We start from the raw sequence: 57,671 nt of genomic DNA, 5'->3' as shown, positions 1-57,671 counted from the left end.
GCGTATGCCATCGCATCTGACGAAGCGATTTACGTGCAAGACAAGGCGACCGCCGATTCGAACAATGAAAAGTACAACGAATGCGACGCTGCCGCCGCCGAACTCGCGGCCAAGCTTCCCAAAACCACAGAAGGGCCCATTGTGGCGGCGCTCGATGAATCGCTCGGCGATTCGCGTCGGCAGTATATGGAAATACGCTCCCAGGCAGCCGCATGCGATGCGTTTCTTCGTGATTATCTCGGCATTGGCGGCTGATGGAGTATACTTTCAAACGAATATGCCCACATCATGGCGAATAAAGTCTGTGAAAGGTGCAACATGAGCACACCAATGGATCATATAGCATACCTCTCCCAAGAAATTGGCCCGCGTCCCGCGGGAACCGAAGAGGAACAGCAAGCGGCGCTCTATATTACCGAGCGTCTGCAAAAAGATGCCCATCTATCTGCGCAAATCGAAGACTTCACCTGTAATTCCAACGCGCTTATGACGCCGATCATTTGCTACGGCGTGGCAATCGTCGCGGTGCTGCTCGGCATTATTCTGCCTGTTATTGCTATTCCGGCTACCGTGCTGGCCCTGGCTGCTGCCGGTATCGCCATTTGCGAAGCGCTCGACCACCCTCTTCTTTCGCAGGCGTTCACGAAGGGCGTGAGCCAGAACATCGTCGCGAAATACGAGCCCACCCAGTCGAGCGATGCAGCGGGTTCGCGTCGTCGCAAGGTTATCGTGGTTGCTAACTACGACAGCGGCAAGGTGCGCCGCGAAACTGCTGGCGTTTTCGTTCGCGCACTGCGCCCTCTGCGTTATGGCGCGCTTGGCGGCATGGTCGTTGCGGCGGTGTTCATGCTTCTGCGCGGGGTGGTGCTTTCTGAAGGCGCCGCTTCTTTGGTGCTCGCCGTGCTCGCGGGGGTATGCCTTGTTCCGAGTGCTGTTCTGCTTGTGTTTGCCCTGCTTGAGAAATTCGGTCCCTTTACCGAAGCTGCGAACGATAACGCTTCCGGCGTTGCTGTCATGCTTGAAGTTGCCCGCCGCCTTGGCAATGGCGAAGTTTCTGCCGATGCGCCTATCGCTGCCGGCGAAAATGTCTCTTTTGTTTCCGAAAAGCGTGAGCCTTCCAGCATTTCCGACAATCTGGTTCAGTTGAAAGACGGCCCCATCGTTGCCGATACCGCGCAGCAGCGAAAAGAAACGATGGCCGCGTTGACCGGCGCCCCCGAAGGCCCGCTCGCCGAGGTTGCCGCGAAGGCTGCCGAATTGAACGAGAAACATGCTCAGGAAGAAGCAGCTGCCGACGCGCGCGCCGCGTATGAAGAGCGCGTACGCGCTCGCCACGAGGCCGAAGCCGCAGCCGCCGAGGCTGCACGCATCGCCGAGAAGCAGGCAGCGAGCGCTGCTGCGGCTGCGAGCCGCCCGGCTTCGGTGCCCGATTGGTATAAGAAGGCGACCGAAAAGGCTCGCGAGAAAATGGCTGAATCGAACGAACAGGCCGCCGCAGACGATACGTATCGCTCCCGTTTCGCCGATTACCCGACGGGTGCTGCTCAGGCAAGCGCCGCCGCCGAGTCCGCAAAGGTTCAGGATGAAGCTGCCGCCCCCGCGGTCATTGCGGCTTCTGAGCCGGTTGTTTCTGAGTCGGCTGCTCCCGCCGCTCAGGCCGCACGTGTTGCGGAACCTTTGGCCGCATCCGTTGCGGATGAATCCCAGGAAATCGAAGCTCCCAAGCCTTCCGCTGATATATATGCCGTGAAGGTTGCTGAGCCTGTTGCCGTCGAACCCGCAATTGAGGTGGCCAATCCCGTGCAGGAACCTGCTCAGGAGAATCAGCCCATTCAATCCGAAATCGAAGTCGCGACCGTCTCCGCTTCCGAGGAGCCCCTTTCTGAAGCGCAGCAGCCCGCTGCCGACAAGGCTCCCGTGAGCCCCGCCGCTGCTACGACGCGCCTTCCCCAAATGATGTACTACCAGCCGCCCGTCGATCGTTCTGCCGTGCAGGCCGAGCGTGCGACAACGCCCCGCGTGATTGTCGAAGCGACGGCTGCTGAAGCTGTGGATATCGCCGTGGATGAAAAAGTGGCAGCCCAGCAATCAGGCGTTGCTGCATACGAAGCGGCAATCGCTGGAAGTGCTCGCATTTCTGAGGGTGTCGAAGGCGCAGCTCCGGCCCAGCCTGCCGCGAAGGTTATTTCAGCGAACATTCCTGTGGTTGATTTGCCACGCATCGAGCTGCCCGCCATAGTGGCGCCTGAGCCGAAGCCTATTTCGTTCGACGAACTGCGTCAGCGCGCCCCGCTTGCCAGCGCCGCCGAGAATCGCGGCACCGAAGCAGCCAAGAGCTTGCTTTCGACATCGGTCCCTCAAATAGAAGCCCCGGCACCGGGCGCCACCGTTGCAATGCCTTCTACGCCTGCCGCGCCTGCTGTTGGCGCTGGTGCCTATGAGGTGCCTTCTGCCGAGCAACGCTCCAATGTGAGCCTCACGGGTTCTTTCTCGGCTATCAGCTCTATTGGCGCTGAGCCTGTGGGTGATGAGCTTCTCGATGGCGTTGAACCTGAAGATATGTATATTGATGACGCCGACGACTCTGTCTTCCAGAGCGATTTCACCGAGACCGGCGCATTTGCTGGCCCCGGCTATGTTGAAATGCCCCAGTCGCGCGTTGGCAAGTTCTTCGGGAAATTCCGTCGCAAGAAAAAGGAAGAAGAGGAAAGCGCTTCCGAATGGCTCGGCGTGGGCGACGATTTCGACGCACGTGAAGTTGGAAAGGCCCGCGGTGGCTGGGAGAGCTTCCGTGACGAAGACGACGATTGGAACGGCGGCGCATTTTCGAATATGCGTGCGCGCGTTTTGGGTGAGGCGAATGGGACCGCTTCCGACGATGCGGCGGCTCCGGCCCCTGCGTCTGCGGTAGCGTCCGATGTTCAGCCTTTGTCGCAGGGCGCTTCGGTTTCGTCCGATTTGTTCGCTTCAGCGTATGAAGCTGCGTTGCGCCATGCGGCATCTGAGGGCGATAAGATCGAAACCGCTGAAGAGATTCAGCAAATCTATTCTTTCGCGGCCGGCGATATCAACACTGAGGTGTGGTTCGTTGCTCTTGGTTCCGAACTTGCCAACAACGGCGGCATCAAGGTGTTCCTCGCCGAGCATGCGCCCGAAATGCGCGGCGCTGTTATCGTGAACCTCGAGGCGTTGGGCGGCGGCACGCTTTCCTATCTCGAGCGTGAAGGCGACCTCTCGCAGGCTAAATGCTCGCCTCGCATGAAGCGCTTCATCAAGAAGGCGTCTCAAGCGTCGGGCGTGCAGTTGGCAAGCGCCTCTATCGATTGGAAAGAAAGCCCGGCAAGCTATGCCGCGAAGCATCGCATGCAGGCCGTATCGCTCGTTGGCATGGATGGCTATGCACCGGCTCGCTACGCTCAAGCGAACGACATGGTGGAAAATATCGATTCCCAGAGTGTCGATGCGGCTGCCGATTTCGTTGTGGAACTGCTGAAGAATATCTAGCCTATGAAAAAGCCGCCATTCGGCGGCTTTTTTGTACCCCAGGCGATTCCTGTTCTCTTCGGAGACAAATCGCGAGGTGAGAGGTTAGAAAATACGGTATTATATGTCGGTACTCAAACGGCCTCGTGGAAGGTCGTTGTGTTAAGGAGCGCCCCTCGGGTGCTTGCCAAATGAACCATTGGAGGTTACTTATGGCTATCGAGGCTTACTGCGTGAAGTGCAAGGCTAAGAAGGAAATGCAGGATCCCGTTGAGGGCGTTACCAAAAACGGTAAGCCCATCACCAAGGGTAAGTGCCCCGACTGCGGAACCACCATCTGCCGCATTGGAGCTGCAAAATAAAGCATCATCAAAGCCCCGTAAGGGGCTTTTTAATATGGCTTCTCGGGTGGTTGCCCGTTTCGGTTGTTTCGTTAATCGACTTGCGAGCATTTAACGGACTCGAGCCCCGCCACGTTTTCGTAAACAAAAAAAGCCAAGGAACATGTCCCTGGCTTCGGATTCCATGGAGCGGGCGACGGGAATCGAACCCGCGTTGTAAGCTTGGGAAGCTCAAGTTCTACCATTGAACCACGCCCGCAATTTAGCGTTGATAGTATAGCGTATCGTGCAGCTTTGTCACCGGGAATCCTCCTTAAGTCCATGCTTTCCCTCGCCGTCTACGAGTCCCGGGACGAGCCTGCCGCCGTAGCGGTCTCGCGCCTGAATTCGTCGGTGTACTTGACGGCCACAAATGCAGGCATTTGAGATAGGAATTAACAATTCTGCATCAATAATCGATTCCTGTACCCCCACCAGTCTCCAATGGAACTGATAGACTTACCCCGTACCCTCATTGTCGATAAAAGAAGCCGAACATGCAGATCCCGTTTTTTTCGAACATAGGCAGACTATCGAAAAAAGTTGTTTGCCGTATTCTTGCGCTCGTGCTGTCCGCGTCGTGCATCGACATTTCTGCGCAATCCGTGATTGCAGCATTGTCCAAAACACCCAGTGTTCAATTTCCTTCTGGTTTTTTCCACCCCACGCTCTTTGTTGTTGCCACCGCAATAGCCTCCCTCATCCTTATCGCCCTGAGCGCGAAGTGGCAGTCACTGAGGAGACATCCCCTTTCGCTCTACCTTTCTGCCGGCGTCGCAATGGTTGGGCTTTCGGCTATGTGGACTACCGGAATGCCGGAATTGTCAATGTGCCTGTATATCTCATTCTCATTTGGATGCGCCTTCATGACCTTCTACTGGATTGAATTGCTCGCCTCCGTTACCGCGTTCGAGCTTATGGTGATTATTGCGGGGAATACACTTGCCACAATCCTGGTAACGCTCATAACGGATTACCTTTCCTTTTACGAGTACTTCGGTATCCTCTCGCTTGCGCTCGGATTTCTTTGTTTGAAATACGCCGACGACACCGTAACATCCGCGCCGCCTAAGCACTCGGAAAACGCCTCCACCATCGATACGAGCACCGTCGCGCGAACCATCACAGGACTGTGTCTTGTGGGGCTTGTCGCGGGAACCACGCAAAGCATAGCCCTTATAGAGGACCCATCTTGCTCCCTCTATTCCGTAGCTCCGTCGGCCATTGCGCTTGTCATCGTCGTCGCAATCATCGTCAACGCACCCGACGTACGCCTTTCAACTGCGCTTAAGATTATTTCATCGCTTACCGCCGGGGCTTTGCTTCTTCTTTTAATGCCAGGAGCAACGCCCCCGTCATCGTATTTCCTCTCCCAAATCGCCTTCTCCGTGCTCTCGAGCATTGCAAGCTACGCCTTGGCGCTCGTTGTTAAGTCTCGCACGTATCACACGCTAAAAGCGGTAGGAACCACGTACGCAATGCTCTCTTTCAGCTCCTTGATTCTGCTCGTGCTTGTCGGATTGGGCGTCGATATAACCAGCTCCCACTTTGTGATTGCCTTAAGCTTCATTTTTATCTGCGGAGCAATTTGGCTTATGGGAGATAGGGGAATCGACACGCTCATCAATCCTTTTCGTCCCATCGGAGCGAACGAAAGCCCCGCATCGGGAGCCTTCAAGAAAAAGGCCGAGCTTGTCGCCCAACGGTCCAAGCTCACTCCCAGAGAAGCTGACGTCTTCTATCTGGCCGTAGTCGGACGAAGCTGCCCCTTCATTGCGGAAAAGCTCGTTTTGAGCGAAAACACAATACGTTCCTATCTCCAAAAAGTGTATTCGAAATGTGGGGTTCATTCCCGACAAGAGCTCATCTCTCTTGTCGAAGAAACGTCCGAATAACCCACAGGTGCAAACAAGATGAAATCTCTTCCCATTCGTTTTCATAGGAATCGCTACCTGGGACACGGCAGGTTCCAGCATGTCCTATATCCTATAGGCTGCCCTGAAACCCCAGCTCATGTAATGCATATATTTTGTATGTAACTTCTTTTTCCCGCAATTAGGTGCACTTCGCATCTATCGCTCCCAAACGCCATGGGTCATGCTTCCCCTCAACGGAATCGACACCGATGCCAAAACCAAGGAGGAATCATGAAAACAAGCTGTCAAGTTGCCAAAGCTGGGGTCACACGCCGTGGATTTTTAGGCTTGGCGGCTGCAAGCGCTGTTATTGCAGGATCGGGAATCGCAGGGTGCTCCCCGGCCAAGCCGTCTGAAACTGGTGCTGATGCCGAACAGGCGCAGACAGTCCCTGAAATCGCCGAAAGCGAGATTAAAGAGACAAAAGAAGCGGACGTTGTAGTGGTCGGCTTGGGAGTGGCCGGCGTCGCGGCGATGAGGTCTGCAGCCGAAGCAGGAGCCCACGTCATCGCCGTTGAAAAAACGAGCATCGCGAATTGTCGCTCGAACATGTTCGCCGCTTTCAATTGTGATACCGCTCGGAAACTGGGAATTCCCGATACCGACCCAACGGAAATCGGCAATGAGCTCATGACTCAGATGGCGCATCGCGCAGACTACAGGGTAATCAACACCTGGCTCAAGCATTGTGGGGAAGCGTTTGAGTGGTATACGGGAGCCTATAAGGACCTTCTGCTCCTAGGCCCGGAAGATGCCTTTCCCGAAAACCCCGACCAGATTTATCTGTATGCGCAAAGCGTTGGGGGATCGACATATAGGCCCGGCATTGATCATGAGCATCTGTTCGAAGCATGCTGCTGCGTAGGCGGCGGAGACGAAACCCATCGACCGATTCTCGAGGCGAATATCGAAAAGGCCCTGGAGACCGGCAACGCCGAAACTGTCTTCGACTCTCCTGCAGTGAAGCTGGAAACGAAAGACGGCAAGGTGTCTGCGGTAGTATGCAAAAACCTGCAGGATGGCACCTACACGCGTTATACTGCCTCGAAGGGTGTGATTCTTGCTTCGGGTGACTACAGCTATAACGACGAGATGCTTCAAAAGTATGCTCCCTGGGTGTATGCCCACAAGGATAACTACCTTTTCTCTCACGAAGGAATGGACTGCAAAGGAAACCACGCAAGCACTGGCGACGGCCAGAAGCTCGGAATCAGCGTCGGCGGACACCTTGATATCGCCCCCCATGCAATCATGGCGCATATCTTCCAATTCGGCGTCGAAAACTTTATCGAGCTGAACGAGCGCGGAGAACGCTTCTGCAATGAAGACCTCAGCATGACAAACATCGCGAAGGTAATACTGAATCAGCCTGGAAGCAAAGTCTTCCAAATTATCGACGCCAAGGCGAACGACTACTATCCGATTGACGAGATGCTTCCCATGATGAGAAGCTATGGAGACGGTGAGACGTACTCTGCAGAGGCGGACACCCTCGAAGAACTCGCCGCCAAGCTTGGATTCGATAATGACGCCGCAAGCACCTTTGTGGCCAGCATCGAAAGATACAATGAACTTTGCGAAAAGGGACATGACGACGACTTCGGAAAAGCCGCCGAGAAAATGCATCCGATTATCGAGCCTCCGTTTAAGGCGGTAACCTACGATACGCTCAAGCATACGTCCGTCGAAGATGTAAGCTGCATGCGTCTTCTTGTCACCATGGGCGGTCTTGTCACCGATACAAACGCACGAGTTCTTGACGACGACCTGAATCCCATCCAGGGGCTGTATGCGGTTGGAAACGTTCAAGGCGGCAGGTTCGTCGACGATTATCCGTTCAGCCTGTCGGGCGCCAGCCACGCAGCCGCACTAACCTATGGTTACCTTGCCGGCGAGCACATTGTAAACGGCGAAACCGCGGAATAGTTCATTCAACCAAATCGTATTACGACCCTCCCTCCCGAGCGCGTACGACGCATGCGGTCGCCCCTCCCTCCCAGGCCGCATGCGTCGACGTTGCCGTCAACCCCCCTATCTCCACGACCATCCCACTCGCGCGCGTACAACGCATGCGGTCGTCCCCTCCAGGCCGCATGCGTCGTACGCTGCCGTATCTCCACGGCCCCATCCCACTAAGGGTGCATGAATGGAGAAAAGCCCTCTGGCATGGGGTTATTTAGAAAGTTGATTTGCGCCAGAAGCTAGTGGAACGTGCCAGCAAAAACACTGGGAAGCTGATGCCTTGCCGCTTGGCGATGTCTGCATGAAATTTGATTAAGATAGTAAAAGAAGCGTGCCTATGCGGAAATAATGCACGGCAAAGGCAAATCATGCGGCTCAGTTGGAACCCGATCGACTCGCTGCGCTTCGAATGCCACACCGATGATTTCGACATTGGCTCCAGGGCTTCTTTCACGTGAAACGAGCCCGAGGTATTCATCGTAATTGCCACCGCCGTACCCCAAGCGTTGAAAGTCGCCATCGAATGCGACCATGGGTACGATTACCGCATCAATGAATCCAGGTGCACAAATAGGGAAATCGGAAACTGATCCATCGTCTTCCGCAAAGTGTTTAAGGGGGTTGGCGATAAAAGGGACGTTTCCATCTCGCCAAGCCCGGTATTCGACCAGGCGCATATACATGCGAGGGGTAGAACCTTTTGTATTCATGCAAGGGAAAACCACGGTTAACTTTTGCGTATAGCACCAGACAATGAAATCCTCAAGGTTGACCTCGCTTTTCATTGGGGCGTATACGGCAACCGTCGAACCTGCGCTCAGGTATGTGAGTTGATCCTTGAGCTTCCGGCTAATGGCGCGTGAGGCTTGCTCCCGAGCGGAAGCTAACATGGCGTCACGCCGGGTAAGCACCTCGTGGCGGAGCTCCTTCTTGATATGTATCGTATCGTTTTGCATGACCGAAGTATAACGCGCGTTCGGCAAGAGAAGAATTTGCTCCTGCTTTAAGGCCAATAGCTCACGCATCTCGTGAGAATTAATACAAAATACGAGGCCATAATCGAGCTGAATAAATTTTTAAAAAAGTCTTTGCAAATCTTAGGAAAGCTTGTTATTATAGACGAGCTGACAAAGCAATGCGCCGTTACCTCAGCTGGATAGAGGGACTGACTACGAATCAGTACGTCGGGGGTTCGAATCCCTCACGGCGCACCACTTACATGTTTAAGCCGCTCAAACGAGCGGCTTTTTTGTTGGACATAGTTCGTCTACGCAGTGTCCCATATTCGCGTCCAGCTCCCGACGCCTTCACCTTTATACAGCGTATTTTATTGTTCTTGCATCGAATTATTCATATTGCTATGTGAGGATATGCGACAATGAAACGCATTGTATCGGGAGGTGCTATGGGCCTGTTTGCTTCATCGAAAAAGAAAGCCGCGGCGCGCGGTAGAGATCTGTTTACTGAAGCGTACCGGCAGGCGGGCGTGAATGTACAAATCTTGTTTCGCGCCACTGATCTTTACCCCGTATATATCTCTAGCAGCTTCGAGCGCGTTTTTTCCGTTGAGCCCGAGCGTATGGAAGACGACGTAGAAACGCTTTTCCGCTTCGTCGTTGAAGCCGATCGCCCCCGTGTGAAGAATGAAATCATGCAATGGGACCGAAAAAAGCCCTTAGAGACATATGTCTTGTATATCATGCCGAACAGCGGCGAAGAAAAGCTCTTCCGGCTACGGTTTACAAACGTGCTTGAAGGAACCCATATACTTATGGTGGCGATTGATATTACGACGACTCATGCCAAGGTGGAGCAAGCCATCTCCGAGCGCGATAGGGCTCTCGCCATGGCGCAAGACCGCACCGACTTCCTCAGCCAAATGAGCCATGAAATTCGCACACCGCTTAACGGCATCAAGGGCATGATTTCTCTCGCCATGCAGCATCCTGACGAAAAATCGCGCGTTATAGACGACCTCACTCGTGCCGATGAGCTCTCATCGTATTTGCTCACGCTCATCAATGATGTGCTCGACATGAGCCGATTGAACAGCGGCCGCACCGAATTGGAAGCCATACCGTTCGATATACGTGTCGTGGCGACCGAGATGGAATACATGTTCGCTTTGCAGGCGAAGGACAAAGGCCTGAACTACACTGTGTCGTGCGAGGAGTGCCCCGACCATTTCTTAATAGGCGACAAGATGCGCCTAAGTCAGGTTATCGTGAATTTTATCTCAAATGCGCTTAAGTTTACGCCCAAAGGCGGCGACGTCAGCGTCACTTTTCGCCAGATGCGCGCGAACGACAATACGGCGTCCTACGTCATTCGCGTGCATGACACGGGGAAAGGCATGGATCCGTGCTTCGTGAGCCGTATTTTCAAGCCTTTTGAGCAAGAAGATACATCCATTGCTCGCCACTACGGGGGAACTGGTTTGGGAATGCCTATTGCAAACGGCCTCGTCGAGCTTATGGGTGGGCAAATCGTCGTAGATACCGAGTTGGGCAAAGGTTCCGATTTCATGGCCTATATCTCATTTGAGAAAGCCAAAAGCGAACAGGTGGAATATCTTGAGCGGCAAAGGGAAACTCTTGAGCTGTGGAAAGAAAGCTCCAATTCCGAAATTGAATACAATTTTGAACGACGGCGATTCCTTTTGGCGGAAGACAATGAGATTAACGCCATGATTACTACCGAAATGCTCAAAATACGGGGCGCCGAGGTTGATGTTGCGAATGATGGCCCCGTAGTGGTCGATATGTTTGAAAAGGCGGCACCAGGCACGTATGACGCCATTCTCATGGATATCCAAATGCCCACGTACAACGGCTGGGAGGCCACGCGGCGCATTCGTGCTCTCGATTTGCCCGAGGCCGCAATCGTGCCGATAATCGCGCTTTCGGCGAATGACAACGCCGAAGATGCACGTGCGCCGCGAGAGGCGGGCATGAATGGACATGTAGGTAAGCCCATTGATTTCAATGAACTGAAAGCTCAGCTCGCAGCCGCTTCGGCCGAGAAGCGCCTAAGGAGGAACGATTAAATGATTGTTGAGCGATCAAAGGCTATTGTGGCCGAAGTTAGCAAGGCGTTGCTTGGAAAGCGCGATGTGATCGAGAAAACGCTTATGGCGATTTATGCTGGCGGCCATGTGTTGCTTGAAGATGTGCCGGGTACGGGCAAAACCACGCTTGCTCTTGCGTTATCCCGTGCGCTCGACCTCGATTACAAACGTGTTCAGTTTACGCCCGATACCATGCCTTCCGATATCACGGGCTTCTCGGTATATGTGCCCCATAAGGGAGAATTCGAATTCAATTGGGGTGCCGTAAACTGTAATCTGCTTTTGGGCGACGAAATCAACCGCACGAGCGCCAAAACGCAGTCGGCGCTGCTTGAGGTTATGGAGGAGCATTCGGTTACCGTCGACGGCGTTACCCGCCCCGTACCCCCAGCCGTTCGTTTGCATTGCTACCGAAAACCCCGTTGGGTCAATAGGCACGCAGCCTTTGCCTGACAGCCAGCTCGACCGTTTCATGGTTCGTCTTTCTGTGGGCTATCCATCGACGGAAAGCCAAGTGGCTATCTTGAAGGCAAAGCGATACAGCAACCTGCTAGACGACATTCAAGCGAAAATATCAAAAGACGATTTGGTCGAAATCCAGAACTACTTGGGCAATGTATTCATTTCCGACATGGTGCTCGAATATATCGTCAACCTATGCGAACGCACGCGCGAACTCGAAATGGTTCAATTGGGCGTAAGCCCTCGCGGCATCTTGGCGCTTTCCCGCATGTCGCGCGCGTGCGCCATTATGCGCGAGCGCGATTTCGTTGTGCCTGAAGATGTGCGCGAGGTTTTCCATGCTGTGTGCGCTCATCGCCTTATGCTGAAGCCTCAGGCGCGTATCGAATCTATTTCTGCGAACGATATTTTGGATCGAGTGCTTGAAGAGGTGCCGGCACCTTCCATGGATAAAGCGTACGGTCGCGCATAGGCGCGCGGCGGCGAAGGCGAAAGGCGCGGATTCGGTATGCTGAAGAATAAAGCTGTGGCAATTTTTGCCTGCATGATTGCGGGTTTCTCGTTCATTGCGTTGAATACCCCCACATCGCTTAGCATTTTTGCCATCTCCCTCTTCTTCCCCGTGTTTTTCTCTGTCGACTCTCTTCTTATGGCGCGGCGCATGAAAATCAATTTTGAACTTTCGGGTGCGTGCGTTGTGGGAATGAACAAGTGCATGCGCATTGAGATTGCCAGGCGTCGTGGATTGCGTGGCCATATCGACATGGTATTCGAATGCAAAAATCGCTTCACGGGTGCCATAGTCGAATTGCCTGTGACGCTTTGCCCTGGTCAGCGCGGCCTTGAGCGTTTCGATGTGCCTCTGGATACTTCATGCGTGGGCCTTATATCGATCACGTTAAAAAAAGCCACGCTCATCGACGCAATAGGACTGAGCCGCTCGCCGCTCTCTTGCGCATTTGAGGGAAGCTATGCGGTGTATCCGTCGATTCCTCGAGTCGATACTTATTTCGACCGCATGGCGCAAAGCGAATTGTCGAATGCCTCGTATGACCAAAGCATGAAAGGGCGCGACGAAAGCGAAGTGTTCGATTTGCGTGAATTCCGTCGGGGCGATGCGATGCGCACTGTGCACTGGAAGCGTACTGCTCGTTTTGATGAACTGGTCGTTCGTGAGGCATCGCGCCCCGTTGATTCACGAACAGTTCTCATCTTCGGCGGCATAACAGGGGCTAACGAGAGTGAGGAAGCCAAGGCAGAGCTCAACTCAGCGGCTTCCCTGTTCGTTGGCACTAGCCAGTCGCTGCTGCGCCAAGGCGTGGTGCATACGGTGCTGCACAAAGCCAACGGTATTATTATTGATGCTCGCCCCGTTGAAAACGAGGGTGACTTCAATACGATGATCGATGAATTCATCGCCCTTCCGCTGCCTTCCGACGTGGTAATCAGCGCGGAAGACGAAAAGCGGCTTAGCTCAATGCAGCAGCTTTCGAAAATCATCCTGGTGACGAATTTTCTTCAAAACGCGGAATTGGAACGATTGGGCGTCTACGGCGACCTTTCGGTGGTCGTGGTAGGAGCACGGAACGTGACTGCTTTTAGCGAAAAACGCCTGTATCGCGTCATCGCCGTTTCGGTGGATTCGGTTGGTGCAAGCGTCAAGAATATGGAGCTGTAAGCTATGGCCGAAACGGTGAATGCGCGTATCCATGTTTCCGAGGACCTCCCTTCGCCTCGAGAAAAAGCCCCCTATGTTCTTATCGATGCGCTGTGTGGAGCAATACCATCCATACTCTATGCTGTCGCCATACCGCTTGTGGCTGCATCGGCGTCTGCCGTTCAAGTTGTTGAGCTCATGGCGATTGTCGGCGTTTTTGCCGCGTGCCTTTTGAGTGTGGCTAGTGAAGCATTGGCGTCCTTTCGGGCGTATCGCGTGCCTGTACTTGCTTGTGTAATCGCGGTGTGTCTGGCGGGAATCGTGTTCATCGCGCCTGCGCGCGAGGGAGCGTTCGCCGTGGTGAATTGCACGCTTTCTCACGTCAACGAGGAATTCAATGCGTATTTCGGCTTGATCGCCAATGGGCAAACAGTAGCGACGTCGACCGCATTTGCCGTGTTGGCGGGCGTGCTGGTGGGCGTTTTGTCGTGGATGTTCTCTCGCGTGCGCACTTCGGGCGTGGTGTTGCTTGCGGTAGTGCTCTATGGCGCGTTTTCTATGCGTTTGAACATGGGCATGGCTGCGCTTGGCTCTTCTCTCGCCATAACCGCGTGGCTGCTTCAGTGCCGCTTTTCGCAGCTCCGTTATTCGAAACTTACTACTTCTTACTTCGTGGGTCTTATCGTGCTCGTTCTTGTTTCGAATTTCGTCATTATGACTGCTGCTTCGGCTCTCTATAAGCCCGCGTCTCAAATATCGCATGTGTCTCAGTCGATCGAAAGAGCTGCCGACGGCGTTCGTTTCGGTTCCGATTCACTGCCTCTGGGAAATCTTGCAAAAGCAGCGACCATGAATACCGGGTCTGATGACTGCCTCGCCATCCATTTTGATGGCGTGCCGTCGGGTGACATGCTGCTTCGAGGATTCACGGGTGCGGAGTTTGTAAACGGCAAGTGGTCGGCGCTTCCCGAAAGCGCGTTCGAGGGCGATTGGCATGGAGTGGTGCCATGGCTTGCCAACAGCGGATTACGGCCGAGTTTCCAACGCGCCGCATTCGACGATGCCCGTGCCGCGGCGGGCGAGGGGGCCGCATCTGCGAAAACGATGCGCATTGTCGCGCACGACGCCTCAACGCGCTACGTGTATGCGCCTGCCAGCGCGCGCTCGCTCGATCGCGGCGACGTGCAGGCGAATCTCGATGGAACCATTCTGAGCGGCATGGTTGGCAAAGACGCGTATACCGTGGAATATGACGATGTGGCGCCGAGCGAACTGCTCGCCGATGCAACGTTTCTTTCTAAAGATGAGACAGGCTATGCTCGCGCCGAGGCGGTGTTCGCCGCTTTTTCGAAAGAACATTACCTCGATATTTCCACTGACGATGCCGAAGCGGTGCGTGCGTATATCTTCGACGAAGAAACATGGGACGAAACCGCTGGTGAATCGACATACGCGGTGGTGAGTCGCGTGCGCACGATGCTGTCGACGGTTGCGAGCTATACCGAAAGCCCCATCGATGTTCCCCAGGATACGTCTTTCGCGCGGTGGTTCTTCTCTAGCGCCCACGAGGGCAATTCTGCCTATTTCGCCACGGCCGCCACGATGGCTTTCCGCGAGCAGGGGATTCCCGCCCGATACGTCGAAGGGTACCGTGTCGGTACGGACGAGCGCGATACTGCGAGCGACAACGACGGAGATGTGCTGCTTGGCGCGAATCAAGCGCATGCCTGGTGTGAGATCTATATCCAAGGTATCGGTTGGACTCCTATTGAAGTGACGCCCGGTTTTTACAACCAAGCTATTCAGCCCGATAACGTCGTCGATGTGGGTGAAGCCTACAGCAGCGGCGCGCATGAAAACGTAGCGAGCGATACGGCGGTAGCAGGTGATGTCGATAAGGAGCATGGGGAGAATCGCCAGACTCGATTCTTGCCACTGGTTCTGGGCGTTTCTGTCGCATGCGCATGTGTGCTTGTCGTCGTGGGGTTGGCGATCGTGCTTTTCGGCCAGCGCCAGGTGCGACGCATCTATCGCAGGCGCCGATGCTCGAGCGAAAAGCAGAGTGTGTGCGTGCCTGCGCTCTATAGTTTGATGTCGCAAGTTATGGCGGTGGGGTGCCCAGAGTACGATAAGAATCGCCCGCTCGATTGCGTGCAGCGTTTCGAGACCGCATTTCCAGGTATCGATTCGCTGGAATACCAACGCGTCGTTGGGTTGTATCGGGCCTACGCATTTGGCGGTCGCGACTTGCGTCCCAATGAGTTGCGCACGTTGCGCCGTTTCGACGAGCGCCTACATGGCATGCTGCCTAAGCCCGCGAACACGCTTGAGGCTATGGTTCGATACTTTGGGGATGTTTTATAGGTGATCATTGTGGCGAAGCATATGAAGCATACAACGAAACTCGTGCCGCATGGTACAACGCAGAAGCGCATTGCAGTGGCGGCGATATCGGTGGCGTTCGCGGGCGTCGTGGGTGCGGGGGCGATCGCGTTTTCCCAATCGGATGTCTCTTTCGACCCCTCTCAATTTGCCTTTTCCTATAATCATGGCGCAGAAGATACGGAAATCGGTTATCAGGCGAAGGATTCGCAGGTCGACTCGCAGGCGAATCGCCACGGTGAAAACGAAGAAGAAAAAGATACCGCCGTCAAAGAGAACGAGGCGGGCGATGACGCGTTTTCGCAGGCTCCCATCAACGACCGAAGCGGCACCACGGCATACAATGTCACAGATGGTGCCCAAGGGTCTATAACTACAGCTGCTGGCAGCGGCCAATCGGGCAATGTCGCCGATGGTGCGCCGGGCGCCATCGAGGGCAATAATGGCCTTGTCGAAAACGGCAATGGTTCCAATGGGGGCGCGAATGCTGGCGGCAACGGCAGCACCAACGGCGGCGGCTCCGCAATCTATCCCGCAAACCCGACGGCGAACTCGTACAAATACTTGAAAGAGGACCCCGTTCCAGAGAAACTCCCTCCGCTTAACGACACGACGTATTTCCGACCCTACAACGGCAATGCCTCCTTTGGAAGCGTCGACCCCGACAAGGTAACGATTAGCGCTATGGGCGATGCGTTTTACAGGGGCCAAAAACTCGATGCGTGGACGATTTTCTGCGGAATCGACGCTTTTTTCACCGACGATGGCCTCAATTTGCTCTATTTCGGCTGCGATCAGGCATCGTTTGCGACTTACCCGTATTTTCGCATCGATTCGTGGGAAAACGCGGCGACGGGCGAGAAAAACCCTGGGTATTGCCCATCGACCACCACTGTCGTGAATGTTTCGTTTCGCCTTTCGACCGATGATGCATGGGTTTCGCGCACAGTGGAAATAGTGCCGCGTGAATCGCATGTGTTCGTTGTGGGCGAGCCTGACGAGTTTGGCAACCGCGATGTGGTGTGGTCGACTGCGCCCTTAGAGACCGAGGGCGTATTCTTGCCCATCAATCTTTTCAGCGTTAATGCCCAAGAGGCGTTTTTGAGAAGCAACGGCAACATCGATGACGAGGGATACTTGAATGCGCTTTTGCAGGGGTGGAAAGAAGGCGATGCCAGCGTTCCCTATTACTATTCCGTAACGCCTGGCAGACATGTGATTATTCCTGGCGACGTGACCCGGCTCGACCCTGCGTATCGGGTGCGTTTCCAGACGTATTCGATCGACGAGAACTATCGCTACAACGCTGAATTGGGCAATAGGAATGCCTGTCGTCTGCAAACGCTTGTCGATGCCGATGAGTCGGTGATTCATGAAAACGTCGACGGTACCACGACGCTTTCGGTGCCCCAGGGCGTGCAGGCGGTCGATAGTTTCAACGACCAAACGAAACGTTCGAGTTTCGCTTTGAGCGTCAATACTATGGAGGTACCGTCTTCGACTGTGTATGTGAATGTGAATTCGGGCATTCGAGTGACTGATGGCTACAACGTGGCGAGCGATAATCCTGCGTACGTCGTAACCGACAAGGGCATTCTTGAATCGAAAGATGGTACCGAATATATCGGCATACCCTACGGTGTGACCAAACTCGATGTGCCCGAGGGGGTGCATCGAGTGGTGGTGCCCGATGGGAACGCGATTAAAACGCTCGTCGTGCACGCAGCGTCGGCCGACGATTTACCCGACATTGACCTCACGAAACTCCAGAATTGCGACATCGTGGTGGAGGACGACGTGCTCGACGCGTTCATTGTGCGGTATGTCGATGCCATCGAGGAATCGCGCACGATTTCCATCGCCTTGGCGAGCGACCCTAAATGTCAGATGGCTTTCTGCAATGGCGTGCTCCAAACTGAGGATAGCGTTTTCCGCGTGCCCGAATTGGGCATCGATACCGTTTTCTTGCAAATGCAGTCTCGCATTGAAAAAGGCGCGTTCGAGGGCAATTCGTCAGCAACCACACTCGTCCTCGATAGCGGATGTGAATCCATCGAGCTCGAAGACGGCTGCCTTGCGGGCGGCAATGTGCAAACAATCGTGTGCACAAACGAAGACATAGCGGCTAAGGTCGAGCAGCGCAAGGCGGCTGCGGGTGCGCCAAATGCAACGGTGACGGTGCTCGAGGGGTCCCGGGAAGGCTTCGTGTATTACACGGCAGATGGAAAAACGACCTTGCTTTACGATAACGAGGGCGCAGAAGAATTCGACGGCACGTTTGTAAATAAAGAAGGCGAAACGGTTTACGTCAATGCCCTTGCTCCCTACGCATTCGCGGGAGATGCCTCATTGAGGTCGGTCTCGCTTCCCGAGAGCGTTTCGTCTATCGGCAGGGGCGCGTTCGAGAATTGCGAGAACCTCCAGGCGCTGTTCATCGGCTCGCCGAACGCGGTTGACGTTGGGGCCAATGCGTTAAGGGGCTGCGCGAATTTGGGCTTTGTGGCATCGCGATCGAGCGCTGTGAACTTTGCCACGACTGAAAACCCCAATGCCGAAGCGTGCAAATGGTATGCCCCGAGCAACATTTCCGGCGGTTATGACAGCCGATTCGTGCGCATTGACAACGTGAACGATTTTGCGGTCGATAGGCAAGATGACGGCTCCCTTATTTTGTATGGCTGCCTTGGCGGCGAGGCGCCCAACGAGGCGAGCCTGCTTTTGGGCTCGCCGGCGGCTTTGAATGGCACCATTAAGCTGCGTTCGACGACGACCGAAATCTTCGGAGCCACAAGCACGGCGGGCCTGAATCTCGTGGGCGCATTCGAGAACACGATGGGAGACTGGGCTATCGATTGGTCGAGTGCGCCGAACTTGCGATACATCGGTTCGCGCGCATTCGCCGGGTCGAGCGTAGCAAGCGTCGATATTTATGCCCCTTCCGTAAAGTTCGGTATGGAGCAAAGTGCCTTCGAGGGATGCGCAAACCTCACGCATGTGAGCGTCACCGCGAGAACGCTCTCTATTGGCGATACGGCATTCGCGAATTGCACGGCGCTTAAAAGCGCGTGTTTCATTGCGAATGAATCCCCGACCTCTGACGATGTGCATTACTTGAATAAAAACAACATCGGCTTTGGGGTGTTTTCGGGTGACGCTGCGCTTGTGAGCCTCACGGTGGGAAGCCCGGTGCCGCAGCTCGTGTATCCTTCGCCGAAAATAGCCTACGTCTTCGATGGCGCGGTTGAAGCCAACGAGGAGGCTGATCGCATTTCGCTTCATGTGCCTGAGGGCGAAGAGCGGGCTTATATAAACGCATGGGTCTATAACCTTTTGGGATACAGCGACTACGATGATTGTTACAGCGCCATTGAATGGGATATGCTCATGGACTCGTTTGAGACTGGCGTCTTGCCGACGGAGGACGATATTCGCGCGCGCATGGCCGAAATCCTGCTTGAGCCAGAAAATCGCCTCCGTACAATGCTCGGGCTGCCCACTGTTGAATCGTCTACGGTCATTGTGTCCGAGCAGAACGGTTCGAACGATGCGGAAGCGTGAATCGCAAGGTGAAACGAAGAAGGAGCACAAGGGCAACTTTTGGCGTCCCTTCTTCAATTGTTTTACCCGATTCATTTGAGAAAGAGTATTATTGCGGTGCCGTGTGACGAGCGCGCGCAACCTCAACAGTGGGAAGCAATAGGAACAGGTACACATATGGACGACGCAATACAAGAGTTGTCAAACTCTCAAGCGCAAGAGCAGATTGCACTCCTGCTCAACGAATATCCTGTGGTGCGCCTTATTACGAAGAGCGATGTGCTCTGCAATAAATGTTTGCTCTTTGAAGAATGCGGAAAAATGGTCGCCGAAGAGCTTTTCGACCAAGGCGGCGGGGAAAGGGATTGGACGCTGCGTTTGGCGGGCGAAAGCTTCAAGGCCACGGCTCGCTATGTAAGTGTCGCCGGTGACCCTCGCGTGCTTTTGTGCGTATCGGCTCCTGAAGAGGAAATTGACCTGCGAAATCGCCATCTTCTGTATACCGATGCGTTGACGGGTATATACAATCGCCGCTTCTATGAAGACGAGTTGCGGCACCAACGTATTTTCGCGGGCGTTGCCGTTATCGATTTGGATGATTTCAAGCTTGTGAACGACTCCATGGGCCATCATGCGGGCGATTTGGCGCTGCATGCCGCTGTGGAGGCAATGAAGCGATGCATGCATGACTCCGATGTGTTCGTGCGTTTCGGCGGTGACGAATTCTTGCTCGTGATGCCTAATATCGATCAAGAGACCTTTTCGCACCGCCTTCACGCCATATGCGATGCCGTGGCGCAAACACCGATACCTAACTATGATAACCAGTTCCTTTCGGTGAGTATCGGTGGCGTTGTTGCCAATGGCGAGACCGTCGAGGCTGCCATGCAGCAAGCCGATGGGCTTATGTATCGCGCGAAAAGCACAAGGGGCTGCGTGGCTACCGATATCAACCCCCTCGAGTCGAGCGAATTTTGCAAGCCGCTTTTGCTTATTGTCGATGACGCCGAGGTGAATCGCATGATTCTGCGTGAAATGCTTGGTGACGAGTACGAAGTTATCGAAGCCGTGAACGGGCGCGAAGCAGTGAAGCTGTTGCAAGAGCATGGCAAAGAAATCTCACTCGTGCTGCTCGATATCATCATGCCCGTGATGAACGGTTTCGATGTGCTTTCCTATATGGTGTCGACCGACCTTATCGACGACGTGCCCGTTATCATGATTTCCGGCGAAAATTCCGACGATGCGGCGCTGCGCGCTTACGAGCTGGGTGCTTCAGACTATATCAGCCGGCCGTTCGATGCGCGCGTGGTGCGCCAACGCGTGAGCAATATCATGCGCCTGTATGCTCGCCAGCGTAGGCTGAGCGCATTGCTGTCGCGCCAGTATTTCGAGCGCGAAAGGGCAAACAGTATTTTGCTGGGCATCGTGGGCGGCGCCATGGATATGCATAATGGCGGAAGCGGTCTACACGCGCGGCATGTGTGCGCCATCACCAACCTTCTTATTGAATGCCTTATTGCCAAAACCGATAAATATGACATTACGGGGGAAGACCGCTCGAATATCGTGGCGGCTTCCATGTTGCACGACATTGGCAAACTGGCTATTCCCGATAATGTGCTCAACAAGCCGCAGGGCCTGACAAGCGAAGAATTCGAGATTATGAAAACGCATACCGTGAAGGGCGCCGATATGCTCGCCGGCTTGGATGCATACGATGAATATCCCCGCTTTTTCCGAACGGCGTGCGAAATTTGCCGTTGGCATCACGAACGCTGGGATGGCGGCGGCTACCCCGACGGGCTGAAGGGCGAGCAAATCCCTATTTCCGCGCAGGTCGTTTCGCTAGCCGATACCTATGACGCCCTTGTGAGCGAACGCGTGTATAAAAGCGCGCTGCCGCATGAGCGTGCCGTAGAAATGATTCTTCATGGAGAATGCGGCGAATTCAACCCGCTGCTCATAGAGTGCTTTGAAGAGTCGAGCGATCGTATTGCAGAAGAGGTTAAAAAGTCGGTGGGCGAATTCTTCCCCCCCCAGACAGTAGCAAGGAAAAGGAGTTAACGCATGACGACTCTCGAGCAAGCATACCATGAGCTTGGTTGTGATTATGAAGGGGTCACGAATCGCCTGATGGGCGATGCGCTGATCGCTCGTTTTGTGGGCAAATTTTTCGAAGACGAGAGTTTCGCCAAGCTCGGAGAGGCTCTTGCCGCGCAGGACGTGAAGGCAGCGTTCATGGCGGCTCATACGTTGAAGGGCGTGTGTCAAAACCTCGGACTCGACAATTTGTATGCGCCCTCAAGCGAGCTTACCGAGGTGTTACGTGCTGGCAGCCTCGAAGGCGCCGACGAGTTGTACGCGAAAGTGGCGGCCGAGTACCGTAAAACGAAAGAAGTGCTCACGCCCTGCTTGCAATGAGCCGTGAGCTGGGCGCTACACGTTTTTGCTCAAGGGTGTAATCAATCGTCGCTCGCGCAATCGGCGTTTTCGAGCGGTGTGTTCTTCGCAAGAAAAAAAGAGGGAATGCGGCCCAGGCCGCATTCCCTCTTTTGTATTCGCGAGAGCTGCGCCTGCCAATGCGGGTGCAGCGTATGGGCAAAGCTCGTCGGTTACAGGTGTTCTGCATCGAACCGACGGACGAGCGCTTCTTGGTGATTGGCGTAATTCAAGGCCGTTTCCTTGGTGATTTTGTCTTCCTTGAAAGCCGCGAACAGGGCTTGATCCATGGTTTGCATGCCAGCCTTCGCATTCGACGCGATAACCGAATCGATCTGGTACGCTTTTTCCTCGCGAATCAAATTGCGAATAGCGGTGTTCATAATCATGATCTCGAACACCGGCATGCTTCCGCCATCGACGGTAGGTACGAGCTGCTGGGCCACCGTCGCCTGCAGTACCATGGAAAGCTGAATGCGCATTTGGCGTTGCTGGCTAGGCGGGAATGCGTCAACGATGCGCTCGACGGTATCGGCGGCGCTGGTGGTGTGCAATGTGGAAAGCACGAGTTGCGCCATTTCGGCCGCGTTCACTGCGGTGCCGATGGTTTCGGCGTCGCGCATTTCGCCAAGCAGAATCACATCGGGGCTCTCGCGCATGGCCGAGCGCAGCGCTTCAGGGAACGTTGCGATATCGGTAGGCACTTCACGCTGCGTGATAATGCAGGTGCCATGCTTGTGCACGTACTCAATGGGATCTTCCATCGTAATGATGTGTCCCGTGCGGCCGTGGTTCATGCGGTCGAGCAAGCATGCGAGCGTGGTCGATTTGCCTGAGCCAGCGGGGCCGGTAATAAGCACGAGGCCCTTGTTCACATCGGCCAGCTGCATGACCTGCTCGGGAATGTGCATTTCTTCGGGCGTGGGCAGCCCAAAGGGAATCACACGAATAACCGCGCCGTACGAGCCGCGCTGGCGGAAAATGTTCGCACGGAAGCGCCCGACGCCAGAAACCGCAAAGCTGAAATCGTCATCGTGATTCATGCTTCGCTCGAACGGTTTCATATTGCGGCCGGCGAGCTCGTAGACAAGCGAGATGAACTCCTTGGTGTCGGCAGGGGTGAAAGGATCGGTGTCGGTGCGCACATGTACGCCGTTCGTTTGATATGAAAGCGGCAGTCCGGCATTGACGAATACGTCGGAGGCTTTGACGTCGATCATTTTCTTCAAAAGGCTCTGCAAATTCATGCTAACTCCTCGCGAATCTACTTCGTGTTGTTCGAAGACCACAGCTCGTCCTGCGGCGTTTCTTGTGCTGTCGTCAGTTTCCATTCCTCGACAGAGACCGACGCGTTTTCACGGGTTACTTTTGCGCACAGCGTTTTGCCGCTCGGCGCCGAAATAGTGAAAGAGACCGTTGAACCGTCGTACTCCGATTCGATATTCAAATCGCATGCGCCGTCTGCGGCTTTCGCGTTGTTCGCGATGGCATCGAGCTTGGCGGTCGTGAGCGCGGCTGCGACGTCGCCCTGACTAAGCGACTCTTCGATACCTGCGACCATGCGCTGCCCGCATGAGTCAATCGCGTACGCCTCGGTGAGCGACGTCGCCTGGCGATTCGCCATGGTGGCCTGCGCGTTTGCGGTGGTTGCGCACAGTACGGCGAGCACAGCCAAGAGCAATGCGGCAATAAGCGTGACCAGCGTAATGGGGCCAACGCGCAAGCCTTCGGTTTTCTTCGTCACCGCGCGCCCCCTTCCATATAGCGTTGTGCCTCGAGCGAATAAACCTCACCGGTATCGTCGCTTACGGCAATGTGAACGGTATACATGGTGCCGGCTGCCGTAGCTTCGCTTTCGACGGTGCGGTTCACGTGGAAGCTCGCGCCGTCCGCGTCGTTCACGTCGAATGCGCCGTTTTGCACACCCTGGGGGTTTGCTTCAAAATCCTCAGCGGCGTTTTGCGCAACGACGCAGGCTGCCGAGAGCCTGCTTGCGTTCGAGGATGCCTGCCATGAATGGGCGAACATCTGCGTGAATACGGCCAAACATGCGATAAGGAAGAACAGCAACACGAGCGATTCGACCAGAAATGCGGTGCTTGACCAGTTCGAACGGCGTTTATTGCGCGATGCGCCGCCGCTGCGTGCCAGGAAGTCGTAGTGTTCTTGACGAGGCATGTTAAGCACCCCCTTGCGCACTGCGCAGAGCCACGTTCGACGTGCCCTGGTCGGTGGTCACGCTTAAAAGGCCCTTCGAATACGTGAACTCGAATGTGTCGGAATCGGCCACGACCGATGCCTTCTCGGGTGTGTACGGGGTTCCGGCGATGCTGTATTCCTGCAAAATTTGGTCCTGGTACAAATAGAAGCGCGTTTCAAACGTGCCCGATTGCAGCTCTTCCACAATAACAAGCGAGCGACCCTCGGGACCCGTTCCCGTTGCAATCGCCCCTTGGGCATCGTTGGCATGCACCGCGTTGCATACAAGGGCGGCGCCCTGGCGCGAGCTGCTGCTCTGCGCGGCCGAATCGATGATTGATTTGTACACGAGCGCGCCCGTTGTGAGCGCCAGCAGCAGCGCGATAAAGAACACGCCTAAAACCAACTGGGGAAAAATACGCTTGGGCGAAAACGTTCGCCGCTCGGTTTCGAGCCCAAGGTGAGCGAGCGATGAATAGGCGCGTGTGCGCTGTTCGGCTTCGAGCTCTTCGGGCGTGGGCGCCATTTCGTCATGCGTATTCATCGCGGCGTCACCACCACGGTTGGCATCACGTTGTCGGCGAAGCTTTCGTAAGAAACAACATAGTCATCGTCGTTGACCACGACGCCGTAGTGTTCCTCCAAATGCTCCAGAGTTGACGGATAGCTGCCTTCGATTGCGCAGCATTGCTTGGCTGCGTTTATGATGCTCTCGCGAAGTGCGGCGGCGCCCTGCTCGCGTGCGTGCGTCTGCAGCGCACCTACAATGAGGAACGCTGCAACGAGCACGCATGCCACGGCGCATGTCACGGCTATGCGGCGCGTGCGGCGTTTTGCGAGTTGCGAATCTGTTATTTCGTGAAACATGGCGCGACCTTACGCAATCGATCCCATGATGCCGACGAGCGGCAGCATAACGGCGATGAGCGTGGCGCCAACGGCAACGGTAAGGAACGCGGCGAGCGCGGGCTCGACACTGTCGATGGCAGCACCAATTTGCGCGTTCGCGTCTTCAAAGAAAATGTCGGAAAGGTTGCGCAGAACTTCGTCGGTCGAACCCGAGCGCGTGTACACCAAAAGCATACGGCCGTATACGGGCTCGAACACTTCGTTTTCTACGATGGCCTGGCCTAGGCTGCGCGGGTTGTCCAAATCGGCCATGCTCGTGAGCGTGGCCTGCAGCTTTGGCATAAGGGCTTCGTGGTCGACCGTGGCTATGGCTTGGCGCAGCGCCTCTTCGTCTTGCACGCCGCTCGCGACGAACGCTGCGAGCGCGTTGGTGAAGCGCGACAAGGCTATTTGATACATCGCCTGGCGTGTTGCGGGGAACTTCTCGAACAGCTTTGCGACGCGCATGCGGCCGCTTTCGTTATGGGAAAGCCCCCATAAAACGAGTGCGGCGATGGTGGCCACTAACACCACGATGAGTGCGACCCAACCAATGGCGACCGAAACGCCCACCATGGAAAACGACCCGTTTGTCAGCGAGCCTGCGATGTTGTCATAGGTTTTCGAGAAGATGGGCAAAATCCAAATGACCGTGAATGCCAAGATGATGCTCATTACACACAAAAGCGCAGCTGGGTAGCCAACTGCGTTTTGTAGCTTCGCGAACGATCGCCGCTCGCTGTCGTAATACGAGCCAAGGCTGCGCAGCACGCGCTCGGTACGGCCCGATGCCTCGCCCACGCGCACCATCTCGACGGCATAGGCGGGAAATGCTTCTGTCGCCTGCATCGATTCCGAAAGGGTTTCACCAGCTACCAAGTGCGAATACGCTTTGTCGCATACGCGCTTGAACTGCGATTCGGCCCGATTTTCCGAAAGCATGTGCACCGCTTCGTCGGTTTGCACGCCTGCAGCGAGCATGGTTGCCACGCTTGAGCAAAACGCGCTAATGGCGCTGCTTTCTAAGAGTTTATCTGCCATCGCATCTCCTCGTTCCTTCAAATAATGCCCGTATTGTGCCACGTTTTGCCTGCGGTGGGGGCACCAGAGCAAATTTTTTGCTGGCACCTAGTACACAAATCGGTCGGTATAGCTTTTGCCATCGCCCACGTTTTCGCCGCCGCCGCTTGCCGCGAACGTCAAATCAACGCGACTCCACGTATTCGGGCTTACGCTGAATTGGGCGCTTTTCCATGTGCCGTCGATATAGACCATAATCCATGCGTGATAGATATTGCCCGGCGAAACGTACCCGGTGACGATTTTGGTGGGAATGCCTTGGCTTCGCAGCATGGCCGCGCCCAGGCTCGCGTAATCGAAGCAGATGCCCGTACCGCTTGCGAGCGTTTCGTCGGGGTTGGGCACATACCCGGCCGCGCTTTTCAACTGTTCGGCTTTCGCGTCGTCATACGATACGTTGTCGACGATCCACGTGCATATGGCCTCAAGCGCCTCGGCCTCGTTCGTCGAGTTTGCAACGAGCTCGCGCGCCTTTTTCACGCACGAGCTTTCCTCATTGAAATCGCAATAGACGTTAGGCCTTACGAAAGGCGCGAATTCGCTTTTGAGCGAAACGCTGGCCGTGGTGCTGTAGAGCTCCACGTAGTTGTTCCCCTGCGTGTTCAGCATAATGCGGAAGGTGTAGGTGCCATCGCCGAAGGCGAGCGGATATACGATAGGCGTGCCGTCGTTCGGCAAATCGCAGTTCGCGCTGTGGTCGCCTTGCGTGATTTGGAGTTTCAGATGGGCGTCGCTTGTGGCGCAAGCCCCTACGAATCCGTTTTCGGTTTGGCTTGTGTCGATGCTCGCCGTGGCGTCACCTGTGGCGGCCTGAGGGTTGAATGCTGCAGGCGTGATGTTTGGGGCGGGCGAAAATGCGGCGCCTTCTGCCTGGTTGGTTTGGCTGCAGCTGGAAAGGCTTGCGCCAGCGAGAAGGATGAAGACGAAGGTGACAAGCACAGTTAACAGGCGCGCCCCGCATTTGGGCGCGCGCGGCAAGGCGGGGTTTGCGTTAGACGTGTTCATCGAGAGCCAGTATATACCAAGGAGGGAGCGGCGAAGGAGGGAGCGGCGGCATTGGCGGGGTGCTTCTAACGGGCGCCTGTGGTTTCTGCGGCGCGCGGCATGTGCAGGGCGATTCGGGATTGCAGTTTGGTATGCGCCCGCTGCGGTCAAGGTCGAGCGCCTGCCCATGTGTGCGCGGTGCGCGGTTTTTCATGCTCCAAGTGAAGAAAGTTTTGAGGATTGTTTCAGCTTTTGGTGGGGCGCAATGTGAATTGTTTGTTGCGGCGAAAAATGGAACAAAGGTTACAGCAATTTATAAATTTGCTGTAACGGTCTAATGAACAGGCATTATGAAGGCAACCGATAAATTCGCGCTGTATACGTAGATTTACTTTAATGGTAAAATCATCCTGATTAAGTAGTGCCATGTGCCCCTGGCCCAAAATCAAACCTCATATTCGATTTTGGGCTAGGGGGCATGTGCTGCCGAAAACAGCAAGACAACCGACCGAAGGCAAACGGTCGATGGGGTGGATTGAAATGAACGAGAAAACGAAGAAGGCTCAGAAAACCAAAGCGGCAAGCTTGGCTGATCGCTACTCGTTTGGGCACAAGGCCCTCTCGGTGGTGTTGTCGGTGGTTCTGTTGGGCTTTGGCTGGCCCGCAGTAAACCCGGCTGAAGTGTTCGCGAACGACGATTCTGCCGCGCAAAGCGAAGTGGCCCAAACGCAGGAAAGCGCGACGGGTGCGACCGATGTGTCTGCTGCACAGCCGGCGGTGCCGGCCTCGAGCGAGCAAGCGGTTGAAGCTTCCAGCGCCAATCAGGCTGCCGATGCGAATACGGCCGCTTCGACGAGCGCTGCAGCGGCAAGCGAGCAGCCCGCGACGCAGCCCTCCCAGCCTTCCGCCAACAAGGCAGCTTCTGCCGATGCCGCCGCTCAGGTGAAATCTGAGTACGATATCGCACTTGAGCTGAACAACGCATCTATTAAAAAGGCCGACGGCACCGATGCCGTTATCAGCCTGCCCGCAACCAAAGTCACCGTGCCTTCGGGCAATGATTTCAAATTCACCGTGGTGCCCGATAACGGCTACAAGCTGAATCGCGTGCTCGTAAACGTTGGCGGACAGCAATCGCCCCTTGCTGCCGACGATGCCGGTGTTTACACCATTGAGGCCTCTGCCTTCGAGGCCGGCGTGACCATCACCCTTGAAACCGAAAAAGACGCAGTTACTGCGTCTGTTGAAAATGCCGTATCGATTGACGAACCCGTAACCCAGGAAAGCAATGCCGCAAAGGCTGTCAGTGATGGCCCCATTTCTGGGCCGAATGTTGTTGCCCAGGGTGATTCGATTACTCTTACCTACAACGGTGATATGAAAATCGACAACTGGTATGGCGACACTGGGCTGTTCCCCGGTTGGGAAGTTTCCGCCGATAAGAAAACCCTTAAATTGACAGCAACCAGCAATTGGGCTTTTATCGGTTCTTCGAAACCCACCACGATTTCTTTGGGTTACATCGACGGGCAAGGTGTGTGGCACAACCAAGGTGACGATTGCTTCAAGTTTAACGTGACCGTTAAAAAGCGTTCGTTTACCGTCGTTCAGCCCGCAGCAAAATCGGTTGGTGACGATTGCTTCTGGATCCCCCAGATTAAAGACAACGAAACCGGCAAAATCATCGATCTTATGAGAGATGCTCCTAGCGGGTCTTTCTACCCATTCGAATACTATCGCGATGGCGTGAAGCTTAATGCGTCACAATACTGGCATAATCCCGATGATTTCAAACAGCCTGGCAACTACACGGTGAAAATCAAGCCCGACAAAGGCTGGATTTACGATTTAGGCGACCAATCCGAAATCGTTATTCCGATTCCCACCCAAAAGCCCGACGACGAGACGTTCGAAATCACTGGCCCCGATACCGTCGAACAATTCAAAAATATCATACTTAAAACCAATGCCGACACCGATGTCACGTGGACGTCGAGCGATCCATCTATCGCTACCATTGACGCGAGCGGCAAAGTGACTGGCGTGGCCGAAGGAAAAGTCACTATTACGGCGACCGCTATTGCCGCCGACGGCAAAGTGCTCACGGCAACGCATGACGTCACGGTAACGAAGTCGACCGCGCAAACGAACTCCGCGAAGCTCTTCTTCCTGAAGGGCCCGACGAGCAATCCCGATTCGAACTCCGCGCGCGACTGGTTCCCGACTGGCGGAAGTAGCAATCTTAATGTCAAAGTGAATGTCGATGGCGCTGTTTTTAGCGGCAAAAACACGTGGGACAACGTTGCGAACCGTGTCGTAAGTTGGCCCGATGGTTCCACTGGCACCACTTGGACATTGCCGCGCGCCAATTCCTATTGGAGCCAGGTTTTCAACAACTACAAAAACGAAATACAGAACAAGCTGCACGTCTCGATTACCGAAGATGACGTCGAGGCTATTGTTCTGCACCCCTACAAGATTTCCAAGAACAGCGGTGTCTACCATCTCGACTGCAAGGTCGAAATCAAAGTTAAGCAGGTTGTGACGGCGACGTTCTGGATTCAGTCTCCCGGCGCGACTGGCTTTGACGAGCAATATTCGGTTTCGACGCTTGAAGTCAAAGATGGCGTGGCGCAGGTCGTTGCTCCCGAGGCTCCTGAGGCGGAGAAGACCGTCGACGGCACGAAGTACAAGTTCATGGGTTGGTATTCCGACGAAGCCTGCACGCAGGCGGTTACCTTCCCCATTACGACAAGCGAAAACGTTTTCTATTACGGCAAATATGTGCCCTGCGACCAGTCAATCCAGGTGAACTACTATCTCGAGGGAACGACGAAGCCTGTTGCCCCGTCTAAGACCCTTACCGGATATATGAAGGGCCAAAGGGTCACGCAGGAGCCGATCGCTATTCCCGGATACACTCCTGTATCGGGTGAGGCCAAGATGGGCGTCGTGGGTACCGATGCGTCGATCGATTTCTTCTACAGGGCGAATATCGTTAAGTATAGAGTTGAATACTACTGGAACGGTTCCGATAAACCGTTTGAAACCGACAAAGCTTCTGATAAGTGCGGCGATACCATCAGCGGCATTGCGCCTAAATCGTTCAGCGGCTATACCGCGGTGAACCCCAATCCGAAAAGCCTCACGCTTTCTGGCGATGAAGACAAAAACGTTGTCAAGTTCTACTACTACAAGAACGTGACGCTTACGGCGAACTCCGACACCAAGACCTATAACGGCTCCGAGCAAAGCGTCGACGGGTACACGACTAATCTGCGCGAAGGAACGATCGCTTCCTTCGACGGCGTTACGCTCAATGGCGGCAAGGGTACCAATGCTGGTGACTATGCCTACACGTTTGCCGACGGCACCGTGGGCAAGGTGAGCACCGACAATAACTATATCGTCACTGAGTTGAACCCTGGTAATTTGCATATCAGCCCCGTTAAAAATGAGGTCACCATCACGATTGCCGGCCACAAGGGTGGCGAGAAGTATAACGGCGATGAGCAGACTGTCGAGGGTTACGATGTGTCTGACCTTCCTTCTGGCGTGAGCAAGGATGACATTGCTTCCAATGGCTCCGCGGAAGTCAAGGCTGCCGATGCTGGCACCTACCCAATGAACCTGAATGAAAAACAGTTCTCGCTTACCGGCGATGCTGCCAAAAACTATACCAACGTGAAATTCGTTGTGACCGATGGCGAACTCAAGATTGATAAGCGTGCCGTTACGCTTACGTCTGAGGACGGTCACAAGAACTACGATGGTAAGACGCTGCAGCGCCGTACCAACCTTAAGGTAGGCGGCGACGGCTTTGTGGGCAACGATGGCGTTCTCGCCAAAGACAAGCTCACCTGGTACGACGAGAACAACATTCTTCCTGGAACGTACGAGAATGAGTTTGAACCTGCTTATACCGAGGGTACTAACCTTGATAACTACGAGGTCACGCTCAAGTTTGGCGAATTGGTAGTCAACGCTCGCTCCGATAAGGATAAGTACCAGATTACGGTTACCGCTAAGTCTGACACCAAGCCCTATAACGGCAACGTGTACACTGTTTCTGGCGTGGCTGATACCACCTTTACCAACGACAAGGGTGCAACTTTCATCGTTGAAGGCCTGAGCGCAAGTGTCTCCGCCACCGATGCGGGCGAGTACGACAATAAGGTGGTCGGCACCGCCGTGGTGAAGGATGCCCAGGGCAACGATGTCACTTCTCAGTTCAATGTAACCACGGTTGACGGCAAGCTCGTTATCAATAAGCGCAATGTGGTTCTCGTTTCCGAGTCTCACGGCTTCACCTACGATGGCCTAGATCACGATTGGCAAAAGGTGAATGTCGACCCCAACTCCGATGGCTTTGTTAATGGTGAGAGCGTTGCCTATAAGGATTTCGCTTCGATCAAGGATGTTGGAACGAAGGACAATTCCTTTGATTTCGATTGGAGTAACGCTAAAGAGCAGAACTACAACATCACCAAACGCTACGGCTCTCTTGCTGTGAGCGCGGGTGATATCAATAAATATGTGACGTTGAACACAACCGACGTTGAGGAAACCTACAACGGCGAGCATCACATTGCGGGCGAGGCTACCGCAATCGATCAAAACGGCAACAGCCTTGTGGTCGAATACCAGAAGTCGGACGGCAACTGGACCACTGACCGCAATGAGGTCTATGCCGTGAATGTCGGCGAGTACGGAATTGTGAATGTCCGCGTCTCTTCTCCTGCGAACTATGGCGAGGGTAGCTACGTTACCGGTACCGAGAGGCTCGTTGTTAAGCCTATCGACATTGAGCTTACCGCAAAAAGCGATAATAAGCCGTACAGCGGCACCGCTCTGACCAACAATGGTTATGACATCACTAACGGTGCTTTTGTTGGCGATGAGGGTCTGGACTCCGTGACTGTTTCCGGCAGTCAACTTGAGGTCGGTAGTTCCAGCAACGTGATTGACGCGTACAGGCTCAAGGGCAACACGAAGGCCGAGAACTACAACATCACCCCTAAGCCGGGTACTCTCGAGGTCACCGCTTCGCATGCTGTCGTTGTTGTTAAAATCGAAGGTAATAAAGATAGCCAGAAGTACAGCGGCGTCGAACAGAGCGTCTCTGGCTACAAAGTTACCGGTGTGACTGTCGATGGCCAGGAGTCCACGCTCTACCCTGCGGCCGAAACTGACTTTACTTTCAGCGGCGCCGCGACTGCGGCACGCACCGATGCGGGCACTACTCAAATGGGCTTGAGCGCCGAACAGTTCAAGAACGCAAATAAGAATTTCTCTAACGTCACCTTCGAAGTCGAAGACGGCTCCATGACCGTTACTAAGCGTGCGGTCACGTTGACCTCTGCGACTGACAAAAAGACCTACGACGGTGACGCCCTTACTAATGATACTGTTACGGTTTCCGGTGACGGCTTCGTTGACGGCCAGGGCTTTACGGCAAATGTGACCGGATCGCAGACTAATGCTGGTTCGAGCGACAACACTTTCACTTATGAGCTCACCGGCGGCGCGACCGAGGGCGAGAACGGTAATTACACTATTGCAAAATCCGAGGGTAAGCTGACGGTAGACCCCATTACGGCCCCTGTAACGATCACCATTGCTGGTAAAACCGCAACTGGCACCTACAACGGCAAAGAGCTTACGGCCGAGGGCTATACCTTTGCGTCCGACAATACGTACTACACGCAGGACAAAGTTGCGTTTTCTGGAGATAGCAAGGTTGCCCGTACCGATGCCGGCAAGACCGAGATGGGCCTGCCCGGCAAGTTCGCCAATGCCGATACAACCAACTTTACCAACGTCACCTTTGTCGTGACTGACGGTCACGTCGACATCGCCAAGGCTGACGTGACCCTGAAATCCGCCGACCTCACCAAACCCTACGACGGTACGGCCCTCACAAACAAAAATGGTGGCGAGACCGAGACTCCTCTTGCGACGGAATCTGGCTTCGCCGAGGGCGAGGGAGCGACCTATAGCTTCTCTGGATCCCAGACTGTTGTCGGCTCGAGCGCCAACGCCTTCAACTACACGCTGAACGAAGGCACCAAGGCCGAGAACTACAACATTACCGTCACCCCCGGCACGTTGACCGTCACCAACCGTGACGCCAAGTACCAGATCACGGTCAAGGCCAACTCAGATACCGCCACCTACGACGGCAAGCAACACTCTGCCACTGGCATCGAGACCAATGAGTTCACCACGGTCGAGCGTAACACGTATACCGTCTCTGGCCTTACTACCGAGAACCCCGTCAAGACCAACGCTGGCACCTACCCCAACAACATCACCGGCACCGCTGTGGTGACGGACGCTAACGGCAACGATGTGTCTGACCAGTTTGAGGTTACGACAAAGAACGGTTCTCTCGTCATCGACAGGGCCGCTGTCACCATGAAATCCGCCTCTGACGAGTGGACCTATGACGGTAACGAGCACGCCAAGCAAGATATGGAGTTTGTGAACGGCTTCGCCGAGGGTGAGGGTGCGACCTTTGCCTATACCGGCGCCATCACTAACGTTGGCGAGGCGGAAAACACCTATACCTATACACTCAACGCCAATACGAGCGCGGACAACTACACCTTCGCCGAGCCCGAGTACGGCACTCTGAAGGTGAACCCCGTTACCGATAAGGTCACCGTCACCATCAAGGGCAAGCAGGACACTAAGTCCTACAACGGCTCCACGCAGTTCGTGACCGGCTATGACTTCTCCACCAATAACAGCCTCTATGCACAGACCAACGTCAAGTTTACGGGCGATGCTACCGCAAAGGGTATCGCTGTTGGCAGCTACAATATGAACCTTGCCAAGGAGCAGTTCTCCAACACCAATGAGAACTTCTCCAACGTCGAGTTCGTGGTTGAGGACGGCTGGCTCAAAATTGATGGCGGCGAAATCGACCAGAATGGTGTTTCGTGGAACACGCACGACAATCAGAAGGTCTATGAGGGCACGCCTCTTGCCGCCTACGCCGCGACCGCGACCGATAAGCATGGCAATGCACTGAATGTCGAATACAGCATTGATGGCAAAACATGGACGAGCGACCCGTCCCAGATCACGATTACCCACTTTGGTTACCAGGTCGTGCAGCTGCGCGCCACTGGCTCCAACTATGCAGAAGGCCAGTACGCCACCAGCTTCGAGGGCATCGCGATCACCAAGCGTCTTGTGACGCTGACTTCCGAGGGCGGCAACAAGCCGTATGACGGAACTCCGCTTACCAACGGCACCGTCACCGCAACCGCCAAGGGTAAAGGTGTTGGCTTTATCGACGGCGAAGGCGTTTCCTTCAACGTTACCGGTTCCCAGACCGAGAAGGGCGAAAGCGATAACACCTTCGACTATACCTTCAACGAGGGCACCAGCGCGGCCGACTACTGGGTCACGCCCAAGTACGGCAAGCTCATTGTGACCGCTGACGAGAACGAGGTCGTCGTCACTATTGCCGAGAACGGCGGCAACGTTGAGTACGATGGCACCGAGAAGTCTGTCTCTGGCTATAAATTCTCGGCATCTAATGAGTTGTACAAGAAATCCGACTTCATCTTCAGCGGCAACGACACTGTCAAGGGTACAAACGTCGGCACCTACGACATGGAGCTCAAGCCTAGCGACTTCACCAACAACAACCAGAACTTCTCCAAGGTTACGTTCGTGGTTGTCGATGGTCGGCTGAACATCACGCCCAAGGACATCAAGACTGGCGAGAACATGACGGTGGAGGCTCCTGCAAACGTCACGTACAACGGCCAGCCTCAGCAGGAGGAGCCCGTCGTTAAGGACGGGGATAAGACTCTGGCGAAGAACGTTGACTACACGCTTTCTTACAGCAAGGACACTACAAACGTCGGCACCGTTACCGTTACCGTGACCGGTAAGGGCAACTACTCCGGCAGCGCCGACGTGGAATACCAGATTCTCAAGCGCTCTGTGGTTCTCGAAAGCGCGACAGACTCTAAGCCCTACGATGGCACTGCTCTTACCAGGCCTAATGTCACTGTGACGGGCGACGGCTTTGTCGAGGGCGAAGTCACCAACGTTCGCGCTACCGGCTCCGTGACCACGGTTGCCGAGGGCGAGGTTGTCAATACCATCGTTTACGACGAGGGCGTCAACTTCAAGGCGGGCAACTACGACATCACCAAGAAAGAGGGCAAGCTCTCCATCACTGCGCTTTCCGCAGAGGATGGTCTGGTCATCACGCCCAACAACGTCGAATACACTTACAATGCCGAGTCTCATTCCGCAGGTTTGGCAAGCGCAAGTGCGTCTGTTGCTGGCGTTAATGTGAGCCTTGAGTACCGCGTTAAGGGCTCGCCCGACGCCGAATGGCGCAGCAACGTGTCTGAGATTACGGCAATTAATGCCGGTACGGTGACGATCGAGGTTCGCGCCTCTGCTGATAACTACAGCGGTTACAAGTACGCCGAACAAACCCTCACTATTAATAAGCGCGACGTCGAGCTGACTTCCGCAAGTGCGACCAAGGTCTACGACGGTACTGCCCTCACCAAGGATTGGGTCGACATGGGCCCGAACCGTGCTGACACCGGTTTCATCTGGACCGACCTCGCCGACGACGGCCAGGTTCATGCGACTGGCTCCCAAACTGTGGTTGGGAAGAGCGAAAACACCATATCGTACAAGCTCAAAGCTGGTGCTGCGAGCAATTACAACATCATTGGTGAACACCTCGGCACCCTTGAGGTAACGGAACAGTCCATCGTGTCTGACCCCAAGAATCCCGAGAGCTACACGGGTGTCACTATGAGCAATCCTTCCGATTCCGTTTATAACGGCGAGGAGCATAAGTGGACCCCCGAGGTCAAAGACGCCAAGGGCAACGTACTGGTCGAGGGTGCCGATTACACGGTTTCCTACGACACGGATAATTTCACTGATGCGAAGACCATCAAGGTGACTATTACCGGCACCGGCAACTACACCGGCGTCGCCACCAAGACCTACAAGATTACGCCTGCTCCGCTCAAGGTCATTGCCGACAGCGCTTCCAAGCCTTATGACGGCAAGCCGCTCACCGCAGGCGGCGTTATCGAGGGCCTTGTGGACGGTGAGACCGCTACTGCTCAAACCGAAGGCTCCCAGACCGAGGTTGGCTCCTCCGTCAATACTGCAAAGGAGAGCATCGAGTGGGGTGCTGCTACTAACAAAGACAACTACTACATCCAGTCTCTGACCGACGGCAAGCTCACTGTTACGGCTAAGAGCATCATGCCTACCGACGATAATGGCATGAGCGTTAGCAGCCCGAGCGACGTCACCTACAACGGCGCCGACCAAACCTGGACGCCCGTCGTGAAAGACGGCGATAAGGAGCTCTCCGCTGACGATTACACAGTGAGCTACAGTACCGAGGATCGCACCAATGTCACCGGGGTTATTACCGTGACCATCATGGGCAAGGGCAACTACACGGGCGCTATTGAGAAGAACTACCAGGTCCTGCCCAAGGGCTACAGCGTTACCACCGCAACCGGCTCCAAGGTTTATGACGGCAAGCCGCTCAAGGGCGCCGAGCTTGAGGGCAACGCGGTCGACGGTCTGGTGGACAGCAGCGATGCTACCTTCGCCGTGACCGGCTCTCAGACCGAGGTCGGCGGCGACGCAAAGAACAACACCTACGAGCTCACGTTCTCAAGCGAGCAGATGGCCAAGAACTATACGCTCGCCAGCGAGCAGCTCGGCACGCTCACCGTTACCGAGAACGCCGACGAAATCGTGGTCACCACCACGGGTGGCGAGTTCACCTACGACGGCCAGGCGCATGGCGCCACCGTCTCGGTGAGCGAGCTTCCCGAGGGCTACACGCTTGAGAGGGCCGAGTCGAGCGCGATGGCTACCGATGTCACGACCGACGACGTGATTGCCGACGCCGATACCCTGGTCATTAAAAACGCCCAGGGCGAAGATGTGACCAATAAGCTCAATATCAAGAAGATCCCCGGCACCATCAAAGTGACGCCTGCGACACTCACGGTGACCACCTACGGCGCAAAGGCCGAGTACAACGGCAACGCGCTTACCGCCGATGGCACCATTGAAGGCTTCGTGAACAATGAAACCGTGACCTTCGCCACCACGGGCTCGCAGACTTATGTGGGCGAAAGCGATAACACTTACAGCATCGCGTGGGATGGTACTGCTAAGGAAAGCAACTACACCGTTGCGCCAATCATCGGCAAGCTCAAGGTGACCGACAATATTGACAACAGCAAGGTCATCAATAAGGGCCACGAGAGCGGTACCTATGACCTTGGCGCCACGGTGAACTTCGCTATTACGGCGAAGAACGTCTACGATACGCCGCAGACCATGACCATCTCGGAAATCGAGGGCGTCACGCTCGACCAGAGCGTGTTTAAGAACGTCGCCCCTGGCGCGTCAATCGAGGCGCATGCGACTTATACCATCACTGAGGCCGACCTGCTGGCTGGCACGTTCGTGAATACCGCGACTGTCACGTTCGGCAACGGCAAGAGCTACAAGAATACCGACGAGGTTGACGTTGCTAAGCTCAACGCGCACCTGAGCGTCGTAAAAGCGACCACGAGCACGCCCGCCAACGGCAGCGCGTACCAGCTGGGCGAGACAATCGAATACGCCGTTACGGTGACCAACGACGGCAACCTTACCGCGAACGACGTTGCGGTAAGCGACGAGCTTGCTGGCGTTCAGCTTGCTGAGGGCCAGAATGCCAACGTTGGGACACTGGCTCCGGGCGCATCTGCCACGGTGAACTATGTGTACACGGTGACCGAGGCAGACGTGCTTGCTGGTAACGTGCGCAACAACGCTACCGCAACGGGCACCCCCAACGGCGGCGGTACGCTCGACGTTACGCCTGGCACTACCACCGACCCCACGGGTCCTGCGGCGGGCCACATCACTGTGGTTAAAACCACCACGAGCACGCCTGAAAACGGCAAGGCCTACCAGCTCGGTGAAAAGATCGTTTACAGCATCCATGTTGTGAACGACGGTAACCTCACTGCTAGCAACGTAAAGGTTTCCGACGCCAACGCGGACAACTTCGGCGAGAAGGTTATCGAGAGCCTGGCGCCCGGCGCGTCTGAAGACTTCGAGGCAACCCATACGGTGACCGAGGCCGATGTGCTCGCGGGCACGGTGACCAACGTTGCCACGGCGAAGGGCACTTCGCCCGACCCGAATGCTCCCGAAGTTCCCGTGACCCCGGGCACGAAAGACGAACCCACCGATACGCCGAACGCGCACATCACGATCGTCAAGCATGCCGAGCAGAATGGCTCGGGCGAGGCTGGTGCCTTCAAGCTCGGCGAGACAATTGAATACGCCATCACGGTTACCAACACGGGCAACCTCACGGCGACCGGCGTGAAGGTTTCCGACGCCAACGCCGACAACTTCGGTGAGAAGACCATCGAGAGCCTGGCGCCCGGCGCGTCCGAAACGTTCACCGCCTCCCATACGGTGACCGAGGCCGATGTGCTTGCGGGCAAGGTGAATAATGTCGCCACGGCGAAGGGCACCTCGCCCGACCCGACCGCTCCCGAAGTTCCCGTGACGCCTGGCGAAGATACGAAGATCGTCGATCCCGTGAACACGACGCTTACGGTGGCCAAGCAAGCGGCCGCACCCGCCAATGGCGAGGCCTACCAGCTGGGCGAAGAGGTTGTCTATACGATTAGCGTGACCAACAGCGGCAACGTCGCGTACAGCAACGTGAAGGTCTCCGATGCTCAAACTGGCCTGAACGAGGTTATTGGCACGCTGGCCGTGGGCGAGACGAAGACGTACGAAGCGAAGCATGTCATTACCGAACAAGACATCGTTGCCGGTGTGTATGTGAACACCGCTACGGCAAAGGCCGACCCGATTTTCGACGGCAATGGCGCGTCGCATACGCCTCAGGGCGAAGCGACTGAAACCATTGGCGCGAACACCGATAAGCCTCTCGTCCCCGGCAGCGCGAACCTGGCGGTTGAAAAGGTCGTCACCAATGAGGGCACGGGCGAATCCGGCGCCTTCAAGTTGGGCGATACCATCGAATACAAGATTACCGTGACCAACAACGGCACCCTCACCGCCAAGGGCTTCAAGGTTATCGATAACAACGCCGATGGCTTCGAGCCCGTTACTATTGACGAGCTTGCCCCCGGCGCTACGACCGATGCCATTTCCGCGAAGCATGTGGTGACGAGCGATGACATTCTGGCGGGCAGCGTGTTCAACGTTGCCACCACTGCTGGCGGCACCACGCCCGACCCGAAGGTCGACCCTGAGCCTACGCCTGGCGAAAACGATCAGCCGGTCGATGCGGTGAACGCCACGCTGAACGTTGAAAAGACCGCTGCAGCTTCCGCGAGTGGCTCTTACAAGCTCGGCGAGGGAGTTGTCTACACTATCAAGGTGACCAACAACGGCAACGTTCCCTACGAGAACGTGAAGGTCGCAGACGGGCAGACTGGCCTGAACGAGACCATCGATATGCTGGCCGTGGGCGAGACGCGCACCTTCACCACCACGCATGTGGTTGATGAAGCCGACATCATCGCTGGTTCCTATACCAATGTGGCAACTGCGACTGCCGACCCGATTCACGACCCGAAGACTGGCGCCGACGTTACGCCGCAGGGCTCCGATGACGAGACCATCGGCGCGAACACCGACAGGCCCATCGAGCCTTCAAACCCGGCGCTGCGCATTACTAAGACGAGCGACGTCGCTGCAGGCACGCTGCTCAAGGAAGGCGATGCAGTTACCTATACGGTGACGGTCGAGAACACGGGCAACCTCACGCTCACCAACGTGAAGGCGGCCGATAACCTGGCTGGTGCCACGCTTGCCCCGGGCCAGAGTGACACGCGTGCCGAGCTTGCTCCCGGCGAGCAATTCAGCGTGAACTACGTGTACGAGGTCACCCAGGCCGACGTGGTTGCGGGCAGCGTGCATAACGAGGCCACGGCTTCTGGCGTGTCGCCCGACCCGAACAAGCCGGTTGATCCCGGTGCGCCCGGCACCAAGGATGACCCGACCGAGACCGCCAAACCTTCGTTGAGCATCCAGAAATCGAATAACGGCTCCGCTGATGTTGCTGCCGGAAGCACGGTGAGCTACACCATCACCGCTACCAACAACGGCAACGTTGACCTGACGGGCGTCGTGGTTACCGACGAGCTCACCGGCTTCACGAGCGATGCGTTCGATTTGGCCAAGGGCGAATCGAGGACCTTCGACACTTCCTACACCGTGCAGGAATCTGACATCGTGAATGGCTCCATCGTGAATGTCGCCAAAGGCGAGGGTACCGATCCCAAGGGCGGCACGGTGACGGACGAAGGCTCTGCCACCACCACGACCGAGGCCATGAACGGTGCGCTGATCGTTGAGAAGAAGGCCGAAGCGGGCGTGTATGGCACGGGCGATACTGTGAACTACGCCATTGCGGTTTCCAACACGGGCAACGTAGCTTTGTCCAACGTGAAGGTTGTCGATGCGAAGACCGGCCTTGATGAGACGTGCGATTTGGCCGTGGGCGAGACAAAGACGTTCACCACGAGCTATACGGTGACGATGGAAGACGTCGCTGCCGGTACGCTTGCGAACGTCGCGACCGCCACGGGCAGCGACCCGAAGGGCAACCCGGTTACGGGCAGCGACACCGAGACTATCGGCAACACGCCGCAGCCTAACCCGAGCGAGCCTGACGGCCCGAGCCTGAAGCGCGCGTTCGAAGCGCAGACGCCGAGCGATGTTGTCTACAATGGTGCCTCTCAGCAGCAGAAGCCTGTGGTGAAAGATGGCGAGACCACGCTTTCCGAAGGCACCGACTACGAGCTTTCGTATAGCGCCGATACCACCAACGCGGGCACGGTGACCGTGACCGTGAAGGGTAAGGGCAACTATGAGGGCTCCGTTGATGTGACGTATCAAATTCTGAAGAAGGCCGTGAAACTCGTATCGAGTGACCTTACGAAGCCTTATGACGGCACTCCGCTCGTGAATGGCGACGTGGCGTTGGCGACCAACGACGGATTCGTTGACGGCCAGGGCGTGAACCTTACGTTCACCGGTTCGCGCACCGATGAAGGCACCACGCTTCAGGGCAATACCTTCACCTGGGAAGCGAAGCCCGGCACGAACCTTGACAATTATGCGATTGAGGCGGCATTCGGCTCTCTTACCGTGACGCCGAAGTCCATCGTGCCCGGCGATGCCAACGGCATGAAGGTGAGCGCGCCTTCCGATAAGGTGTACACCGGCGCCGAGCAGAAGTTCGTGCCCGTTGTGACCGACGGCGAAAAGACGCTCGTTGAGGGCGTGGACTACGCCGTTTCCTACGCGGGCGCCAACGGCGAGGCCAAGGCCGACTTCACCAACGTGACCGGCTCCATTACCGTAACTATTACGGGCATGGGCAACTATGCGGGCAGCGTCGCTCAGTCTTACCAGATTACGCCGAAGCCCTACACAGTTGTGACCGCCGCCGCGACCAAGGTCTACAACGGCACGGGCATCGTGGGCGCCGACCTTGAGGGCAGCGCGGTCGATGGCCTTGTGAGCGATTCCGACGCGGCGTTTGTCGTAACGGGCGAGCAGCCCGGTGTTGGCTCTTCGACCAACACCTACGAGCTTACGTTTGCGAGCGAGCAGATGGCCAAGAACTATACGCTCGCCAGCGAGCAGCTCGGTACGCTCACCGTTACCGAGAACGCCGACGAAATCGTGGTCACCACCACGGGCGGAACCTTCGCCTACGACGGCCAGGCGCATGGCGCCACCGTTTCGGTGAGCGAGCTTCCCGAGGGCTACACGCTTGAGAAGGCTGAATCGAACGCGAGCGCGACCAATGTCGCCGACGGCACGGTTGTTGCTACTGCCGACACGCTCGTGATTCGCAACGCCCAGGGCAAAGACGTGACCAATGAGCTGAAGATTCGCAAGATCGACGGCGAAATCCAGGTCACCCCGGCGCCTTTGAGCGTCGAAACCGGCTCGGCCACGAAGACCTATGACGGCAGCGCGCTTACCAACGCCACGTTGAAGGTTGACGGCTTGGTTGCGGGCGATGTCGTAACGGGTCGCACGACGGGAAGCCAGACTGAAGTTGGCTCGAGCGCGAACACCTATACCCTGACGTGGGGCGAGGTTGACCCGGCGAACTACGAGATTACCGAGCAGCTCGGCGTGCTCACTGTCGAAGCTGCCGTTGCTCCGGTTGCTCCTGGTCCGCAGCAGCCCAGTGGCCCGGTTGTCGTGCCCCCCACGGCGACTGAACCCGCCGGTCCTGCAGATGTCGTTGCTGACGCGCTCGAGGGGGCTTACGAAACGGTGACGGGCGATAAGGCCACCGAAGAGCAGATTTACGATTCCGAGAACCCGTTGGGTAAGGAACAGGCCGCGCATTGCTGCGTGCATTGGTACATGATCCTGGTCATGATTTTGACTGCTCTCTACGGTGTTGCGGTGTGGCTGCGTCGCGGAAACCACACGCGTAAGCTGAAGAACGATATGAACAACATTCTTGGTGGTGGCGACGACGGGAAAGACCCAAGCGGGTCCCCTGTTGCCACCAATCATCCCGCGGGAATGGAGGCCTAAGCCATGAAGAAGAGCAATTTCATCGTGCTGGGCATTTCCGCCATTGCTGCCGCCCTGCTGCTTGCGCTGTGGTATTACCTGGGCTTCAACCATATCGATAACCCACTCGATTTGGTTCTTGCCATTGTGTGGTGGGTTGGTATTGCGGTTATCGCGGTGGTCATCGCCCGTCTTGAGCGCCAACGCCAACGCCAGATTCGCACGATTTACGTGTCGCCGACGGCGCTGTACAACAGCGAAAGCGGCGTTGTGGGACTCAAGGGCGCTACAGCAGTTGAGGGCATGCAGAGTATTCTGCGGAACCTGAAGTATGGGTTTGACAAAAAGGCTATGCCCGAGCAGGCTAAGTTCGATTATCGCTTTGTGGTGCAAACCGACGAATTCAAGCCTGCCGATGAAGAGAAGCAGGAAGAAGGCACTTGGAAAGGCACGGTTATTCGCATCGACCGCGAAAACGGTAACGAGGAAATCGGCTTCGACAACGAGCAAGCCTTGAAAGAGGCGCTTGTGGCTGCCTAAAATGCAGCAGGTTGCTTGGTCAACGTGCGAGGTGATTCTTGGCGCTTGGGTTTGATGCCCTCCCTGAAATATCAGAAAAGGCCCGCTCGATGAGCGGGCCTTTTTGCTTGAGCGCGGCGGTTGAGTTTGAGTGGGAAACGGCGCTCTATGCGCGTGACTCTTCTCGTTCCCACGCGGTTGTTTTTCGCGCTGGCATTTTTACGGATTGCACTGTTTGCAGGGCGAATAGCCTTCCGAAATAAGCTCGTCGCGCGTGGCTGTGGCCTCTTGCTTGTTGTTGTCGGCTATGTCGTTGACCGAAGAACAGGTCGGGCAATGGAACTTCATGCTCTTGGTGTTGAGCACGTATTCTTGCGACCCATATGAGGTGGCCGAGCCTTTCTCGGAACCCGCGCCGTTGCTGGGATTCTTTGCGTCGCTCGAACCGGATGCGTTGTTTGCCTGGTTGGTTTGGCTATTTTCGGTATTACTCCTCGGAGTCGTATTATTCGTGCTCTCCGAGCGAGCATTTCCATTGGAGCTTTTGGCAGATGCGTCGCTGGCTTCTTTGCCGGTCGCGTTCGGCGCCGTGCTCGCGCCGGTAGTGGTTGCCTCGCCGCCGGTCGCCACATGTGGCACGTCGCTCGACTCCCGACTTTTGCCCGTAACGTAATCGATTTCCACGCCGGGTTCTACGTTGTACACGAACACGTTGAAGCGAACGGCTTGCCCGCCATCTTCGATCGATTCCGCTTCCATTTGCACGCCGCGTGCTACGAGGTCGTTCGCGGCAAAAATGGGCGTCACGCGATAGAGCACGTGGTTGCCCGTTTGCTTCACGTAATTGGCCACGATGTTTTCGTAATAAGTCATGCCAACAGAATTCATGGTGCGCGTGCCCGTGATGAGGTTTTTCTCGTTGGCGTCTTCTCCGCAAAGCTGATGCGCGATCAGATGGCTGCGGTTATAGAGCATTTCCTGGTCAACGAAATCGTAGCGGTGCTGCTCCCAGCCGCTTGGGTGCACCTGCGAAATATCGCCGCGAGGCGCATTGCTCAGCGTGTCGGTGCCGATACGCGCGAATGCCGCGCCGCAGCGCCCTTCGAAATCGAGGTCGGAGAATTCCATGAATGCGCCGCGTTTGAAGTCGTCGTCGGTAAAGCCTGGCTCGCCGTTGTTGACGTCAATGCAAAGCGCGCCCGAGTATTCGGGAATGTCGGCAATCTGCACGGCGGCGGGGTTGCTCGTTTGGGCGCCGCTGAAAGAGCCGCTCTCGCACGCGGCGAGCGGCAACGTGCAGCACAGCGCAAGGGCGATGGCAGCAAACAGCGCCGCAAAACGCGCGGATATGGTGCGAGATTCATGCTCGCGAGAAGGTATCTGCATCAAAGCGATGCCTTTCCGAAAAAGGCGGCATGACGAACGTTTAGCCCGTCATGCCGCTCTCGTCATGTCTGATTTGCTTGCTTATTCCGCAAATTTCAGTAGCTCGGCGGGCGCGTCGATGAGCGCGCCGGGGTTATTGTTCGTAAGGTGGTCGAGCGTTTGGTAGCCCCATTTCGCGCCAATGGGGAATGCGCCAGCGTTGTTCGCGACCTGCATGTCCACGTCAGAATCGCCGACATACGCCACGCGTTCGATTGGCACGTCGAGCGTTTTCGCGACGAGCGTGAGGCCTTTCGGGTCGGGCTTGCGCGGCACGGGACCATCGCCAAGCGCGAAATCCATGAGGTCAGCGAAGTAATGCTTGGTCAGAATTTGCACGCCGCCGTCGTATTTGTTCGATAGCACGGCGAGCTTCATGCCGCGCGCCTTCAGCTCGGCCAAGGTGTCGAGCATGCCGTCGTACACAGTCGTTTTCTGGTTGCCCACTTCGTCGTAGCGCGCTTTCCACCAGGCGAGCGCCGCTTCGGTGGCGTTGTCATTCAGGTCTTGCGGCAGCGCTTGCAGAATAAGCGAACGCAAGCCGTTGCCGATCATGGCCAAGATTTCCTCGGTGGTGTGCGTGGGGTAGCCGAAGTGCGTGAGCGTTTCATTGGTCACGTCGACCAAATCGGGCAGCGAATCGAGCAGTGTGCCGTCCATATCGAACACGAACGCCTCAAGCGGTTCGTGGGTGCGAAGCAATTCCATCGTGGGATCCTTTCGTGTTGGCGCGGCTGTGCCGCGCAAGTTTTGACCGCCTCGCAGTATACCTGTCGCATTTGACGCGCGTGTGGTGGGTGTTTTCCGAAAAGGTGTCGGCATGCTCGGCGGGACTGGTCGCTCGTTCGAGAAAGGGGTCGGCCTGCGGGCATGTTCGTTTGCTTGTTTGAGGGAATGCCAGTTTGTTCGGGCTCCCTTGAGACTCGTTTGCTCGAGAGGGGCCAGCTGGTCATGCGGGTTCGCCATCGTGCTCGGCGGGACTGGTTTGTTTGGTGGGGTCAGCCTGCTCGGACTGTCGAGTTTCTCGGTGTGTCTTTAGGCGACTGTCGTGGGCGTCAGTTGGGTTTCGTTGCGCGCATGTTTCGTCTCGCGTTCGCTGTTTTATCTGGTATCGCGCGTTGCGCCCCTTGGCCGTCGCGCGTTGCGCCTCGCGAACGCCCTAAGGCTTCTGTTGCTTTCTCGCCGCACCTGGAAATTGCCGCGTGAGCATGTATTATGAATAGTCGCAAAATACAACGAAGAGAAGGATGCGTTCATGCAGATTTTCGTGACCAAAGACTATCAGGAAATGAGCGAAGCCGCCGCCGACATGATTGTCGACCTGGTCGAGGAGAAACCTGGCTGCGTGTTGGGCTTGGCCACCGGCTCCACGCCTGAGGGCCTCTACGCCGAAATCGCCAAGCGCCACGAAGCCGAGGACATCGACTTCTCGCGCGTTGCAACGTTCAACCTAGACGAATATCGCGGCCTGCCTGCCGACCATGAGCAGAGCTATCACTACTTCATGCAGAAGCACCTGTTCAGCAAAATTAACGTGCGCCCCGAGAACACGCATGTGCCCAATGGCGCCAACCCCGATGCTCAGGCCGCATGCGATGCCTACGAGGCTTCCATCCTGCTTGCCGGCGGCGTTGACCTGCAGCTTCTGGGCCTGGGCCACAACGGCCACATCGGCTTCAACGAGCCCGCGCCCGAATTCCCGAAGGAAACCCACTGCGTCGACCTTACGGAGTCCACCATTAACGCGAACAGCCGCCTGTTCGATTCCGCCGACGAAGTGCCCCGTCAGGCATACACCATGGGCATTGGTACCATCATGGCCGCCAAGCAGGTGCTCGTCGTGGTGAGCGGCGAAGACAAGGCGCAAATCGTGCGCGATGCCTTCTTCGGCCCCGTGACCCCCGAGGTTCCCGCGTCCATTCTGCAGTTCCATCCCAATGCGGTGGCTATTGTGGACGAAGCGGCGTTCTCGCTGTGCGGCGACCTTGCCGATGAAGGCTGCGGTTGCGGCGATCCCGATTGCGATTGCGACCACGACCACGAGCATGGCGAAGGCTGCGCCTGCCACGAATAGTGAAACCAAGGAAGCGGCCCCTGTGGCCGCTTCTTTTTTGGGCTAGGTGGCGACATTGGCCTTTGCGCAACGTTTCGTCAAAGCGTGGATGCTGCGCGCTCGTCGCGGCGCCATCTTCGCAACGTGTATTTCAACTGGTCACGATTAAATTGAGGCAGGGTTTTCTGCCTATAACGAAAGGAAGCGCGGCATGCTGAAAATTGCTGGTGCGAAAGTTTTCAAGAACGGCGAATTCGTCGAAGACGATATCTTCATCGAAGGCGACCGCATCGTTGCGACCGGCGACGAGATGGGCGAGGTCATCGATGCCAAGGGACTGCTCGCCATTCCTGGCTTGGTCGACGTGCATTCCCATGGTGCGGTGGGGCATGATTTCTGCGACGGCACGCATGAGTCAATCGACGCCATCACGCGCTATGAGGCCAGTCGTGGCGTAACTGCATGGTGCGGCACGACCATGACGTTCCCCGAGGAAAAGCTCGCGGGCATTATGGAATGCGCCGCCGAGCATGTTGATGCCCCCGATGCTGCCGCGCTGGTGGGTATCAATATGGAAGGTCCGTTTATCAGCCCTGAAAAGGTGGGCGCACAAAACCCCGCCTACGTGCAGCAGTGCAATGCGGCAATGTTTTGTCGCTTGCAGAATGCGTCGGGCGGCAAAATCAAGCTTGTCGATATTGCCCCCGAGGAGCCCGGTGCGCTCGAATTCGTTGATGAAATGCACGATGACGTGCGCATTTCCGTTGCCCATACGTGTGCGAATTACGATCAGGCGGCCGAGGCCTTCCGCCGCGGCGCCAAGCATGTGACGCATTTGTACAACGCCATGCCGGGGCTGCATCATCGCAAGCCGGGCGTGATTCCTGCGGCGCTCGAGGCAGGCGCGACTCCCGAGATCATCGCCGATGGCGTGCATATTCACCCCGCCATGGTGCGCCTTGCGTTCTCGATGTTTGGTGCCGAGCGCATGATTCTGATCAGCGATTCCATGGAAGCCACCGGCATGCCCGATGGCGAATATAGCCTGGGCGGTCAGGCCGTGACGAAGAACGGCTCGCATGCCACGCTGCACGACGGTACGCTGGCTGGAAGCGCGACCGACCTGATGGGCTGCATGAAGGTTGCCGCTACTGAAATGGGCTTGCCGCTCGAGGTGGCTGTGCGCGCTGCGACGGAAAACCCCGCACGCGCGATTGGCCTGTTCGACGAGCGCGGCAGTCTCGACGCGGGCAAGGTTGCCGACGTGGTGTTGCTCAATGCCGACCTGAACGTCGCGGGCGTCATTTTGCGCGGCAAACGCATTCGCTAACTTGTTCAAAAATAGCTTCGAATGTGGCAACGATCTATGCTCGCTTGCGCGTCGATTGTAGTGTGATGCGTTGCGACCTGGGCTTTTCTAATTGCAAGTCGCTTAAGTCAGGTCTGTGCTCGGTTAAAATGCCACATTCGGGCACCTTTTTGCGCATATTTCTGCCACGCTGCTTTCGCGGTGCGCTCTCAAACAAGCTTGCGCCCCGGCTCCGCTTTCGCGCGTCCGCACCGCACGTGCTCCTTCGTGCATGGTTTTGGCTTGCCGTTTTCCACACGCGTACGTGTTCGCGCTATACTCGCTGATAGATGGCACTTTAGAAAGAGGCACTCATGAAATACGAAGAGCTCAAAGATGAAATCAAGGCCGCGATGAAGGCGCACGACAATGTGCGTCGCGACATTCTGCGCCAGGTGCACGGCGAGATCAAGAATATCGAGGTCAACGAGCGTCGCGAGGTGACCGACGCCGACGTCGATGCTATGCTCAAGCGCGTCATTAAGCAGACGAGCGAAACGCTCGAGGGCTCTATCAAAGCCGCGAACAACGACGAGCGCACGGCCATGCTGAAGGAGCAGGTCGAGATTCTTGAGGGCTACCTGCCCAAGCAGCTCGCGGGCGACGAGCTTGTGGCGCTTGTCGAGAAAACCATTGCCGATCTTGGCGCCACCACCAAGCGCGAAATGGGCAAGGTTATGGGTGCGCTTACCGCTGCCACCGGCGGAAACTTCGACAAGGCTCAGGCCGCCAAGGAAGTTGGCAGCCGCCTGTCGTAGCTGGCGCTCAACACCATCGAACAGAGTTTTAAGCATAAAGAAGCGCGGTTTTCGAATCGCGCTTCTTTGATAACGAAGCAATGCGCAAGAACCTTGCCCCAGGGCCGTTCGTGCGCTCTTTTTTGAGGTGCGACGGAAGTGCCCAATGCGGCGTATAATCGCACAAGCTTTCTGCAAACCATCTTTTGAAGGAACTGCATTTATGGCAACCGAAAAACCCGATTTCATTCCCGTTCTCATCGGCGGCGATATGAATTGCTACAGCGTCGCGCGCGCCATTCATGAGGAATATGGCGTGAAGAGCTACGCGTTTGGTCGCTTCCCCGCGGGCGACACCATGCATAGCCGCATCGTGGAGTGCTTCTATGACGAGCATATGGACAAGCCCGAAGTAGTGTTGGCGAAGGTGAAGGAATTTGCTGCGCAGCACCCCGATAAAACGCATCTAGTGTGGGGCTGTGCTGATGTATATGCGCAGGTCATTTCTGAAATTCAGAACGATTTGCCCGAAAACTGCGTCACGCTCTACATTCAGCCCGACCTGCGCGACAAGCTCGAAAGCAAGCTGAGCTTTTACGAGATGTGCGACAAGTATGGCATTCCGTACCCCAAAACGTTTGTGGTGCGCCCTAGCGAGTGGGAACAGGGCGTGGCCGAGGCCGACCTTACCGAGGAGAAAATCGGTTTCAAATACCCCATCATCGTGAAGCCGTCTATGAGTTCCACGTATTGGGAGCACCCGTTTGACCACATGAAGAAGGTGTACACCGCGCAAAACCCCGCCGAGGCGGCGCATATTTTGGGCCTCATTTTCGGTGCGGGCTATCCCGATGAAGTGCTGCTGCAAGACATGGTTGTCGGCGAAGATTGCAACATGAACGTGCTCACCGCGTATTGCGATCGCAACTGCAAGGTGAAGCTCATCTGCTTCGGTCGCGAAGGCCTCGAGGAGCACACGCCCACCGCGCTTGGCAACCCGTGCGCCATTATCACGCAGCCCAATCCTGAGTTGCAGCAGCTCATTAAGAACTTCCTTGAGGAAATTCATTTCACGGGCTTCGCGAACTTCGACATTAAGCGCGACGATCGCGACGGCTCGTACAAGGTGTTCGAGGTAAACCTGCGCCAAGGCCGCACGAACTACCATGTGACCGCTGCCGGCCACAACCTCGCAAAGTTCGTCGTGGAAGACCGCGTGTATAAGCGTGATTTGGGTGAATGCGTCGAAAATACCAACGAGGTGTTCTGGCATTCCGTGCCGCGCAAGGTCGTTTACGATTACGTGAAAGACCCCGCGTTCGTTGAACGCGCGAAGAAGCTCGTGGCTGGCGGCAAGGAATCGATGACGTTTGATTACCCGTATGATTTGCGCTTCAACCCCATGCGTTGGGCTTGGGTGAAGATTCACGTGTTCCGTTACTTCGACAAGTTCAAAAACCCCGAGAACTATCGCTAAGTGAAAGTTGAAAGGCCAGCCCGTGCTGGCCTTTTGCATGCGTGGACGTGCGAGATGCGGTGCGGCGCCGAGGCGCACGGGCGGCGTCGTATGCGGCGCATGGTGCACGGGCGTTGTGTGCAGACGCTACGCCCCGGCGCCCCGCCGCAGGTCGGGTCGCGGCGCCCTGGCTTTCTGCGCGTTTGCTTTGGCTTGAACCCTCGTGGCTTTGGCGGTTGCCGACCCTGGTGGCTTCCGCGATCGCGCCGGAGCCAGTTGCTTCTGCGGTTGCCAATGCGGTCGTTTCCGCAATCACGCGCGTCGTTTCTTCCGCACGCGTGTGAACAACGGCGGCATTAGGCGTTTTGACGAAGATTCGCGCGAAGATGTGCAAGCGCGGTAAAATTCAGATTTCAGCGATTTATCGGCTTTAATGCTGTGCCATACAAACGAAAGGTGCCCTATGTGCGGATTCGTCGGATTTACCGGTGATGTCGAAAACAAGGAGCAAGTGCTCACGAGCATGATGGACCGCATCGTCCACCGCGGTCCCGACATGGGCGATACGTTCTTCGCGCCGGGCGTGGCGTTGGGCTTCCGCCGCTTGTCGATTCTCGACCTTACGCCGGCGGGCTCCCAGCCCATGAGCAACGAAGACGGCAGCGTCGTCATCGTGTTCAACGGCGAAATTTACAACTTCATGGAGCTTCGCGGCGAGCTCGAGGCGAAGGGCTATACCTTCCACTGCGGCGCCGACACCGAGTCGCTTCTGCATGGCTACGAGGAGTGGGGCGAGGAAATCGTCGACAAGCTTCGTGGCATGTATGCGTTCGTTATCTGGGATAAGAAGAAGAATCGCCTGTTCGGCGCTCGCGATATTTTCGGCATCAAGCCGTTTTATTACTCCGAGGCCGAAGATGGCAGCGGCCTGATGTTCGGCAGCGAGATCAAGAGCTTCCTCGCGCACCCGAAGTTCCACAAGGCCGTGAACCACAATGCGCTGCGTCCGTATCTCACGCTGCAGTTCTCCGCGACCGACGAAACGTTCTTCGAGGGCGTGTACAAGCTGCCGGCCGCGCATTGCTTCACTTACGATCTGGCCACCCACACGATGGATGTGCGCCGCTATTGGGATTGCGATTTCTCGGAAATCGACAAGCCGTTCGAGGAATATGTCGACGAGCTCGATGAAGTGGTGCATGAAAGCGTGAGCGCGCACCGCATCGCCGACGTGAAGGTGGGCAGCTTCCTTTCGGGCGGTGTCGATTCGAGCTACATCGCCGCATGCCTCATGCCCGACAAAACGTTCTCGGTTGGTTTCGATTACAACAAGTTCAACGAAACCAATTACGCCAAGGAGCTTTCTGACAAGCTGGGCATCGAGAACTACCGCAAGATGATTTCTGCGGACGAATTTTTCGAAGCCTTGCCCGAGATTCAGTATCACATGGACGAGCCGCAGTCGAATTTGTCGAGCGTGCCGCTGTGGTTCTTGGCACAAATGGCTGCTGAGCAGGTTACGGTTGTGCTTTCGGGCGAAGGCGCCGACGAGATTTTCGGCGGCTATGCATGGTATGAGGACAACCCGTCGGTCGCGAAATACAAGCGCATGGTGCCGTTCGGCGTGCGCCGCGCGCTGGGCAAGACAGCGAAGCACATGCCGTATTTCAAGGGCCATAACTTCCTTATGAAGGGTGCCGAAATGGCCGAGGAATACTTCGTTGGCCAGGCGCTCGTGTGGCCTGAGCGCGAAGTCTCGAGCGTGCTGCGCCCCGAATATGACAAGGGTGAAGGCGCTTTCGAGCTGGCCGCGCCCATTTATGCGCGCGTTTCCGATAAGAGCGAGCTCATTCGCAAGCAGTACCTCGACATGAACATGTGGTTGCCGGGCGATATTCTGCTCAAGGCCGACAAGATGTGCATGGCGCACTCGCTTGAATTGCGTGTTCCATTCCTTGATCGCCGTGTGATGGAATTTGCCGAGCATATTCCCGATCGCTATCGTGTGAATGAAAACGGCAACAAGCTCGTGCTGCGCCACGCCGCGAACAAGAGCCTGCCCGATGAGTGGGCGACGCGTCCGAAAGTCGGCTTCCCCGTGCCTATGATTTATTGGCTGCGCGAAGAGAAGTGGTACAACTGGGTGAAGGAATACTTCACGGCGCCGTGGGCGAGCGAGTTCTTCGATTGCGACGTGCTTATGGGATTGCTTGACGAGCACTACGAGGGCAAGGCGCAGAACCAACGCAAGATTTATACGCCGCTTGTGTTCCTTATTTGGTACAAGCGCTACTTCATCGACGAATAGCGAACGAAAGAAAGCCGCCCCGGGGCGGCTTTCTTGTTTGGGGTGGGTTGCGTGCGACGTTAAGCGCCCAGAACCTCGTGGGCAATGGCTGAGTCGCTCTTGATAGGCTCGAAGTTGTCACCGCGATGCTGCAGCTCTTCTTCGCCTTTGGCGAGAAATGCGATAACCGTGGGTTTGCTGCTTTCGTGGGCGACTTCCACGGCGCGCTTGAAGGCTTCTTCGCGGTCGTAGATGATTTCGTGCGCAACGCCTTCGGGGGTGTTGTTGGCCATCTCGGCGCAAATGTCTTCCACGCGATCGTGCGCGGGGTCCTCTTCGGCGTAAATGAGCAGGTCGGCATAGGCGCCGGCGGTTTGCGGCAGCATCTCGCGGCGCTCGTACGCCTTGCCGCCTGGCGCGCCGAAGATGGCGATAATCTGCTGACCTGGGTATTCCTTCTTCAACGACTTGAACAGCGTTTCGAACGAAAGTTTGTTGTGCGCGTAGTCGACGATGGCGGTGATGGGCTCGTTCGGCGAAGCGATGATTTCCATGCGGCCAGGCACGCGTACGTGCGAAAGGCCCTGCTCAATCGCGTTCCAGCCGATGCCCAAAAGACGCGCGCACGCGATGGCGCACAGCGCATTTTCGGCATTGAACAGGCCTGCGATGCTCAGCTTTATCGTGTGAGCGCTGGCCGAAGCATCTTCTTCGCCTGCTGCTGCGGCGAGTTTGGTGCTTTCTGCGATATCGAACTCGATGCCGCCTTTAACCGTGCGCACGTTGCAGGCGACCAAATCGGCGCTGTCGCAGTCGACGCCGACGGTGAACAGCTGTGGGGCAGCTTTCGCGGCTGCCATGACCTCATCGACGTGTTCGGTGCCAAGGTTTACCACGGCGCATTCGCATTGGTCGAAAATGCGGAGTTTGCTTTCGAAATAATCTTCGAACGTGGGGTGCTCGGCGGGTGAAATATGGTCGCGGCCGATGTTGAGGAAGCAGGCGATGTTCAGGGTGAGCCCCAGCACGCGGTCGTATTTGAGCGCCTGACTGGAAACCTCCATGACCATATGGGCGCGGCCCGAAGCCACGGTATTGGAAAGGTGGCGCCACAAATCGGGCGATTCGGGCGTCGTGTTGCAGCTTTCGAATTCCTCGATGCCGTCGTCGGTTTCGATGGAGCCAAGAATCGAGGTGCTCACCTCGGCGGCGTCCATAATGGCGTGCAGCATGTACGAGGTTGTGGTTTTGCCTTTGGTGCCCGTGATGCCCACGATGTTCAGCCCGGTGCTCGGGTCGCCATAGGCGACCTTCGATGCCGTAGCCATGGCGCGGCGCACGTCGGCGGCCACGATTGCGGGGGTGCCTGCGGCTGCGGCGGCCAAGTCGGCGGGCGCGGTTAGTTTGCCCTGCTCGTCGAGCTCGCCCTGGCACAGATAGGCGACGGCGCCGCTTGCGATGGCGCTTTCGAGAAATGTCGGCTTGAAGCCCACGCCTTTACAGATGAACAGGCATGTTGCGGCGGCCTTGCGCGAATCGATCGCGACGCCGCGAATTTCGGTGGACGCATCGCCCACGATTTCGCAGTCGGTGCCGTTGGCGCGAATCGCCTCGGCGATGGCTTGAAGTGAGACAAGGGGCGTGCCGCCAAAATCATTGGTCTGGGGCAGGGTGGTGCTCATGATGACTCCTTGTTTTCGATGGTGCAGCTGCGAGTGCGTTCTTGGAGCGCGTCGGCTGCGGTTTTCGGGCGCTCTTTCGGTCCCGGTTTCTCGTGTTGTAAATATTCCAGCATTGTAGTCTTCTTTTGCAGGTGGGCTTGCGCCGCACCTCCGTATTCACGCCCAAGTCAGAATCACGACCTGCTAAACGCTACGAGCATTTAGCAGGTTCTGGGGTTTACAATGGCCAGGTTTGAAGAATCGCTGATTCATTTTCGCGATACGGCATGCATAGAAAGATCCACTTATATGAACGCTTCCGAAAACACGTACGTCTACCCGAATGGCATCGCTGGCCCTGCTCCCGAGCCCGCTCCAGGTGACGATGCGGCCGACTCTCGCCTGCGCCGAATTATGGGCGATGATGGCATGGACCGCCTGGCGAACGCGACGGTCATGGTGTTGGGCTTGGGCGGCGTGGGCTCGAGCTGCGTTGAGGCGCTTGTGCGCGGCGGCGTGGGTCGTTTGGTGCTCATCGATCGCGATGTGGTGTCGCCGAGCAATGTGAATCGCCAGGTCATCGCGTTTCAGAGCACGATGGGCCGCCGGAAAATCGACGTGATGCGCGAAATGTGCCTAGATATTAACCCGAACGTGCACGTCGTTACCAAGCATTCGTTCGTGCTCGCCGAGACTTTCGACGAGCTGTATGCCGAGTGCCTCGAAGAGTGTGACGGCCGCATCGATTTCGTTCTTGACTGCATCGACACTATTTCGACGAAAATTTTCATTGCGGAATTCGCGCAAAAGCACGGCTTGCGCTTGATAAGCGCCATGGGTGCCGCCAATAAGCTGCAGCCTGAATATTTGCGTGCGTCCGATTTGTATGAAACCGTGAACGACCCCATTTCGCGCATCATGCGCAAGGAATGCCGCAAGCGCGGTATCAAGCATCTGCGCGTCGTGTATTCTTGCGAGCAGCCTGTGCCCGTGCCGGTGCGCGAGGGCGCTTCTCGCAGTGAGCGATCGAATTTGGGCACGGCATCGTATATGCCTCCCATGATGGGTCAAATGATCGCGGCTGAAACGCTTCGCGCCATCGCACACGTGGGGGAATTCGCCGACTAACTGGTGATACGGTCCTTCCTCGAAAATCTTTCGCGCCGTTGCGTTTGGGTTGTTTGCGTCCTTTGTCCTTTGGGTGGTATAACCTTATTGGGAAGAACGTGGGGGCGCGTGCATAAAAAGAGGGGGACGCAATGACGGTCTTTGATTTGTATGACATGCATTGTCACCTGGCTTTTTCTCCCGATACTCGAGCGGCGGCCATCGCGATGCGCCAAGGGGGAATAGGCGGCATGTGCGCTACGGTGACTCCCGATGAATATCACCTTGCGTCATTGGCCTTGGCCGATGAGCTCAATCGAAATTCCAACTTCAAACTCGGTGTGGGTTTGCACCCGTGGTGGCTTTCCGACGGTTCGTGCGGCGCCGATGCGGTTGATAAGCTCGTTGCCTACGCTGCCGAAACGCGCTTTATTGGCGAAATCGGTCTCGATTTTGCGCCTCGTCGTGCCGAAAGCGCCCAACTGCAGCGCACGGTGTTCGCGCGCATCGCCGCGGCGTTGAGGGGCAAAGTGCTCTCGATGCATGCCGTGAAAAGCGTGGGCGCGGCGCTTGATCTTATGGAAAGGGTGGGACTCGTGGCTCCTGGTGCGCCGCAGGGCCCTCAAAACCCGCAGGGTACCGCGGTGATTTTCCACTGCTTCTCTGGTTCAGGTGTCGAGCTTGCGCGCGCCATCGAATGCGGCTGCTATTTTTCCATCAACCCTCGCATGCTTTCCACCAAGCGCGGCCGCGCGTATGTGCAGCAAATCCCTGAAGAAAAATTGCTGCTTGAAAGCGACCTGCCGCCCGCCGCGGGCGCGGAATTCAACGCTCGAGAAGTGCGCGCGCTGCTGGAAGCGTCCCTCGAGCATATGGCAGAGCTGCGCAGGTGCCGCCTCGATTCATTGAAGGAGAAAGTGGCGGCTAACAGCCGTGCTCTTCTCGAGGGATAACCAAGCCTGTTGTGGGGCCGCTGGCATAAAATCATCGCTGGTTTCCGCGGCGCTTTCAATATACTCAGTATGAGGGATTATTCAGGAAACCGCGCCGCGTAAGGGGTCGCTATGGCATTCGTCGAATTTAAAGATGTGCGCAAGATTTATACCATGGGCGAAGTGCAGGTGGCTGCCGTCGATGGCATGTCTTTCGAAATCGAGCAAGGCGAACTCGTGGTGGTCGTCGGCCCCTCGGGTTCGGGCAAAACAACGTTGCTCAATATGATGGGCGGCATGGATTCATGCACATCGGGTTCTATTACGCTCGATGGCGCCCGCGTCGACCAGTTCGACGAAAAGCAGCTCACCGATTACCGTCGTTACGATATTGGCTTTGTATTCCAATTCTATAACTTGGTGCAAAATCTTACCGCGCTCGAAAATGTGGAGCTTGCGAGCCAAATTTGCCGCAATCCTCTTCCGCCTGCCGACGTGTTGACCCAGGTGGGGCTCGCGCATCGCATGGATAACTTCCCCGCGCAGCTCTCGGGCGGCGAACAGCAGCGTGTGGCCATTGCCCGTGCCATCGCGAAAAACCCGAAGCTCTTGCTGTGCGATGAGCCCACGGGCGCACTCGATTACAAAACGGGCAAGGCCATTTTGAAGCTGTTGCAAGACACGTGCCGCGAAACGGGCCGTACGGTGGTGCTCATTACGCACAATTCCGCGTTCTGCGCTATTGCCGACCGCGTGATTCATGTGAAAGAAGGAAAAGTCGAGCGCATGGAGCTCAATGCGCACCCGCAAGCCGCCGAAACGGTTGAGTGGTAAGTATGGCGAGCGCATTCGGAAAAGATCTACGGCGTTCTATCACCCATTCGTGGGGCCGCTTTTTGGCGATTGCGATTATTGCCGCACTTGGTGCGGGCTTTTATGCCGGCCTGCGCATGACGGGGCCCGACATGCGCCTTGCGGGCGACGAATACTATGACGGCACGAGTTTGGCCGACGTGCGCGTGGTTTCGACGATTGGATTCGATGAGGCGCAAATCGACGCGTTGCGCGATGTGGAGGGCGTTTCGGCTGTTATGCCCGCTCGCGAAGCCGACGCCATTTCAGAATTGGATGGCGTGCAATATACGCTGTGCTTCCAGTCGCTTGATGTTGACGCTGCCCAGGCGAGCACGTGCGACGATGGCTTCACCGTGCAATCGAGCGACGGTTCGTATTTGAACAGGCCTATCTTGAAGAGCGGCACCTGGCCCACGAAAAGCGACGAGTGCCTGCTTTCTTCTGACACGGTGTGGCAGACCGATGTGCATATCGGCGACAAGGTGCGCCTTATCGAGGGCACGCAAGACTTGGACGATAGCTTCGCCGAGCGCGAGTTCACGGTGGTCGGCTTCGTGAATTCGTCGTATTACACGTGCTCGACTAACGTGGGTTCGACGTCGCTTGGAAGCGGCCGTCTTACGAGCTTCGTGCTCGCTCCCGATTCGGCCTTCGCTGACGATTATCCCATTACCGAAGCGTTCATCGCGGTCGATGGTGCGCGCGACTTGCCATGGGCAAGCGATGCCTACCAGGCGAAAGTCGACGAAGTTGCCAATCGTATCGACGCGATTGCCGACGATTTGAAGGCGTCGCGCATCGAAGGCCTGCAGGCAGACGCTCAGGCCACGCTCGATGAAAAGCGTGCGGAATACGAGCAGAAGAAGGCCGACGCGCTCGCGCAGCTCGACGATGGCCAGGCGACGCTCGACGATTCTAAGGCGCAGCTCGATTCTGCGGCCGTTGAGCTTGAATCGGCGAAGGCGACCATTGCTCAAAGCGAATCGCGGTTGGCAAGCGGTCGCGCCCAGTATGAGTCGGGCGTGGCTGAACTCGCCGACCAGCGTTCGCAGGCGCAAGCGGCATTGGCTCAGGCTCAGGCGTCGATTGACGAAGGGTGGGCGAAATACCACGCCGCCATGCAGACGCGTGAAATGCTGAACAATAAGCTCGATGAAGCGCAGAAGGGCCTCGACCGGGTGAACGATGGCCTTGCGCAGGTCGCGGCCAGAATTGAGCAGGCGCAGCGGGCGATTGATGA

General features: G+C 56.3%; 36 protein-coding genes and 2 tRNA genes (2 of these 38 cut by a window edge). 25 read left to right on the top strand and 13 right to left on the bottom strand.

Annotation, left to right across the window (positions count from 1 at the left end):
* The 3 genes from DMP05_RS01470 to DMP05_RS09915 form a co-directional block, all read left to right on the top strand.
* Positions 1 to 255, top strand: the 3' end of a protein-coding gene (locus DMP05_RS01470) for a hypothetical protein (RefSeq protein WP_123218850.1). 1,020 nt of this gene lie to the left of the window's left edge; the window shows 255 of its 1,275 coding nt (coding positions 1,021-1,275); the start codon falls outside the window, past its left edge; it ends in the stop codon at positions 253 to 255.
* Between the two features lie 63 nt (positions 256 to 318).
* A complete protein-coding gene (locus tag DMP05_RS01465; protein WP_148039673.1) occupies positions 319 to 3,504 on the top strand; it encodes a hypothetical protein in 3,186 nt (1,061 codons plus the stop codon).
* Positions 3,505 to 3,695: 191 nt separating this feature from the next.
* A complete protein-coding gene (locus DMP05_RS09915; RefSeq protein WP_170151664.1) occupies positions 3,696 to 3,845 on the top strand; it encodes a DUF5679 domain-containing protein in 150 nt (49 codons plus the stop codon).
* A 164-nt stretch (positions 3,846 to 4,009) separates the two neighbouring features.
* Here DMP05_RS09915 and DMP05_RS01460 read toward each other — a convergent pair.
* Positions 4,010 to 4,083 (bottom strand) — tRNA-Gly (locus DMP05_RS01460).
* 646 nt (positions 4,084 to 4,729) lie between these two features.
* Between DMP05_RS01460 and DMP05_RS01455 the strand changes: the two genes are divergently transcribed.
* The gene (locus DMP05_RS01455; protein ID WP_211326828.1) at positions 4,730 to 5,758 is read left to right on the top strand and encodes a helix-turn-helix transcriptional regulator; all 1,029 of its coding nucleotides are present in this window, start codon (positions 4,730 to 4,732) and stop codon (positions 5,756 to 5,758) included.
* A gap of 252 nt (positions 5,759 to 6,010) precedes the next feature.
* Complete coding sequence (locus tag DMP05_RS01450; protein WP_123218847.1) at positions 6,011 to 7,705, top strand: FAD-binding protein; 1,695 nt, start codon at positions 6,011 to 6,013, stop codon at positions 7,703 to 7,705.
* A gap of 371 nt (positions 7,706 to 8,076) precedes the next feature.
* Here the strand turns inward: DMP05_RS01450 and DMP05_RS01445 are convergent, their stop codons facing one another.
* Positions 8,077 to 8,754: a 5-formyltetrahydrofolate cyclo-ligase gene (locus tag DMP05_RS01445; RefSeq protein WP_161957443.1), complete on the bottom strand. Its 678-nt coding sequence runs from the start codon at positions 8,752 to 8,754 to the stop codon at positions 8,077 to 8,079.
* Positions 8,755 to 8,878: 124 nt separating this feature from the next.
* Between DMP05_RS01445 and DMP05_RS01440 the strand changes: the two genes are divergently transcribed.
* A tRNA-Arg gene (locus DMP05_RS01440) sits at positions 8,879 to 8,955 on the top strand.
* Positions 8,956 to 9,161: 206 nt separating this feature from the next.
* Here DMP05_RS01440 and DMP05_RS09795 read toward each other — a convergent pair.
* Positions 9,162 to 9,398: a hypothetical protein gene (locus tag DMP05_RS09795; protein WP_161957442.1), complete on the bottom strand. Its 237-nt coding sequence runs from the start codon at positions 9,396 to 9,398 to the stop codon at positions 9,162 to 9,164.
* 114 nt (positions 9,399 to 9,512) lie between these two features.
* On the opposite strand from DMP05_RS09795, the gene DMP05_RS01435 reads away from it, so the two are divergent.
* The 8 genes from DMP05_RS01435 to DMP05_RS01405 all read left to right on the top strand — a co-directional run bounded on the left by DMP05_RS01435 (position 9,513) and on the right by DMP05_RS01405 (position 21,270).
* Positions 9,513 to 10,787, top strand: coding sequence for a hybrid sensor histidine kinase/response regulator (locus DMP05_RS01435; protein WP_161957441.1), 1,275 nt, complete (start codon positions 9,513 to 9,515; stop codon positions 10,785 to 10,787).
* Positions 10,788 to 11,261 carry an AAA family ATPase gene (locus tag DMP05_RS10065; protein WP_244594994.1) on the top strand — a complete coding sequence of 158 codons (474 nt, stop codon included), beginning with the start codon at positions 10,788 to 10,790 and terminating at the stop codon, positions 11,259 to 11,261.
* Positions 11,158 to 11,742, top strand: coding sequence for an AAA family ATPase (locus DMP05_RS10060; RefSeq protein WP_375781749.1), 585 nt, complete (start codon positions 11,158 to 11,160; stop codon positions 11,740 to 11,742). Before DMP05_RS10065 ends, DMP05_RS10060 begins: the two co-directional genes overlap by 104 nt.
* 405 nt (positions 11,743 to 12,147) lie before the next feature.
* Positions 12,148 to 12,948, top strand: coding sequence for a DUF58 domain-containing protein (locus DMP05_RS01425; protein WP_211326827.1), 801 nt, complete (start codon positions 12,148 to 12,150; stop codon positions 12,946 to 12,948).
* A 3-nt stretch (positions 12,949 to 12,951) separates the two neighbouring features.
* Entirely contained in the window at positions 12,952 to 15,291 is a 2,340-nt protein-coding gene (locus DMP05_RS01420) for a transglutaminase-like domain-containing protein (RefSeq protein WP_123218843.1), read from the top strand.
* A 9-nt stretch (positions 15,292 to 15,300) separates the two neighbouring features.
* Positions 15,301 to 18,867, top strand: a complete 3,567-nt coding sequence (locus DMP05_RS01415) for a leucine-rich repeat protein (protein WP_148039672.1) — start codon at positions 15,301 to 15,303, stop codon at positions 18,865 to 18,867.
* Positions 18,868 to 19,023: 156 nt separating this feature from the next.
* Positions 19,024 to 20,913, top strand: coding sequence for a diguanylate cyclase (locus tag DMP05_RS01410; RefSeq protein WP_123218841.1), 1,890 nt, complete (start codon positions 19,024 to 19,026; stop codon positions 20,911 to 20,913).
* A gap of 3 nt (positions 20,914 to 20,916) precedes the next feature.
* Entirely contained in the window at positions 20,917 to 21,270 is a 354-nt protein-coding gene (locus DMP05_RS01405; RefSeq protein ID WP_123218840.1) for an Hpt domain-containing protein, read from the top strand.
* 191 nt (positions 21,271 to 21,461) lie between these two features.
* Here the strand turns inward: DMP05_RS01405 and DMP05_RS01400 are convergent, their stop codons facing one another.
* The 7 genes from DMP05_RS01400 to DMP05_RS01370 form a co-directional block, all read right to left on the bottom strand.
* Positions 21,462 to 22,535 carry a type IV pilus twitching motility protein PilT gene (locus tag DMP05_RS01400; RefSeq protein WP_123218839.1) on the bottom strand — a complete coding sequence of 358 codons (1,074 nt, stop codon included), beginning with the start codon at positions 22,533 to 22,535 and terminating at the stop codon, positions 21,462 to 21,464.
* A gap of 17 nt (positions 22,536 to 22,552) precedes the next feature.
* The gene (locus DMP05_RS01395; protein WP_123218838.1) at positions 22,553 to 23,032 is read right to left on the bottom strand and encodes a hypothetical protein; all 480 of its coding nucleotides are present in this window, start codon (positions 23,030 to 23,032) and stop codon (positions 22,553 to 22,555) included.
* Positions 23,029 to 23,466: a hypothetical protein gene (locus DMP05_RS01390; RefSeq protein ID WP_123218837.1), complete on the bottom strand. Its 438-nt coding sequence runs from the start codon at positions 23,464 to 23,466 to the stop codon at positions 23,029 to 23,031. Before DMP05_RS01390 ends, DMP05_RS01395 begins: the two co-directional genes overlap by 4 nt.
* 1 nt (position 23,467) lies before the next feature.
* Entirely contained in the window at positions 23,468 to 24,031 is a 564-nt protein-coding gene (locus DMP05_RS01385; RefSeq protein ID WP_123218836.1) for a DUF4860 domain-containing protein, read from the bottom strand.
* Positions 24,028 to 24,354, bottom strand: a complete 327-nt coding sequence (locus tag DMP05_RS01380) for a hypothetical protein (protein ID WP_123218835.1) — start codon at positions 24,352 to 24,354, stop codon at positions 24,028 to 24,030. Before DMP05_RS01380 ends, DMP05_RS01385 begins: the two co-directional genes overlap by 4 nt.
* Positions 24,355 to 24,363: 9 nt before the next feature.
* Positions 24,364 to 25,416 carry a type II secretion system F family protein gene (locus DMP05_RS01375; protein ID WP_123218834.1) on the bottom strand — a complete coding sequence of 351 codons (1,053 nt, stop codon included), beginning with the start codon at positions 25,414 to 25,416 and terminating at the stop codon, positions 24,364 to 24,366.
* Positions 25,417 to 25,503: 87 nt separating this feature from the next.
* Entirely contained in the window at positions 25,504 to 26,394 is an 891-nt protein-coding gene (locus DMP05_RS01370; RefSeq protein WP_161957439.1) for a transglutaminase-like domain-containing protein, read from the bottom strand.
* A 585-nt stretch (positions 26,395 to 26,979) separates the two neighbouring features.
* Here DMP05_RS01370 and DMP05_RS01365 point away from each other — a divergent pair.
* Together DMP05_RS01365 and DMP05_RS01360 are read left to right on the top strand one after the other, a co-directional pair.
* Positions 26,980 to 42,072, top strand: coding sequence for a DUF7507 domain-containing protein (locus DMP05_RS01365; protein WP_161957438.1), 15,093 nt, complete (start codon positions 26,980 to 26,982; stop codon positions 42,070 to 42,072).
* A 3-nt stretch (positions 42,073 to 42,075) separates the two neighbouring features.
* Complete coding sequence (locus DMP05_RS01360; protein WP_123218831.1) at positions 42,076 to 42,591, top strand: hypothetical protein; 516 nt, start codon at positions 42,076 to 42,078, stop codon at positions 42,589 to 42,591.
* Positions 42,592 to 42,789: 198 nt separating this feature from the next.
* Here DMP05_RS01360 and DMP05_RS01355 read toward each other — a convergent pair whose 3' ends face one another.
* Positions 42,790 to 43,956, bottom strand: coding sequence for a DNA/RNA non-specific endonuclease (locus tag DMP05_RS01355; protein ID WP_123218830.1), 1,167 nt, complete (start codon positions 43,954 to 43,956; stop codon positions 42,790 to 42,792).
* An 81-nt stretch (positions 43,957 to 44,037) separates the two neighbouring features.
* Positions 44,038 to 44,703 carry an HAD family hydrolase gene (locus tag DMP05_RS01350; protein ID WP_161957437.1) on the bottom strand — a complete coding sequence of 222 codons (666 nt, stop codon included), beginning with the start codon at positions 44,701 to 44,703 and terminating at the stop codon, positions 44,038 to 44,040.
* Between the two features lie 547 nt (positions 44,704 to 45,250).
* Between DMP05_RS01350 and nagB the strand changes: the two genes are divergently transcribed.
* The 5 genes from nagB to asnB all read left to right on the top strand — a co-directional run bounded on the left by nagB (position 45,251) and on the right by asnB (position 51,897).
* A complete protein-coding gene (nagB, locus tag DMP05_RS01345) occupies positions 45,251 to 46,069 on the top strand; it encodes a glucosamine-6-phosphate deaminase (RefSeq protein WP_123218828.1) in 819 nt (272 codons plus the stop codon).
* Positions 46,070 to 46,259: 190 nt separating this feature from the next.
* The gene (gene nagA / locus DMP05_RS01340) at positions 46,260 to 47,378 is read left to right on the top strand and encodes an N-acetylglucosamine-6-phosphate deacetylase (protein WP_123218827.1); all 1,119 of its coding nucleotides are present in this window, start codon (positions 46,260 to 46,262) and stop codon (positions 47,376 to 47,378) included.
* A gap of 332 nt (positions 47,379 to 47,710) precedes the next feature.
* Positions 47,711 to 48,154: a GatB/YqeY domain-containing protein gene (locus tag DMP05_RS01335; protein WP_123218826.1), complete on the top strand. Its 444-nt coding sequence runs from the start codon at positions 47,711 to 47,713 to the stop codon at positions 48,152 to 48,154.
* Positions 48,155 to 48,356: 202 nt separating this feature from the next.
* Positions 48,357 to 49,610, top strand: a complete 1,254-nt coding sequence (locus tag DMP05_RS01330; RefSeq protein ID WP_123218825.1) for a carboxylate--amine ligase — start codon at positions 48,357 to 48,359, stop codon at positions 49,608 to 49,610.
* Between the two features lie 442 nt (positions 49,611 to 50,052).
* Positions 50,053 to 51,897 carry an asparagine synthase (glutamine-hydrolyzing) gene (gene asnB, locus DMP05_RS01325; RefSeq protein WP_123218824.1) on the top strand — a complete coding sequence of 615 codons (1,845 nt, stop codon included), beginning with the start codon at positions 50,053 to 50,055 and terminating at the stop codon, positions 51,895 to 51,897.
* Positions 51,898 to 51,956: 59 nt separating this feature from the next.
* Here the strand turns inward: asnB and DMP05_RS01320 are convergent, their stop codons facing one another.
* A complete protein-coding gene (locus DMP05_RS01320; protein ID WP_123218823.1) occupies positions 51,957 to 53,558 on the bottom strand; it encodes a Mur ligase family protein in 1,602 nt (533 codons plus the stop codon).
* 288 nt (positions 53,559 to 53,846) lie between these two features.
* On the opposite strand from DMP05_RS01320, the gene DMP05_RS01315 reads away from it, so the two are divergent.
* The 4 genes from DMP05_RS01315 to DMP05_RS01300 form a co-directional block, all read left to right on the top strand.
* On the top strand, positions 53,847 to 54,665 hold the full coding sequence (locus tag DMP05_RS01315) for a tRNA threonylcarbamoyladenosine dehydratase (protein ID WP_123218822.1): 819 nt from the start codon (positions 53,847 to 53,849) through the stop codon (positions 54,663 to 54,665).
* A 131-nt stretch (positions 54,666 to 54,796) separates the two neighbouring features.
* A complete protein-coding gene (locus DMP05_RS01310; protein WP_123218821.1) occupies positions 54,797 to 55,597 on the top strand; it encodes a TatD family hydrolase in 801 nt (266 codons plus the stop codon).
* A gap of 111 nt (positions 55,598 to 55,708) precedes the next feature.
* Entirely contained in the window at positions 55,709 to 56,410 is a 702-nt protein-coding gene (locus DMP05_RS01305; RefSeq protein WP_114615611.1) for an ABC transporter ATP-binding protein, read from the top strand.
* 2 nt (positions 56,411 to 56,412) lie between these two features.
* Positions 56,413 to 57,671, top strand: partial view of an ABC transporter permease gene (locus tag DMP05_RS01300; protein ID WP_123218820.1) — the beginning only. It continues 2,233 nt past the right edge of the window; 1,259 of the gene's 3,492 nt are visible here — the first part of the coding sequence; its start codon is at positions 56,413 to 56,415; the stop codon falls past the right edge of the window.

This window comes from Slackia isoflavoniconvertens (assembly GCF_003725955.1).
GTDB lineage: Bacteria > Actinomycetota > Coriobacteriia > Coriobacteriales > Eggerthellaceae > Slackia > Slackia isoflavoniconvertens.
Note: the sequence above shows the minus strand (reverse complement) of the source record. Positions and strands in the feature narration are given on the sequence as shown.

What these genes read in the sequence shown, in the direction of transcription:
- DMP05_RS01385 (WP_123218836.1), bottom strand. Translation starts at nt 24,031, where the DNA reads ATGAATACGCATGACGAAATGGCGCCCACGCCCGAAGAGCTCGAAGCC.
- DMP05_RS01375 (WP_123218834.1), bottom strand. Translation starts at nt 25,416, where the DNA reads ATGGCAGATAAACTCTTAGAAAGCAGCGCCATTAGCGCGTTTTGCTCA.
- DMP05_RS01380 (WP_123218835.1), bottom strand. Translation starts at nt 24,354, where the DNA reads ATGTTTCACGAAATAACAGATTCGCAACTCGCAAAACGCCGCACGCGC.
- DMP05_RS10065 (WP_244594994.1), top strand. Translation starts at nt 10,788, where the DNA reads ATGATTGTTGAGCGATCAAAGGCTATTGTGGCCGAAGTTAGCAAGGCG.
- DMP05_RS01450 (WP_123218847.1), top strand. Translation starts at nt 6,011, where the DNA reads ATGAAAACAAGCTGTCAAGTTGCCAAAGCTGGGGTCACACGCCGTGGA.
- DMP05_RS01365 (WP_161957438.1), top strand. Translation starts at nt 26,980, where the DNA reads ATGAACGAGAAAACGAAGAAGGCTCAGAAAACCAAAGCGGCAAGCTTG.
- DMP05_RS01350 (WP_161957437.1), bottom strand. Translation starts at nt 44,703, where the DNA reads ATGGAATTGCTTCGCACCCACGAACCGCTTGAGGCGTTCGTGTTCGAT.
- DMP05_RS09915 (WP_170151664.1), top strand. Translation starts at nt 3,696, where the DNA reads ATGGCTATCGAGGCTTACTGCGTGAAGTGCAAGGCTAAGAAGGAAATG.
- DMP05_RS01335 (WP_123218826.1), top strand. Translation starts at nt 47,711, where the DNA reads ATGAAATACGAAGAGCTCAAAGATGAAATCAAGGCCGCGATGAAGGCG.
- nagB (WP_123218828.1), top strand. Translation starts at nt 45,251, where the DNA reads ATGCAGATTTTCGTGACCAAAGACTATCAGGAAATGAGCGAAGCCGCC.
- DMP05_RS01330 (WP_123218825.1), top strand. Translation starts at nt 48,357, where the DNA reads ATGGCAACCGAAAAACCCGATTTCATTCCCGTTCTCATCGGCGGCGAT.
- DMP05_RS01455 (WP_211326828.1), top strand. Translation starts at nt 4,730, where the DNA reads ATGACCTTCTACTGGATTGAATTGCTCGCCTCCGTTACCGCGTTCGAG.
- DMP05_RS01410 (WP_123218841.1), top strand. Translation starts at nt 19,024, where the DNA reads ATGGACGACGCAATACAAGAGTTGTCAAACTCTCAAGCGCAAGAGCAG.
- DMP05_RS01400 (WP_123218839.1), bottom strand. Translation starts at nt 22,535, where the DNA reads ATGAATTTGCAGAGCCTTTTGAAGAAAATGATCGACGTCAAAGCCTCC.
- DMP05_RS01405 (WP_123218840.1), top strand. Translation starts at nt 20,917, where the DNA reads ATGACGACTCTCGAGCAAGCATACCATGAGCTTGGTTGTGATTATGAA.
- DMP05_RS01355 (WP_123218830.1), bottom strand. Translation starts at nt 43,956, where the DNA reads ATGCAGATACCTTCTCGCGAGCATGAATCTCGCACCATATCCGCGCGT.
- DMP05_RS01420 (WP_123218843.1), top strand. Translation starts at nt 12,952, where the DNA reads ATGGCCGAAACGGTGAATGCGCGTATCCATGTTTCCGAGGACCTCCCT.
- DMP05_RS01465 (WP_148039673.1), top strand. Translation starts at nt 319, where the DNA reads ATGAGCACACCAATGGATCATATAGCATACCTCTCCCAAGAAATTGGC.
- asnB (WP_123218824.1), top strand. Translation starts at nt 50,053, where the DNA reads ATGTGCGGATTCGTCGGATTTACCGGTGATGTCGAAAACAAGGAGCAA.
- DMP05_RS01390 (WP_123218837.1), bottom strand. Translation starts at nt 23,466, where the DNA reads ATGCCTCGTCAAGAACACTACGACTTCCTGGCACGCAGCGGCGGCGCA.
- DMP05_RS01320 (WP_123218823.1), bottom strand. Translation starts at nt 53,558, where the DNA reads ATGAGCACCACCCTGCCCCAGACCAATGATTTTGGCGGCACGCCCCTT.
- nagA (WP_123218827.1), top strand. Translation starts at nt 46,260, where the DNA reads ATGCTGAAAATTGCTGGTGCGAAAGTTTTCAAGAACGGCGAATTCGTC.
- DMP05_RS01435 (WP_161957441.1), top strand. Translation starts at nt 9,513, where the DNA reads ATGGTGGCGATTGATATTACGACGACTCATGCCAAGGTGGAGCAAGCC.
- DMP05_RS01310 (WP_123218821.1), top strand. Translation starts at nt 54,797, where the DNA reads ATGACGGTCTTTGATTTGTATGACATGCATTGTCACCTGGCTTTTTCT.
- DMP05_RS01305 (WP_114615611.1), top strand. Translation starts at nt 55,709, where the DNA reads ATGGCATTCGTCGAATTTAAAGATGTGCGCAAGATTTATACCATGGGC.
- DMP05_RS01315 (WP_123218822.1), top strand. Translation starts at nt 53,847, where the DNA reads ATGAACGCTTCCGAAAACACGTACGTCTACCCGAATGGCATCGCTGGC.
- DMP05_RS01360 (WP_123218831.1), top strand. Translation starts at nt 42,076, where the DNA reads ATGAAGAAGAGCAATTTCATCGTGCTGGGCATTTCCGCCATTGCTGCC.